44 protein-coding genes, 3 tRNA genes and 1 pseudogene (2 of these 48 only partly in view) are annotated in these 57,671 nt (G+C 61.5%); 38 read left to right on the top strand and 10 right to left on the bottom strand.

The annotated features are described in order from the left end of the window. A protein-coding gene (recN, locus tag J4D28_RS03640) for a DNA repair protein RecN (protein WP_038582156.1) crosses the window boundary here: on the bottom strand, nucleotides 1-1,039 show its 5' portion. Its footprint begins 635 nt before the window's first position; the window shows 1,039 of its 1,674 coding nt (coding positions 1-1,039); it begins with the start codon at nucleotides 1,037-1,039; its stop codon lies beyond the left edge, outside the window. Between the two features lie 252 nt (nucleotides 1,040-1,291). Between recN and grpE the strand changes: the two genes are divergently transcribed. The 8 genes from grpE to J4D28_RS03600 all read left to right on the top strand — a co-directional run bounded on the left by grpE (nucleotide 1,292) and on the right by J4D28_RS03600 (nucleotide 11,770). Continuing rightward, nucleotides 1,292-1,858, top strand: a complete 567-nt coding sequence (gene grpE / locus J4D28_RS03635; RefSeq protein WP_007920848.1) for a nucleotide exchange factor GrpE — start codon at nucleotides 1,292-1,294, stop codon at nucleotides 1,856-1,858. A 102-nt stretch (nucleotides 1,859-1,960) separates the two neighbouring features. Beyond that, complete coding sequence (dnaK, locus tag J4D28_RS03630; protein WP_009046925.1) at nucleotides 1,961-3,877, top strand: molecular chaperone DnaK; 1,917 nt, start codon at nucleotides 1,961-1,963, stop codon at nucleotides 3,875-3,877. Nucleotides 3,878-4,201: 324 nt separating this feature from the next. Continuing rightward, nucleotides 4,202-5,326 carry a molecular chaperone DnaJ gene (dnaJ, locus tag J4D28_RS03625; protein ID WP_009042118.1) on the top strand — a complete coding sequence of 375 codons (1,125 nt, stop codon included), beginning with the start codon at nucleotides 4,202-4,204 and terminating at the stop codon, nucleotides 5,324-5,326. Nucleotides 5,327-5,336: 10 nt separating this feature from the next. Next, complete coding sequence (dapB, locus tag J4D28_RS03620) at nucleotides 5,337-6,143, top strand: 4-hydroxy-tetrahydrodipicolinate reductase (RefSeq protein WP_009046926.1); 807 nt, start codon at nucleotides 5,337-5,339, stop codon at nucleotides 6,141-6,143. A gap of 258 nt (nucleotides 6,144-6,401) precedes the next feature. After that, nucleotides 6,402-7,538 carry a glutamine-hydrolyzing carbamoyl-phosphate synthase small subunit gene (carA, locus tag J4D28_RS03615; protein ID WP_009046927.1) on the top strand — a complete coding sequence of 379 codons (1,137 nt, stop codon included), beginning with the start codon at nucleotides 6,402-6,404 and terminating at the stop codon, nucleotides 7,536-7,538. Nucleotides 7,539-7,642: 104 nt separating this feature from the next. After that, on the top strand, nucleotides 7,643-10,864 hold the full coding sequence (carB, locus tag J4D28_RS03610) for a carbamoyl-phosphate synthase large subunit (protein WP_007920860.1): 3,222 nt from the start codon (nucleotides 7,643-7,645) through the stop codon (nucleotides 10,862-10,864). Then, a complete protein-coding gene (greA, locus tag J4D28_RS03605) occupies nucleotides 10,861-11,337 on the top strand; it encodes a transcription elongation factor GreA (RefSeq protein ID WP_009042122.1) in 477 nt (158 codons plus the stop codon). The genes carB and greA overlap by 4 nt, the downstream gene beginning before the upstream one ends. Nucleotides 11,338-11,365: 28 nt before the next feature. After that, nucleotides 11,366-11,770, top strand: coding sequence for a hypothetical protein (locus J4D28_RS03600; protein WP_016701662.1), 405 nt, complete (start codon nucleotides 11,366-11,368; stop codon nucleotides 11,768-11,770). 12 nt (nucleotides 11,771-11,782) lie between these two features. Here J4D28_RS03600 and J4D28_RS03595 read toward each other — a convergent pair whose 3' ends face one another. After that, complete coding sequence (locus J4D28_RS03595) at nucleotides 11,783-12,091, bottom strand: YhbY family RNA-binding protein (RefSeq protein WP_007920867.1); 309 nt, start codon at nucleotides 12,089-12,091, stop codon at nucleotides 11,783-11,785. A 106-nt stretch (nucleotides 12,092-12,197) separates the two neighbouring features. Between J4D28_RS03595 and rlmE the strand changes: the two genes are divergently transcribed. The 16 genes from rlmE (at nucleotide 12,198) to J4D28_RS03515 (ending at nucleotide 27,705) form a co-directional block, all read left to right on the top strand. Beyond that, nucleotides 12,198-12,827, top strand: a complete 630-nt coding sequence (gene rlmE / locus J4D28_RS03590) for a 23S rRNA (uridine(2552)-2'-O)-methyltransferase RlmE (protein ID WP_007920869.1) — start codon at nucleotides 12,198-12,200, stop codon at nucleotides 12,825-12,827. Nucleotides 12,828-13,028: 201 nt separating this feature from the next. Beyond that, entirely contained in the window at nucleotides 13,029-14,933 is a 1,905-nt protein-coding gene (gene ftsH, locus J4D28_RS03585; RefSeq protein ID WP_009046930.1) for an ATP-dependent zinc metalloprotease FtsH, read from the top strand. Between the two features lie 8 nt (nucleotides 14,934-14,941). Then, nucleotides 14,942-15,793, top strand: coding sequence for a dihydropteroate synthase (gene folP / locus J4D28_RS03580; protein WP_009046931.1), 852 nt, complete (start codon nucleotides 14,942-14,944; stop codon nucleotides 15,791-15,793). A 16-nt stretch (nucleotides 15,794-15,809) separates the two neighbouring features. Continuing rightward, entirely contained in the window at nucleotides 15,810-17,147 is a 1,338-nt protein-coding gene (gene glmM / locus J4D28_RS03575) for a phosphoglucosamine mutase (RefSeq protein WP_009046932.1), read from the top strand. Between the two features lie 66 nt (nucleotides 17,148-17,213). After that, the gene (gene tpiA, locus J4D28_RS03570) at nucleotides 17,214-17,969 is read left to right on the top strand and encodes a triose-phosphate isomerase (RefSeq protein ID WP_009046933.1); all 756 of its coding nucleotides are present in this window, start codon (nucleotides 17,214-17,216) and stop codon (nucleotides 17,967-17,969) included. A gap of 4 nt (nucleotides 17,970-17,973) precedes the next feature. Beyond that, nucleotides 17,974-18,357, top strand: coding sequence for a preprotein translocase subunit SecG (secG, locus tag J4D28_RS03565; RefSeq protein WP_103330589.1), 384 nt, complete (start codon nucleotides 17,974-17,976; stop codon nucleotides 18,355-18,357). Nucleotides 18,358-18,386: 29 nt separating this feature from the next. After that, nucleotides 18,387-18,472 (top strand) — tRNA-Leu (locus J4D28_RS03560). Nucleotides 18,473-18,568: 96 nt separating this feature from the next. After that, a tRNA-Met gene (locus J4D28_RS03555) sits at nucleotides 18,569-18,645 on the top strand. 130 nt (nucleotides 18,646-18,775) lie between these two features. After that, the gene (gene rimP, locus J4D28_RS03550) at nucleotides 18,776-19,234 is read left to right on the top strand and encodes a ribosome maturation factor RimP (protein WP_007920877.1); all 459 of its coding nucleotides are present in this window, start codon (nucleotides 18,776-18,778) and stop codon (nucleotides 19,232-19,234) included. Between the two features lie 47 nt (nucleotides 19,235-19,281). After that, a complete protein-coding gene (gene nusA / locus J4D28_RS03545) occupies nucleotides 19,282-20,763 on the top strand; it encodes a transcription termination factor NusA (RefSeq protein WP_009046934.1) in 1,482 nt (493 codons plus the stop codon). A 26-nt stretch (nucleotides 20,764-20,789) separates the two neighbouring features. After that, nucleotides 20,790-23,303: a translation initiation factor IF-2 gene (infB, locus tag J4D28_RS03540; protein ID WP_009046935.1), complete on the top strand. Its 2,514-nt coding sequence runs from the start codon at nucleotides 20,790-20,792 to the stop codon at nucleotides 23,301-23,303. Nucleotides 23,304-23,462: 159 nt separating this feature from the next. Further along, nucleotides 23,463-23,858 carry a 30S ribosome-binding factor RbfA gene (gene rbfA, locus J4D28_RS03535; protein WP_103330586.1) on the top strand — a complete coding sequence of 132 codons (396 nt, stop codon included), beginning with the start codon at nucleotides 23,463-23,465 and terminating at the stop codon, nucleotides 23,856-23,858. A 3-nt stretch (nucleotides 23,859-23,861) separates the two neighbouring features. Beyond that, nucleotides 23,862-24,779 carry a tRNA pseudouridine(55) synthase TruB gene (gene truB, locus J4D28_RS03530; RefSeq protein ID WP_007920884.1) on the top strand — a complete coding sequence of 306 codons (918 nt, stop codon included), beginning with the start codon at nucleotides 23,862-23,864 and terminating at the stop codon, nucleotides 24,777-24,779. A 141-nt stretch (nucleotides 24,780-24,920) separates the two neighbouring features. After that, nucleotides 24,921-25,190 (top strand): 30S ribosomal protein S15, encoded by a 270-nt coding sequence (gene rpsO / locus J4D28_RS03525; RefSeq protein WP_009042128.1) that lies wholly within the window; start codon nucleotides 24,921-24,923, stop codon nucleotides 25,188-25,190. Nucleotides 25,191-25,386: 196 nt separating this feature from the next. Then, a complete protein-coding gene (gene pnp / locus J4D28_RS03520) occupies nucleotides 25,387-27,492 on the top strand; it encodes a polyribonucleotide nucleotidyltransferase (protein WP_016701665.1) in 2,106 nt (701 codons plus the stop codon). Between the two features lie 137 nt (nucleotides 27,493-27,629). Beyond that, nucleotides 27,630-27,705 (top strand) — tRNA-Thr (locus J4D28_RS03515). Nucleotides 27,706-27,777: 72 nt separating this feature from the next. On the opposite strand, the gene J4D28_RS03510 is transcribed toward J4D28_RS03515, so the two are convergent. Further along, nucleotides 27,778-28,791, bottom strand: a complete 1,014-nt coding sequence (locus J4D28_RS03510) for a hypothetical protein (RefSeq protein ID WP_009046938.1) — start codon at nucleotides 28,789-28,791, stop codon at nucleotides 27,778-27,780. Nucleotides 28,792-29,130: 339 nt separating this feature from the next. Between J4D28_RS03510 and J4D28_RS03505 the strand changes: the two genes are divergently transcribed. Then, the gene (locus tag J4D28_RS03505) at nucleotides 29,131-29,427 is read left to right on the top strand and encodes a DUF6388 family protein (protein ID WP_009046939.1); all 297 of its coding nucleotides are present in this window, start codon (nucleotides 29,131-29,133) and stop codon (nucleotides 29,425-29,427) included. Between the two features lie 58 nt (nucleotides 29,428-29,485). On the opposite strand, the gene nadC is transcribed toward J4D28_RS03505, so the two are convergent. Continuing rightward, complete coding sequence (gene nadC, locus J4D28_RS03500) at nucleotides 29,486-30,334, bottom strand: carboxylating nicotinate-nucleotide diphosphorylase (protein ID WP_103330580.1); 849 nt, start codon at nucleotides 30,332-30,334, stop codon at nucleotides 29,486-29,488. A gap of 342 nt (nucleotides 30,335-30,676) precedes the next feature. Between nadC and J4D28_RS03495 the strand changes: the two genes are divergently transcribed. The 5 genes and pseudogenes from J4D28_RS03495 to J4D28_RS30610 all read left to right on the top strand — a co-directional run bounded on the left by J4D28_RS03495 (nucleotide 30,677) and on the right by J4D28_RS30610 (nucleotide 36,573). After that, nucleotides 30,677-32,881, top strand: a complete 2,205-nt coding sequence (locus tag J4D28_RS03495; RefSeq protein ID WP_103330578.1) for a DUF1631 domain-containing protein — start codon at nucleotides 30,677-30,679, stop codon at nucleotides 32,879-32,881. A 62-nt stretch (nucleotides 32,882-32,943) separates the two neighbouring features. Next, the gene (gene ampD, locus J4D28_RS03490) at nucleotides 32,944-33,504 is read left to right on the top strand and encodes a 1,6-anhydro-N-acetylmuramyl-L-alanine amidase AmpD (protein ID WP_007922273.1); all 561 of its coding nucleotides are present in this window, start codon (nucleotides 32,944-32,946) and stop codon (nucleotides 33,502-33,504) included. Further along, nucleotides 33,501-34,337 carry a regulatory signaling modulator protein AmpE gene (ampE, locus tag J4D28_RS03485; protein WP_009046942.1) on the top strand — a complete coding sequence of 279 codons (837 nt, stop codon included), beginning with the start codon at nucleotides 33,501-33,503 and terminating at the stop codon, nucleotides 34,335-34,337. The genes ampD and ampE overlap by 4 nt, the downstream gene beginning before the upstream one ends. 238 nt (nucleotides 34,338-34,575) lie before the next feature. Beyond that, a pseudogene (locus tag J4D28_RS30615) lies at nucleotides 34,576-35,667 on the top strand (methyl-accepting chemotaxis protein); the annotation flags it as partial. Further along, on the top strand, nucleotides 35,644-36,573 hold the full coding sequence (locus J4D28_RS30610) for a methyl-accepting chemotaxis protein (RefSeq protein WP_371920904.1): 930 nt from the start codon (nucleotides 35,644-35,646) through the stop codon (nucleotides 36,571-36,573). The pseudogene J4D28_RS30615 and the gene J4D28_RS30610, both read left to right, overlap by 24 nt. Nucleotide 36,574: 1 nt before the next feature. On the opposite strand, the gene J4D28_RS03475 is transcribed toward J4D28_RS30610, so the two are convergent. Together J4D28_RS03475 and cra are read right to left on the bottom strand one after the other, a co-directional pair. Further along, the gene (locus J4D28_RS03475; protein ID WP_009046944.1) at nucleotides 36,575-37,363 is read right to left on the bottom strand and encodes a TatD family hydrolase; all 789 of its coding nucleotides are present in this window, start codon (nucleotides 37,361-37,363) and stop codon (nucleotides 36,575-36,577) included. A 2-nt stretch (nucleotides 37,364-37,365) separates the two neighbouring features. After that, complete coding sequence (cra, locus tag J4D28_RS03470; protein WP_009046945.1) at nucleotides 37,366-38,361, bottom strand: catabolite repressor/activator; 996 nt, start codon at nucleotides 38,359-38,361, stop codon at nucleotides 37,366-37,368. Between the two features lie 296 nt (nucleotides 38,362-38,657). On the opposite strand from cra, the gene ptsP reads away from it, so the two are divergent. From ptsP to J4D28_RS03445, 5 genes are all read left to right on the top strand, one after another. Further along, a complete protein-coding gene (gene ptsP, locus J4D28_RS03465; RefSeq protein ID WP_009046946.1) occupies nucleotides 38,658-41,519 on the top strand; it encodes a phosphoenolpyruvate--protein phosphotransferase in 2,862 nt (953 codons plus the stop codon). Next, nucleotides 41,519-42,460: a 1-phosphofructokinase gene (gene pfkB / locus J4D28_RS03460; RefSeq protein ID WP_009046947.1), complete on the top strand. Its 942-nt coding sequence runs from the start codon at nucleotides 41,519-41,521 to the stop codon at nucleotides 42,458-42,460. The genes ptsP and pfkB overlap by 1 nt, the downstream gene beginning before the upstream one ends. 11 nt (nucleotides 42,461-42,471) lie before the next feature. Further along, complete coding sequence (locus J4D28_RS03455; RefSeq protein ID WP_041988879.1) at nucleotides 42,472-44,214, top strand: PTS fructose-like transporter subunit IIB; 1,743 nt, start codon at nucleotides 42,472-42,474, stop codon at nucleotides 44,212-44,214. An 830-nt stretch (nucleotides 44,215-45,044) separates the two neighbouring features. Beyond that, the gene (locus J4D28_RS03450; RefSeq protein ID WP_038582134.1) at nucleotides 45,045-45,416 is read left to right on the top strand and encodes a DUF6124 family protein; all 372 of its coding nucleotides are present in this window, start codon (nucleotides 45,045-45,047) and stop codon (nucleotides 45,414-45,416) included. A gap of 609 nt (nucleotides 45,417-46,025) precedes the next feature. Beyond that, nucleotides 46,026-47,567: an alkaline phosphatase gene (locus tag J4D28_RS03445; protein ID WP_041988883.1), complete on the top strand. Its 1,542-nt coding sequence runs from the start codon at nucleotides 46,026-46,028 to the stop codon at nucleotides 47,565-47,567. Between the two features lie 117 nt (nucleotides 47,568-47,684). Here J4D28_RS03445 and J4D28_RS03440 read toward each other — a convergent pair whose 3' ends face one another. Together J4D28_RS03440 and J4D28_RS03435 are read right to left on the bottom strand one after the other, a co-directional pair. After that, a complete protein-coding gene (locus J4D28_RS03440) occupies nucleotides 47,685-50,213 on the bottom strand; it encodes a sulfite reductase flavoprotein subunit alpha (RefSeq protein ID WP_103330638.1) in 2,529 nt (842 codons plus the stop codon). A 277-nt stretch (nucleotides 50,214-50,490) separates the two neighbouring features. After that, nucleotides 50,491-52,764 carry a TonB-dependent siderophore receptor gene (locus J4D28_RS03435; RefSeq protein WP_103330576.1) on the bottom strand — a complete coding sequence of 758 codons (2,274 nt, stop codon included), beginning with the start codon at nucleotides 52,762-52,764 and terminating at the stop codon, nucleotides 50,491-50,493. Nucleotides 52,765-52,968: 204 nt separating this feature from the next. On the opposite strand from J4D28_RS03435, the gene J4D28_RS03430 reads away from it, so the two are divergent. Together J4D28_RS03430 and J4D28_RS03425 are read left to right on the top strand one after the other, a co-directional pair. Next, nucleotides 52,969-53,649: a Fe2+-dependent dioxygenase gene (locus tag J4D28_RS03430; RefSeq protein ID WP_016701680.1), complete on the top strand. Its 681-nt coding sequence runs from the start codon at nucleotides 52,969-52,971 to the stop codon at nucleotides 53,647-53,649. Nucleotides 53,650-53,652: 3 nt separating this feature from the next. Continuing rightward, the gene (locus tag J4D28_RS03425) at nucleotides 53,653-54,435 is read left to right on the top strand and encodes a tetratricopeptide repeat protein (RefSeq protein ID WP_103330574.1); all 783 of its coding nucleotides are present in this window, start codon (nucleotides 53,653-53,655) and stop codon (nucleotides 54,433-54,435) included. Nucleotides 54,436-54,620: 185 nt separating this feature from the next. Here J4D28_RS03425 and J4D28_RS03420 read toward each other — a convergent pair whose 3' ends face one another. Together J4D28_RS03420 and J4D28_RS03415 are read right to left on the bottom strand one after the other, a co-directional pair. Continuing rightward, nucleotides 54,621-55,784: a type III PLP-dependent enzyme gene (locus tag J4D28_RS03420; RefSeq protein ID WP_007923836.1), complete on the bottom strand. Its 1,164-nt coding sequence runs from the start codon at nucleotides 55,782-55,784 to the stop codon at nucleotides 54,621-54,623. Between the two features lie 351 nt (nucleotides 55,785-56,135). Then, nucleotides 56,136-57,107, bottom strand: coding sequence for a LysR substrate-binding domain-containing protein (locus tag J4D28_RS03415; RefSeq protein WP_038630597.1), 972 nt, complete (start codon nucleotides 57,105-57,107; stop codon nucleotides 56,136-56,138). A gap of 134 nt (nucleotides 57,108-57,241) precedes the next feature. Here J4D28_RS03415 and J4D28_RS03410 point away from each other — a divergent pair, with 134 nt between their 5' ends. Then, nucleotides 57,242-57,671, top strand: the 5' portion of a protein-coding gene (locus J4D28_RS03410; RefSeq protein ID WP_009046956.1) for a type 1 glutamine amidotransferase domain-containing protein. Its footprint extends 254 nt past the window's final position; 430 of the gene's 684 nt are visible here — the first part of the coding sequence; the start codon lies at nucleotides 57,242-57,244; the stop codon falls past the right edge of the window.

Here is a 57,671-nt window from a genome sequence, read left to right as displayed (position 1 = left end):
CCAGGCGCTCGATGGACTCGTCGTTGGCATCCAGGGTCTCGATTTCCTCCAGCAGTTTCTGCTGCATGGCCGACACCTCGGTGGGCTGGATCCGGTGTTTGCGAGCCAGGGTATAGATGGCGTCCAGCCGCTCCTCCAGCTGTTGCAGGCGCGCCGGGTCCGCATCGAAATGGTCGACGAAGCGATTCAGTTCGCCGACAGCCTCTTCGACCTGGATTTGCGCGCTGGCCAGCAGGTTGGTGGCTTCCGCCAGGGCGCCGGAGGTGTTGCCGATGCTCGACAGGCGATTGAGGCTCACTGTCAGGGCGCTGAGAACGTTACCCGAATCACTTTCGCTGCAATGCTCGACGACCTGCCGGCAGATGCCCAGCAGGCTTTCGGCATTGGTCAGGTTTTTATGTTCGAGCTCCAGTTGCTCAAGTTCGTTTTCGCCGAGGGCAAGGTTCTCCAGTTCCTCCAGCTGATAGCTGAGGAGCTGGTGGCGAGCCCGCTGCTCGTCCCCGGAGTTGGACAGGCGCTCCAGCTCCTGGCGGGTCTGGCGCCAGCGCTGGGCGGCCAGCGATACCTGGCGGGCCAGGTCGGTGGCGCCGGCGTACTCGTCGAGCAGGCGGCGGTGGGTGTCGGTTTTCAGTAGCGACTGGTGTTCATGCTGGCTGTGGATATCGATCAGCAGCTCGCCGAGGGCCTTGAGGTCGCCTAGCGGGCAGGGGGAGCCATTGATGTAGCCGCGGGAACGGCCTTCGGCGGTGATGACCCGGCGCAGGATGCACGGGCTGTCGTTGTCCAGGTCGCGTTCGGCGAGCCAGGTGCGGGCCTCGGGAATGTCTTCCAGGTCGAAGGTGGCGAGAATGTCGGCCTTGTCGGCGCCAGGGCGCACCACGCCGCTGTCGGCGCGATCACCCAGGGTCAGCCCCAGGGCGTCGAGCATGATCGACTTGCCGGCGCCGGTTTCACCCGTGATGACGCTCATCCCGCGATCCAGTTCCAGATCGAGATGTTCAACGATGGCGTAGTTGTGTACGGACAGGTGCACCAGCATAAAGGCCGCTCCCAAGCTTTAGGTCTGGTTATTTATACAGTGTTTTGTTTTCGACTGACAATGCCCGGCCTTAGCTCGATTCGCTTGCTTTGCAGGTTTTTTTATCGCGTGTGGGAATGGTTGGGGAGAGGCGTTTTGCTTCGCACGATGATTTTTGCCGAGGGCGCGGCCCTTGAACCTGAAAAATGCGACCCCATATACCGGGGCAGAAGCGTGAGTTGAGCTCACGGACGATATTGAAAGGAGAATTGTATGGCTGACGAACAGACGCTGGATACGCAAAATCTCGACGCCAATCAGGCCCCTGAGGCTTCGGGCGAAGATCTGGCGGCTCGTGTGCAAGTGCTCGAAGAGCAGTTGGCTGGCGCTCAGGATCAGGCATTGCGTGTTGCGGCCGATCTGCAGAACGTCCGCCGCCGTGCCGAGCAGGATGTAGAGAAAGCTCACAAATTCGCCCTCGAGCGTTTTGCTGGCGACCTGCTGCCGGTGATCGACAGTCTCGAGCGCGGTCTTGAGTTGTCCAGCCCGGACGACGAGAGCATTCGTCCGATGCGTGAAGGTATCGAACTGACCCTGAAGATGTTCCAGGACACCCTGAAGCGTTATCAGCTGGAAGCGATCGATCCGCATGGCGAACCGTTCAACGCTGAACAGCACCAGGCGATGGCCATGCAGGAAAGTGCCGACGTCGAACCGAACAGCGTTCTCAAGGTGTTCCAGAAGGGCTATCAGCTCAACGGTCGCCTGCTGCGCCCGGCCATGGTCGTGGTCAGCAAGGCACCCGCACCGGTTTCGCCTTCGATTGACGAGAAGGCTTGAAATCGCGCGCAGGGCCCCCATTTATAGGCCAAGCGTTTAAGTGCTACCGCAGTCGGCCACCACTGCTGCGGCAACAAAATCTAAAGTTTCGGGAGAGTTAACATGGGCAAAATTATCGGTATCGACCTGGGGACTACCAACTCCTGCGTCTCCATTCTTGAAAACGGCAACGTAAAAGTTATCGAAAACGCTGAAGGCGCGCGTACCACGCCGTCCATCATCGCTTACGCCAACGATGGCGAAATCCTGGTTGGCCAGTCGGCCAAGCGTCAGGCAGTGACCAACCCGCACAACACCCTGTACGCGGTGAAGCGTCTGATCGGTCGTCGTTTCGACGAAGAAGTCGTACAGAAAGACATCCAGATGGTCCCTTACAAGATCGTCAAGGCTGACAACAACGACGCCTGGGTTGAAGTGAACGGCCAGAAAATGGCTCCGCCACAGATCTCGGCTGAAATCCTCAAGAAAATGAAGAAGACCGCCGAAGACTACCTCGGCGAAGCTGTGACCGAAGCGGTGATCACCGTTCCGGCCTACTTCAACGACAGCCAGCGCCAGGCGACCAAAGACGCCGGCCGCATCGCGGGCCTGGACGTAAAACGCATCATCAACGAACCAACCGCGGCCGCTCTGGCTTACGGCATGGACAAGGCCAAGGGCGATCACACTGTGATCGTTTATGACCTGGGTGGCGGTACCTTCGACGTTTCCGTGATCGAAATCGCTGAAGTCGATGGCGAGCACCAGTTCGAAGTACTGGCAACCAACGGTGACACCTTCCTCGGTGGTGAAGACTTCGACATCCGTCTGATCGACTACCTCGTGGACGAGTTCAAGAAAGAAAGCGGCATGAACCTCAAGGGTGACCCGCTGGCCATGCAGCGTCTGAAAGAAGCTGCTGAAAAGGCCAAGATCGAGCTGTCCTCGAGCCAGCAGACCGACGTCAACCTGCCGTACATCACTGCAGACGCCACCGGTCCTAAGCACCTGAACGTGAAGATCTCCCGCGCCAAGCTGGAATCGCTGGTCGAAGACCTGGTTCAGCGCACCATCGAGCCTTGCCGCATCGCCATGAAAGACGCCGGTATCGACGTCAGCAAGATCAATGACGTGATCCTGGTCGGCGGCCAGACCCGCATGCCATTGGTTCAGAAGACCGTTACCGATTTCTTCGGTAAGGAAGCACGCAAGGACGTGAACCCGGACGAAGCTGTTGCCATGGGTGCTGCCATCCAGGGCGCGGTACTGGCCGGTGACGTGAAAGACGTACTGCTGCTGGACGTCAGCCCGCTGACCCTGGGTATCGAAACCATGGGTGGCGTGATGACCGCGCTGATCGAGAAAAACACCACGATTCCTACCAAGAAATCGCAAGTGTTCTCGACTGCCGACGATAACCAGGGCGCAGTGACCATTCACGTACTGCAGGGCGAGCGTAAGCAAGCCGCGCAGAACAAGTCCCTGGGCAAGTTCGACCTGGCCGAGATTCCACCGGCTCCACGTGGCGTGCCGCAAATCGAAGTGACCTTCGACATCGACGCCAACGGCATCCTGCACGTAGGTGCGAAAGACAAGGCGACCGGCAAGACCCAGTCGATCGTGATCAAGGCCAACTCCGGTCTGTCCGAGGAAGAAATTCAGCAGATGGTTCGTGATGCTGAAGTCAACGCCGAAGAAGACCGCAAGTTCGAAGAGCTGGCCAGCGCGCGTAACCAAGGCGATGCCCTGGTTCACTCGACTCGCAAGATGATCGCTGATGCGGGCGACAAAGTGACCGCCGAAGAGAAGACTGCGATCGAAGCTGCCGTGGTTGCCCTTGAAGCCGCTATCAAAGGCGACGACAAGGCTGCCATCGACGCCAAGGTCGAAGAACTGTCGAAAGTGTCGGCTCCGGTCGCTCAGAAGATGTACGCCGAGCAGGCTCAGCCGGCAGAAGGCGCAGCTTCGCAGGCTGAGTCGGCCGAGAAAGCCGATGACGTCGTCGACGCCGAGTTCGAAGAAGTAAAAGACCACAAGTAAGACTGCTTGTCGGTCGGCCGGTTGACTGCCTTTGTGCGGTGACTGGTAGGATGTCGCCGCGCGGGAGCTTGCTCCCGCGTTGGCGTGTCTGGAGCAAGCGAATTTTTTACGGCGTGCGATTCTTTTCGCGCGCTGGCGGTACGGTCGGAAATGCTCCTGCTTTCCGTTCGGGATTACCGCAATTGTCGGCCAGTCTGTTGGTCGTCTATCCAAGACCAGGATCGTTGAATTGACGTGAGTTGGGTCCGGGCCTGTATTGGGGCTCAACGAGTTTGACGAGGCTCAGGAGAGCGTTGTCGAACGTCCTTAAGAGTGCGAAGACTTATGGCAAAGCGTGACTATTACGAAGTATTGGGTGTGGAGCGAGGCTCGAGCGAAGCCGACCTGAAAAAGGCTTACCGCCGTCTGGCGATGAAGCATCACCCGGACCGTAATCCCGGCGACAAAGCGTCGGAAGATATGTTCAAGGAGGCCAACGAGGCCTACGAAGTATTGTCTGACTCGAGCAAGCGCGCGGCTTATGACCAATATGGTCATGCCGGTGTCGATCCGAGCATGGGTGGCGGTGGCGCCGGTTTTGGTGGCCAGAACTTCTCCGACATCTTTGGCGATGTCTTCAGTGATTTCTTTGGTGGCGGTCGCGGCGGCTCCCGTGGCGGCGCTCAGCGTGGCAGTGACTTGCGCTACACCCTGGAGCTGAACCTGGAAGAGGCGGTGCGCGGTACCACCGTGAATATCCGCGTTCCGACGCTGGTCAACTGCAAGCCTTGCGATGGCTCGGGTGCCAAGAAAGGCTCTTCGCCGGTGACCTGCCCGACCTGTGGCGGTATCGGCCAGGTGCGCATGCAGCAGGGCTTCTTCTCGGTGCAGCAGACCTGCCCGCGTTGCCATGGCCAGGGCAAGATCATTTCCGACCCGTGCGACTCCTGCCACGGCGAAGGCCGCGTCGAAGAGTACAAGACGCTGTCGGTGAAGGTGCCGGCGGGTGTCGATACCGGCGACCGCATTCGTCTGTCCGGCGAAGGGGAGGCGGGTACCCAGGGCGGCCCTACGGGCGACCTGTATGTGGTGATCAATGTGCGTGAGCACGCGATCTTCCAGCGCGACGGCAAGCACCTGTTCTGTGAAGTGCCTATCAGCTTCGTTGACGCGGCGCTGGGCGGCGAGCTGGAGATCCCGACGCTGGATGGCCGAGTCAAGCTGAAGATCCCTGAGGGGACCCAGACCGGCAAGCAGTTCCGCGTGCGTGGCAAGGGCGTGGCTCCGGTTCGTGGCGGCGGCGCTGGCGACTTGATGTGTCGTGTCGCGGTAGAAACGCCGGTAAACCTGAGTCGTCGTCAGCGTGAGCTGCTCGAAGAGCTGCGTGGTTCCCTGGCGGACGATAATACCCACTCGCCAAAAACCACTGGCTGGTTCGAAGGCGTGAAGCGCTTCTTTGGCGACCTGTAAGGAGCGCGGCATGCGACGTATAGCTGTAATGGGCGCCGCAGGGCGCATGGGCAAGAACCTGGTGGAGGCTGTGCAGCAACGCTCGCCGCTCTCCGGGCTTACCGCAGCCATCGTACGGCCTGGCAGTTCGTTGGTCGGTGCTGATGCTGGTGAGCTGGCGTCGCTGGGGCGCATTGGTGTGCCGATGTCCGACAGCCTGGAAAAGGTCGCCGATGAATTCGATGTGTTGATCGATTTCACGCTTCCGGAAGTGATGCTGAAAAACCTGGCGTTCTGCCGTAAGGCGGGCAAGGCCATGGTGATCGGTACCACGGGGCTGGGCGCCAAGGAAAAGCAGATGCTGGCCGAGGCGGGCAAGGATATTCCGATCGTGTTCGCCGCCAACTTCAGTGTTGGCGTCAACCTCTCGCTGAAGTTGCTCGACATGGCGGCCCGCGTGCTGGGCGATGATGCGGACATCGAAATCATCGAGGCGCATCACCGGCACAAGATCGACGCGCCTTCAGGTACGGCCTTGCGCATGGGTGAGGTGATTGCCGATGCGCTGGGGCGTGACCTGCAGAAGGTCGCAGTGTATGGCCGTGAAGGCCATACCGGTGCCCGCGAGCGTGAAACCATTGGTTTCGCCACGGTTCGTGGTGGTGATGTGGTTGGTGATCACACCGTGTTGTTCGCCGCCGAGGGCGAGCGCCTGGAGATCACCCACAAGGCCTCCAGTCGCATGACTTTCGCCAAGGGTGCGGTACGTGCTGCGTTGTGGCTGGACGGTCGTCCGGCGGGTCTTTATGACATGCAGGATGTGCTGGATCTGCGTTGAGATGCATCCAAAACAGGGCCAGGCTTCGCGCTTGAGCCCTGTTTTTACCCGCTAAGCGATGTTCTGTCGCATTCCTCTGCCTTTAAGGCTCTTTAGCGGTGGACCAAAAAAGCCTTTTTCTGTAAGCTACAGCTTTAGTGTGTCCACTAAAAGCGCGCAGAATAATTCGGTGAAGAAGCGGGGTGACGTGTCCATACGTCACTCCGCTTTTTTACAACCTGCGATCGCCCTTTCAGGCTTTATTTACGGGAGGTCTTCTTGACTAAGCCAGCCATACTCGCCCTTGCTGATGGCAGCATTTTTCGCGGCGAAGCCATTGGAGCCGACGGTCAGACCGTTGGTGAGGTGGTGTTTAACACCGCAATGACCGGCTATCAGGAAATCCTTACCGATCCTTCCTACGCCCAACAGATCGTTACCCTGACTTACCCGCATATCGGCAATACTGGCACCACGCCGGAAGACGCCGAGTCCGATCGTGTCTGGTCGGCCGGTCTGGTGATTCGCGACCTGCCTCTGGTTGCGAGCAACTGGCGTAACACCCTGTCCCTGTCCGACTACCTGAAAGCCAACAACGTTGTGGCGATCGCCGGTATCGACACCCGTCGCCTGACGCGCATCCTGCGCGAGAAAGGTGCGCAGAACGGCTGCATCATGGCCGGCGACAATATCTCCGACGAAGCGGCGATTGCCGCTGCACGCGGCTTCCCGGGCCTGAAAGGCATGGATCTGGCGAAGGTCGTCAGTACCAAGGAAAGCTACGAGTGGCGCTCCAGTGTCTGGAACCTGAAGACCGACAGTCATCCGACCATCGAAGCTTCCGAGCTGCCTTACCACGTGGTTGCCTACGACTACGGCGTCAAGCTGAACATCCTGCGCATGCTGGTCGAACGCGGTTGCCGCGTGACCGTGGTGCCTGCGCAAACCCCGGCCAGCGAAGCTCTGGCGCTCAAGCCTGACGGTGTGTTCCTGTCCAACGGCCCTGGCGACCCCGAGCCTTGCGATTACGCCATCCAGGCGATCAAGGACGTGCTGGAGACCGAGATTCCGGTCTTCGGTATCTGTCTGGGCCACCAACTGCTGGCACTGGCCGCCGGCGCCAAGACAGTGAAGATGGGCCACGGCCACCACGGCGCCAACCACCCGGTCCAGGACCTGGACAGCGGTGTGGTGATGATCACCAGCCAGAACCACGGTTTTGCGGTGGACGAAGCCACCCTGCCGGGCAACGTGCGGGCGATCCACAAGTCGCTGTTCGACGGCACCCTGCAAGGTATCGAGCTGACCGACAAGAGCGCATTCAGCTTCCAGGGCCACCCTGAAGCGAGCCCGGGCCCGAACGATGTGGCGCCGCTGTTCGATCGTTTCATCAACGAGATGGCCAAGCGACGCTGAGTGCTCGCCCCTGAAGGTGGCCCCGGCCTCGGCGGCCCCTTCAGCGCTTCAGAGATTTGATCAAGACGGCTTGCCGACTGACCTGCGGATTTGAGTGACAACCCATGCCAAAACGTACAGACATTAAAAGCATCCTGATTCTCGGCGCTGGCCCGATCGTGATCGGCCAGGCCTGCGAATTCGACTACTCCGGCGCCCAGGCCTGCAAGGCCCTGCGCGAAGAGGGTTACCGGGTCATCCTGGTGAACTCCAACCCGGCGACCATCATGACCGACCCGGCCATGGCCGACGCCACCTACATCGAGCCGATCAAGTGGCAGACCGTTGCCAAGATCATCGAGAAAGAGCGTCCGGACGCTCTGCTGCCGACCATGGGTGGCCAGACTGCGCTGAACTGCGCCCTGGACCTGGAGCGCGAAGGCGTTCTGGAGAAGTTCGGCGTGGAAATGATCGGCGCCAATGCCGACACCATCGACAAGGCTGAAGACCGTTCGCGCTTCGACACCGCGATGAAGGCGATCGGCCTGGAGTGCCCGCGCTCCGGTATCGCCCACAGCATGGACGAGGCCAATGCGGTTCTCGAAAAGCTGGGCTTCCCGTGCATCATCCGTCCGTCCTTCACCATGGGCGGCACCGGTGGCGGTATCGCCTACAACCGTGAAGAGTTCGAAGAGATCTGCGCCCGCGGCCTGGACCTGTCGCCGACCAAGGAACTGCTGATCGACGAATCGCTGATCGGCTGGAAAGAGTACGAGATGGAGGTGGTCCGCGATAAAAAGGACAACTGCATCATCGTTTGCTCGATCGAGAACTTCGACCCGATGGGCGTGCACACCGGTGACTCGATCACCGTGGCTCCAGCACAGACCCTGACCGACAAGGAATACCAGATCCTGCGTAACGCCTCCCTGGCGGTACTGCGCGAGATCGGCGTGGAAACCGGCGGCTCCAACGTCCAGTTCGGCATCTGCCCGAACACTGGCCGCATGGTGGTGATCGAGATGAACCCACGGGTATCCCGTTCTTCGGCCCTGGCTTCGAAAGCCACCGGCTTCCCGATTGCCAAGGTCGCGGCCAAGCTGGCTGTGGGTTACACCCTGGACGAACTGTCGAACGACATCACCGGCGGCAAGACCCCGGCGTCCTTCGAGCCGTCCATCGATTACGTCGTGACCAAGCTGCCACGCTTCGCCTTCGAGAAGTTCGCCAAGGCTGACGCTCGCCTGACCACTCAGATGAAGTCGGTGGGTGAAGTAATGGCCATTGGCCGGACCTTCCAGGAGTCCCTGCAGAAAGCACTGCGCGGCCTGGAAGTGGGTGTCTGCGGCCTGGATCCGAAGCTCGACCTGAGCAACCCGGAAAGCATGAACGTGCTCAAGCGCGAACTGACCGTGCCGGGCGCCGAGCGCATCTGGTACGTGGCTGACGCCTTCCGTGCCGGCATGACCGTCGAGCAGATATTCGGCATGAACATGATCGACCCTTGGTTCCTGGTGCAGATCGAAGATCTGATCAAGGAAGAGGAGAAGGTCAAGACTCTGGGCCTGTCGGCCATCGACCGCGACCTGATGTTCCGCCTCAAGCGCAAAGGCTTCTCCGACCAGCGTCTGGCCAAGCTGCTGGGCGTGACCGAGAAGAACCTGCGTACCCACCGCCACAAGCTGGAAGTGTTCCCGGTCTACAAGCGCGTCGACACCTGCGCCGCCGAGTTCGCCACCGATACCGCCTACCTGTACTCGACCTACGAGGAAGAGTGCGAGGCAGCGCCTTCGGGGCGCGACAAGATCATGATCCTGGGCGGCGGTCCGAACCGCATCGGCCAGGGCATCGAGTTCGACTACTGCTGCGTGCACGCGGCACTGGCGCTGCGTGACGATGGTTATGAAACCATCATGGTCAACTGCAACCCGGAAACCGTTTCCACCGACTACGACACTTCCGATCGCCTGTACTTCGAGCCGGTGACCCTGGAAGACGTGCTGGAAATCGTCCGCGTCGAGAAGCCAAAAGGCGTGATCGTCCAGTACGGTGGCCAGACTCCGTTGAAGCTGGCGCGTGCCCTGGAAGCGGCCGGCGTGCCGATCATCGGTACCAGCCCTGACGCCATCGACCGTGCCGAAGACCGTGAGCGCTTCCAGCAGATGGTCGAGCGCCTGAACCTGCGTCAGCCACCAAACGCCACTGTGCGTAGCGAAGACGAAGCGATTCGTGCCGCGGCCAAGATCGGCTACCCGCTGGTGGTGCGTCCGTCCTATGTACTGGGCGGCCGGGCGATGGAAATCGTTTACGAAGAAGAAGAGCTCAAGCGCTACCTGCGTGAAGCGGTACAAGTGTCTAACGACAGCCCGGTGCTGCTGGACCACTTCCTCAACTGCGCCATCGAGATGGATGTGGATGCGGTCTGCGACGGCAAGGATGTGGTGATCGGCGCGATCATGCAGCACATCGAGCAGGCTGGCGTGCACTCCGGTGACTCCGCTTGCTCGTTGCCGCCGTACTCGCTGCCCGCGCACATCCAGGACGAGATGCGCGAACAGGTCAAGAAGATGGCGCTGGAGCTGGGCGTGGTCGGCCTGATGAACGTACAGCTGGCCCTGCAGGGCGAGCAGATCTACGTCATCGAGGTGAACCCGCGTGCTTCCCGTACCGTGCCGTTCGTTTCCAAGTGCATCGGTGTCTCCCTGGCAATGATCGCCGCGCGCGTCATGGCGGGTAAGACCCTGAAAGAGCTGGGCTTCACCAAGGAAATCATTCCTAACTTCTACAGCGTCAAGGAAGCGGTGTTCCCGTTCGCCAAGTTCCCGGGCGTCGACCCGATCCTCGGCCCAGAGATGAAGTCGACCGGCGAAGTGATGGGCGTCGGTGACACCTTCGGCGAAGCCTTCGCCAAGGCCCAGATGGGCGCCAGCGAAGTGCTGCCGACCGGCGGTACCGCATTCATCAGCGTGCGCGACGATGACAAGCCACTGGTTGCAGGCGTGGCTCGCGATCTGATCAACTTGGGCTTCGAAGTGGTCGCCACTGCCGGTACTGCCAAGCTGATCGAGGCGGCAGGCCTGAAGGTGCGTCGCGTGAACAAGGTGACCGAGGGACGTCCGCACGTGGTCGACATGATCAAAAATGACGAAGTCACGCTGATCATCAACACCACCGAAGGTCGTCAGTCGATCGCCGACTCTTATTCCATTCGTCGTAACGCCTTGCAGCACAAGATCTACTGCACCACTACCATTGCTGCGGGCGAGGCCATCTGTGAAGCGCTCAAGTTCGGTCCGGAAAAGACCGTGCGCCGCTTGCAGGATCTACATGCAGGATTGAAGGCATGAATAAATACCCAATGACCGTCCAGGGCTCCAAGGCCCTGGAAGAAGAGTTGACGTTCCTCAGCAAGGTCGAGCGGCCACGCTTGAGCCAGGCCATCGGTGAGGCTCGTGAACTCGGTGACCTCAAGGAAAACGCTGAATACCATGCTGCCCGCGAGGAGCAGGGAATGGTTGAGGCGCGGATCCGTGACATTGAAGGCCGCCTGCAAAACTCGGTTGTCATCGATGTGACGAGCATTCCCCATACAGGCAAGGTGATTTTCGGCACTACCGTCGAAATCGCCAACGTCGAAACCGATGAAAGCGTCACTTACCAGATCGTTGGTGAGGATGAGGCTGATATCAAGCTCGGAAAGATCTCTGTAGGTTCGCCCATTGCCCGTGCCTTGATCGCCAAGGAAGAGGGTGATGTGGTTGCCGTTAAAACGCCTAGCGGCGTGATCGAGTACGAGATTGTCGAAGTCCGCCACATCTGAACGAGGGCGCCTGCTGAATGCAGGCGCCATGCTTTGGCAACTGACCCAGATGTTGTGGGTTGGTGGTGTGTGGTTATTGCATGTCGGCTTATTGCCGGTGCTGGGCCAGATTGGCCTGGCGCCGCTGCTGATCGAAGAGATCGGCAATGTGCTGAGTGCGCTGCTGGTTGGTTTTTCAGCGGTATGCATCGTTCTTCAGATGCTGGTATTGGTACGTGCTGAAGGGCTGGCGAGCCTGTGGCGGGATATGCGAGGGCAGTTGCTGTTGATGGCGCTATGTGCGTGCACGATGTATTTCGTGGTGCGCTTCGGGCTGTCGGATGTCGAGCGCTGGCAACTGTTCAGCTATCTTGTCTTGGGTTTTTCCGGCCTGGTGCTGGTATTGCAACCGGTGCCTGGATGGAGTGGCAGGGCGCGCGAAGCACGCCCTTGACCCCTGTCGACGTCAGTGGAAGCGATGGACGTTGGACAGTTGCTTGTTTACCTTGGCGTTCTTGCGATAAATCAACGCCATTTTGCCGATGACCTGCACCAGATCCGCTTTGCCGGCCTTGCACAGTTCTGCAATGGCTTCCAGGCGGGACTCGCGTTCGAGGATGTTGAGCTTGATCTTGATCAGCTCATGATCGCTCAAGGCGCGTTCAAGTTCGGCCAACACACCTTCGGTCAAACCGTTGTCAGCCACAGTCAATACTGGTTTCAGATGGTGGCCAATGGATTTGTACTGTTTCTTCTGCTCTTGAGTGAGCGGCATAATCTGACCCCTGCGTCTGATCTTGTAAAAAGCGGCGGCCAGTTTACCCGAGCGCGTCCGGGACCGCCCAGTTAATCACGACCCGTTTTATTTTTTGAGGTGGCCCGTGGCCCGTTCCAAAACAAGCCATAACTGGCTGAAAGAGCACTTCAACGACCCGTTCGTCAAAATGGCGCAAAAAGATGGGTACCGTTCGCGTGCCAGCTACAAATTGCTGGAAATCCAGGAAAAGGATCGTTTGATCCGGCCGGGCATGAGCGTAATCGACCTGGGCGCGGCGCCAGGAGGCTGGTCGCAGGTGACCAGTCGTCTGATCGGTGGACAGGGGAGGCTGATCGCTTCCGACATCCTGGAAATGGACAGCATCCCTGATGTCACCTTTATTCAGGGCGACTTCACCGAAGACGCAGTGTTGGCTCAAATCCTCGAGGCAGTCGGAAATTCCCAGGTGGACCTTGTGATTTCCGATATGGCCCCCAATATGAGTGGTACGCCTGCCGTAGATATGCCGCGGGCGATGTTTCTGTGCGAGTTGGCACTTGATTTGGCGGGGCGGGTTCTTCGTCCCGGTGGTGACTTCCTGATAAAGATTTTCCAGGGAGAAGGTTTCGACGAATACCACAAGAACGTTCGCAAGATGTTCGACAAGGTAGTGATGCGCAAACCGAGTTCTTCCCGTGATCGTTCTCGCGAGCAATATCTGCTGGGACGTGGCTTTCGCGGGCGTATCGAGTAAAGGTTGGTTTTGACCGGGTTGATAGTTTTTTCGTATTTCGCCCCGGGGGCTTAAGCGAATATTGTGTAATCTGGGTTTCACAAAGGGTTACAGACAGCGCCTGCCAGAGCTGTAGGTAATGTAGTAAGTTAGGTCGGTGAATATCATGCGAAGCGCGCGCCAGCAGCGGAGCTTGCTTCAGAGGGTAGTTAATTGAACGATATGGCAAAGAATCTGATCCTGTGGTTGATCATCGCGGCTGTCCTGGTGACGGTGATGAACAACTTCTCCAGCCCTAACGAGCCGCAGACCCTCAACTATTCCGACTTTATCCAGCAAGTTAAGGATGGCAAGGTCGAGCGCGTAGCCGTTGATGGTTATGTGATTACCGGCAAGCGCAACGATGGCGATAGCTTCAAGACTATTCGTCCCGCGATTCAGGACAACGGCCTGATCGGTGACCTGGTGGATAACCATGTGGTCGTCGAAGGCAAGCAGCCTGAGCAGCAAAGCATCTGGACCCAATTGCTGGTCGCCAGCTTCCCGATTCTGGTGATCATCGCCGTCTTCATGTTCTTCATGCGGCAGATGCAGGGCGGTGCCGGTGGCAAGGGCGGGCCGATGAGCTTTGGCAAGAGCAAGGCGCGCCTGTTGTCCGAAGACCAGGTGAAAACTACCCTGGCGGATGTCGCGGGTTGCGACGAGGCCAAGGAAGAAGTGGGCGAGCTGGTTGAATTCCTCCGCGATCCAGGCAAGTTCCAGCGTCTGGGTGGCCGTATTCCTCGTGGCGTGCTGATGGTTGGCCCGCCGGGTACCGGTAAGACCTTGCTGGCCAAGGCTATCGCCGGTGAAGCCAAGGTTCCGTTCTTCACCATTTCCGGTTCCGACTTCGTCGAAATGTTCGTTGGTGTAGGTGCCAGCCGCGTTCGCGATATGTTCGAGCAGGCCAAGAAACATGCTCCGTGCATCATCTTCATCGACGAAATCGATGCTGTCGGTCGCCATCGTGGTGCCGGCATGGGTGGTGGTCATGATGAGCGCGAGCAGACTCTCAACCAGTTGCTGGTCGAGATGGATGGCTTTGAAATGAACGACGGCATCATTGTCATTGCCGCCACCAACCGTCCTGATGTACTGGACCCGGCGTTGCTGCGCCCTGGTCGCTTCGACCGTCAGGTCGTGGTCGGTCTGCCGGATATTCGTGGTCGTGAGCAGATCCTGAAAGTTCACATGCGTAAAGTGCCAATGGGTGAGGATGTCGCCCCGGCGGTGATCGCTCGTGGTACACCTGGCTTCTCTGGTGCTGACCTGGCCAACCTGGTGAACGAGGCGTCGCTCTTCGCTGCCCGTAGCGGCAAGCGCATCGTCGAGATGAAAGAGTTCGAGCTGGCAAAAGACAAGATCATGATGGGCGCGGAGCGCAAGTCCATGGTCATGTCCGAGAAGGAAAAGCAGAACACTGCTTATCACGAAGCTGGCCATGCCATCGTCGGTCGCGTAGTGCCTGAGCACGATCCGGTCTACAAGGTTTCGATCATCCCGCGCGGTCGGGCTCTGGGCGTGACCATGTTCCTGCCGGAAGAGGATCGCTACAGCCTGTCCAAGCGAGCGCTGATCAGTCAGATCTGCTCGCTGTACGGCGGTCGTATCGCTGAAGAAATGACATTGGGCTTTGACGGTGTAACTACCGGTGCTTCCAACGACATCATGCGCGCCAGTCAGATTGCACGGAACATGGTGACCAAATGGGGGCTGTCCGAAAAGCTGGGCCCGTTGATGTACGCCGAAGAAGAGGGCGAGGTCTTTCTGGGGCGCAGTGCTGGCAGCCAGCATGCAAGCCTGTCTGCGGAAACCGCCAAGCTGATCGACTCCGAAGTTCGTAGCATCATCGACCAGTGCTATGGCACCGCTAAGCAGATCCTCACGGATAACCGCGACAAGCTGGATGCGATGGCCGATGCCTTGATGAAGTATGAAACCATCGATGCCGAGCAGATCGACGACATCATGGCTGGTCGTACCCCTCGCGAGCCTCGCGATTGGGAGGGTGGTTCGGGTACCACGCCTCCGGTGGTGCAGAATGAACGTCCAGAAACACCGATCGGCGGCCCGGCTGCTGACCACTAAGGTTTGAAATGACTTCTATGTCGTCCTCGACCCGGTTGCCTTGCGGCAACCGGGTTCTTGATTTGGCCCATACGCATGTCATGGGCATTCTGAATGTAACTCCCGATTCCTTTTCCGATGGTGGCCGCTTCAGCCAGCTGGATGCTGCCTTGCGCCATGCCGAGGGCATGATGCAGGCGGGCGCGACGCTCATTGATGTGGGGGGCGAGTCCACTCGTCCTGGTGCGCGGGCGGTATCGCCGCTTGAAGAGTTGGAGCGCGTAGCGCCTATCGTCGAGCGCATCCATCGTGAACTGGATGTCATTATTTCGGTCGATACCTCCACGCCTGCGGTCATGCGCGAAACTGCGCGCCTAGGTGCGGGGTTGATCAATGATGTCCGTTCGTTGCGACGGGATGGCGCACTGGATGCGGCGGCGGCCACAGGCTTACCGGTTTGCCTCATGCATATGCTCGGTGAGCCAGGCGATATGCAGGACAATCCGCAGTATCGGGATGTAACCAAGGAAGTGGGTGAGTTCCTGGCTGAGCGTATGGCTCAGTGTGCTGCAGTGGGTATTGGGCCGGAACGGATCATTCTGGATCCAGGTTTTGGTTTCGCGAAGACCCTGCAGCACAACCTGAGCCTGTTCAAGCATATGGACGCCCTGCATGCCCTTGGTCGACCTCTGCTGGTCGGGGTTTCACGAAAGAGCATGATAGGTCAGGCATTGAACCGTCCTGTCGGAGAGCGCCTGTATGGCGGGTTGGCTCTTGCCGCTCTGGCAATGTCTAAAGGCGCAAAGATCCTGCGGGTCCATGATGTGGCCGAGACGCTGGATGTCGTGCGGATGATTACAGCTGTGGAATCAGCCGAATAAGAATGATGGAGCACTTATGAGCAAGAAATACTTTGGCACCGACGGCATTCGCGGTCGTGTGGGTGTGTACCCTATTACTCCCGATTTCATGCTCAAGCTGGGCTGGGCCGCGGGTATGGCTTTCCGCAGCATGGGCGCCTGCCGCGTGTTGGTGGGCAAAGACACACGCATTTCCGGTTACATGTTCGAGTCTGCGCTTGAGGCGGGCCTGTCCGCTGCCGGTGCGGATGTGATGCTGCTGGGCCCGATGCCCACCCCTGCTATCGCCTACCTGACCCGCACTTTCCATGCCGAGGCGGGGATCGTGATCAGTGCGTCGCATAATCCTCACGATGACAACGGCATCAAGTTCTTCTCGGGTGAGGGTACCAAGCTCCCGGATGAAGTCGAGCTGATGATCGAGGAGTTGCTGGATGCGCCGATGACCGTGGTGGAGTCGAGCAAGCTGGGCAAGGTCTCCCGCATCAATGACGCCTCGGGCCGTTATATCGAGTTTTGTAAGAGCAGCGTTCCATCCAGTACCAGCTTTGCTGGGCTGAAGATCGTGGTCGATTGTGCTCATGGCGCAACCTACAAGGTAGCGCCAAGCGTTTTCCGTGAATTGGGTGCCGAGGTGGTGGTGCTCTCTGCGCAGCCTAACGGCCTGAACATCAACGACAATTGCGGCTCCACTCATATGGGGCAATTGCAGGCTGCGGTATTGGCCGAGCACGCCGATCTGGGTATCGCCTTTGATGGTGATGGCGACCGGGTACTGATGGTCGACCATACAGGTGCCATCGTCGACGGCGACGAACTGTTGTTTATCATCGCTCGGGACCTGCACGCGCGTAACAAGCTGCAGGGTGGCGTGGTCGGTACCTTGATGAGCAATCTGGGTCTCGAGCTGGCCTTGGCTGACCTGGGGATCCCATTCGTGCGTGCCAACGTTGGTGACCGCTATGTCATTGCCGAGCTGCTTGAGCGCCAATGGCTGGTAGGTGGTGAAAACTCCGGCCATATCGTGTGCTTCCAGCATACCACCACGGGCGATGCGATCATTGCCGCCCTACAGGTGTTGATGGCGCTGAAACGACGTGATGAAGGGCTGGCGCAGTCGCGTCAGGCGCTGCGCAAGTGCCCGCAGATCCTGGTCAATGTGCGCTTTGGTGGCGGAGCCAATCCCGTCGAACATCCGGCTGTGAAAGAGGCCTGCGCGCGCGTCACTACCGCGATGGCTGGGCGTGGCCGGGTGTTGCTGCGCAAGTCGGGCACCGAGCCTTTGGTTCGCGTCATGGTTGAAGGCGACGATGAAGCCCAGGTCCGTGGCTATGCTGACGAGCTGGCAAAACTGGTTGCGGAAGTTTCTGCCTGATTTCGGCTTGCCAGTGTTGATGCGGTTGGGTAACATCTGCGCCCACTTTGACCGACGAGGTACAGCATGCGTCGCCCTATGGTAGCTGGTAACTGGAAAATGCACGGTACCCGCGCCAGCGTCGCTGAGCTGATCAATGGCCTGCGTCATCTGGCCTTGCCTGGCGGTGTTGATGTCGCGGTATTCCCGCCTTGCTTGTATATCAATCAAGTGATTGATGGCTTGAAAGGCAAGTCGATTTCGGTCGGCGCGCAGAACTCTGCGGTGGAGCCCATGCAAGGTGCGCTGACAGGAGAAATTGCTCCGAGTCAGCTGGTGGATGCAGGTTGTTCCCTGGTGCTGGTTGGGCACTCCGAGCGTCGCCTGATGATGGGTGAGCGTGACGGTACGCTGAATCGCAAATTCGCAGCGGCACAGGCTTGTGGTTTGACACCGGTCTTGTGCGTAGGGGAGACCCTCGAGCAGCGCGAGGCCGGGAAGACTCTTGAGGTTGTCGGGCGTCAACTGGGCAGCATCATCGAAGAGTTGGGTGTTGGTGCGTTTGCCAATGCCGTTATCGCTTACGAGCCGGTCTGGGCCATTGGTACCGGGCTGACTGCTTCGCCGCAACAGGCTCAGGATGTGCACGCAGCCATTCGGGCGCAGTTGGCGGCAGAGAATTCTGAAGTGGCACGAGGTGTGCGGCTTCTATACGGCGGCAGCGTGAAGGCGGCCAATGCGGTCGAACTGTTCGGCATGCCGGATATCGATGGGGGGCTCATTGGTGGAGCTTCCCTGAATGCAGATGAGTTCGGTGCGATCTGTCGCGCCGCGGGAAACTGAAAAAATGCTGGAAACAGTCGTAGTCGTTTTTCATCTGCTGGGTGCGCTGGGCGTAGTAGCTCTGGTATTGCTGCAGCAGGGTAAAGGTGCGGACGCTGGCGCGTCTTTCGGAGCAGGTGCTTCAAATACTGTGTTCGGAAGCCAAGGTTCCTCTACCTTTCTTAGTAAGTTTACTGCTATACTTGCCGCAGGTTTTTTCATAACCAGCTTGGGGTTAGGTTACTTTGCTAAAGAGAAAGCTCACGAGCTGACTCAAGTAGGTTTGCCAGATCCAGCGGTGCTTGAAGTGCCAAAGCAAAAACCGGCTTCTGATGATGTCCCGGTGCTCCAAGAGCAAAAGTCGGCAACCAATGCGACTGACGTACCTCCAGCTCAAGAGCAGAAGTAAGAAGAGTTTCACGCAGTAACGTAGTCTATGCCGAGGTGGTGGAATTGGTAGACACGCAACCTTGAGGTGGTTGTGCCCATAGGGTGTAGGGGTTCGAGTCCCCTTCTCGGTACCAATTATCAGGAGAGCCCGCTGTTGCGGGCTTTCTTGTAGGTGGAAGGTTACATTGACCCAAAAAGGGATCGGTCGTATACTTCCGCCCCAGCTTTGTCGCGGGGTGGAGCAGTCTGGTAGCTCGTCGGGCTCATAACCCGAAGGTCGTCGGTTCAAATCCGGCCCCCGCAACCAGTTTTAGCGGAGCCCCTTTTCAGGGGCTTTTTGTTAGCTGGACACTTTATAACGCCGCTATTCAACGGCGTTTCCGGGATGGGCGCTTCGCCCATTTTTTATTTGCACAAGCATGCACGAGGGGGTTCAGGTGTCGAGCAAGCTAGAACAGTTGCAGGCCTTGTTGGCCCCGGTGGTCGTGGCCCTTGGCTATGAATGCTGGGGTATCGAGTTTTCGGCTCAAGGTCGCCACTCACTGTTGCGCGTTTATATCGATAAAGAAGGCGGTGTGCTGGTGGACGACTGTGCCATCGTCAGCCGTCAGATCAGCGGCGTTCTGGATGTCGAAGATCCGATCTCCGTTGAATACACCCTTGAAGTTTCCTCTCCTGGCATGGAACGCCCGCTGTTCACCCTTGAACAGTTTGCCAAGTATGTCGGTGAACAAGTGAAGATCAAGCTGCGCTCGCCTTTTGAAGGTCGGCGTAATTTTCAGGGCCTTCTCCGCGGGGTGGAGGAGCAGGACGTCGTGGTGCAGGTGGAAGACCATGAGTTCCTGTTGCCGATCGACATGATCGACAAGGCCCACATAATTCCCAGTTTTGACTGAGACGCGGATCCCGCGGATCCAATGGCTTGCGAAAGGCGAGGCGTACGATGAGCAAAGAAGTACTGCTGGTTGTTGAGTCGGTATCCAATGAAAAGGGTGTACCGGCAAGCGTAATTTTTGAAGCGCTGGAGCTGGCTCTGGCCACTGCTACCAAAAAGCGTTTCGAGGACGAAGTCGATCTGCGTGTGGAAATCAATCGCCACACCGGTGCTTACGAGACTTTCCGTCGCTGGACGGTAGTCGAGGAAGCCGATCTGGACGATCCGGCCGTGGAAACCTGGCCGAGCAAGGTCCAGGAAACCCATCCGGGCGCCAAAGTCGGTGATGTCGTCGAAGAAAAGATCGAATCGATCGAGTTCGGCCGCATTGCTGCGCAGACCGCCAAACAGGTCATCGTGCAGAAAGTCCGCGAAGCCGAGCGCGCTCAAGTCGTTGACGCTTATCGCGAGCGCCTGGGTGAAATCATCTCCGGCACCGTGAAAAAAGTGACCCGCGACAACGTGATCGTCGACCTGGGTAACAACGCCGAAGCGCTGTTGGCCCGTGAAGACATCATCTCCCGCGAGACTTTCCGGGTTGGCGTGCGTCTTCGCGCGCTGCTCAAGGAAATCCGCACCGAGAACCGCGGCCCGCAGCTGATCCTGTCGCGTACCGCGCCGGAAATGCTGATCGAGCTGTTCCGGATCGAAGTGCCGGAAATCGCCGAGGGCCTGATCGAAGTCATGGCCGCTTCCCGTGATCCGGGTTCGCGCGCCAAGATCGCGGTCCGTTCCAAAGACAAGCGCATTGACCCTCAGGGTGCGTGCATTGGCATGCGCGGTTCGCGCGTCCAGGCCGTTTCCGGTGAGTTGGGCGGTGAGCGTGTGGATATCGTCCTGTGGGACGACAACCCGGCGCAGTTCGTGATCAACGCCATGTCGCCGGCCGAAGTCGCGGCAATTATCGTCGACGAAGATGCCCATGCCATGGACATCGCCGTTGGCGCAGACAATCTGGCTCAGGCCATCGGTCGCGGTGGTCAGAACGTGCGTCTGGCCAGCCAATTGACTGGCTGGACCCTGAACGTGATGACCGAATCGGACATCCAGGCTAAGCAGCAAGCTGAAACCGGCGACATCCTGCGCAACTTCATCGAAGAGCTGGAAGTCGATGAAGAGCTGGCACAGGTGCTGGTTGATGAAGGCTTCACCAGCCTGGAAGAGATTGCCTACGTACCGTTGGAAGAAATGCTCAACATCGACGGCTTTGACGAAGACATCGTCAACGAGCTTCGCGCTCGTGCCAAGGATCGCTTGTTGACTAAAGCCATCGCTACTGAGGAAAAGCTGGCAGACGCCCATCCGGCCGAAGACCTGCTCTCGCTTGAGGGTATGGACAAGGATTTGGCGATGGAACTGGCGGTGCGCGGCGTAATTACCCGCGAAGACCTGGCCGAGCAGTCTATTGACGACCTGCTCGACATCGACGGCATTGACGATGATCGTGCCGGCAAGTTGATCATGGCCGCCCGAGCCCATTGGTTCGAGTAATAGGCGCGGCCTGAGGAGAGAAGTGCATGACGCAAGTCACGGTGAAACAACTGGCCGATGAGGTCAAAACACCGGTAGAGCGCCTGTTGCAGCAGATGCGTGAGGCAGGTCTGCCGCACACCGCCGCCGAGGAACATGTGACCGACAGTGAGAAGCAATCGTTGCTGACTCACTTGAAGAGCAGCCACAAGGCGAAAGTGGAAGAACCGCGCAAGATCACTTTGCAGCGTAAAACCACCAGCACCCTGCGTGTTGCCGGCAGCAAAAGTATCAGCGTTGAAGTACGCAAGAAGAAAGTCTTCGTACAACGCAGCCCGGAAGAAATCGAAGCCGAGCGCCAGCGTGAACTGGAAGAACGTCGCGCAGTAGAAAATGCTGCACGTCAGAAGGCTGAAGAAGAAGCCAAGCGTCGCGCCGAAGAAGAAGCGCGTCGCCAGCCTGCTGCTGCGCAACCTGCTGCCGTTGAAGCGGTCGCTGCACCTGCAGTGGTTGCCGAGCCGATTGTTGAAGACGTCCCTGTTGTCGCTCCAGCGCCGGTCGCTGAAGTACGCAAGAAGGACGAGCAGCGTCGTCCGGACAAGAGCCGTAACGACGACAACCGTCGTGGTGGCGATGGCGAGCGTAAAAACGCTCCGCATCGTGCTTCCGTCAAGGAAAAGGCTCCGGCTCCACGCGTTGCCCCACGTACTACCGACGAAGAAAGCGATGGCTTCCGTCGTGGTGGTCGCGGCAAGGCCAAGCTGAAGAAGCGTAACGCTCACGGCTTCCAGAGCCCGACTGGCCCTGTCATTCGTGAAGTGAAGATCGGCGAAACCATCACTGTTGGCGATCTCGCCCAGCAGATGTCGGTCAAGGCTGCCGAAATCATCAAGTTCATGTTCAAGCTGGGCACCCCGGCCACCATCAACCAGGTACTGGACCAGGAAACTGCCCAGCTGGTTGCTGAAGAGCTGGGCCACAAAGTGACCCTGATCAGCGACACCGCCCTGGAAGATTCCCTGGCCGAGTCCCTGAAGTTCGAAGGTGAAGCGGTTCCTCGTGCGCCGGTAGTGACCGTAATGGGTCACGTTGACCACGGTAAGACCTCGCTGCTCGATTACATCCGTCGTGCCAAGGTCGCAGCTGGCGAAGCCGGCGGCATCACCCAGCACATCGGTGCGTACCACGTTGAAACCGAACGCGGCATGGTCACCTTCCTCGACACCCCGGGTCACGCCGCGTTTACCGCCATGCGTGCTCGTGGTGCCAAGGCGACCGACATCGTGATCCTGGTGGTTGCAGCGGACGACGGCGTGATGCCGCAGACCGTTGAAGCCGTTCAGCACGCCCAGGCGGCTGGTGTGCCTCTGGTAGTCGCGGTGAACAAGATCGACAAGCCGGGTGCCGACCTCGATCGCATCCGTAGCGAATTGTCGGTTCACGGCGTGACTTCCGAAGACTGGGGTGGCGACACTCCATTCGTTCCGGTTTCCGCGAAGATGGGTACCGGCGTCGACGAATTGCTCGAAGCCGTACTGCTGCAGGCCGAAGTGCTCGAACTGACCGCCACGCCTTCGGCTCCTGGCCGTGGCGTCGTGGTTGAATCGCGTCTCGACAAGGGCCGTGGCCCGGTGGCGACTGTACTGGTTCAGGACGGTACCCTGCGTCAAGGCGACATGGTGCTGGTCGGCTCGAACTATGGCCGCGTGCGCGCCATGCTCGACGAGAACGGCAAGCCGATCAAGGAAGCCGGTCCGGCCATTCCGGTCGAGATCCTCGGCCTGGACGGTACCCCGGACGCTGGCGACGAGATGAGCGTGGTTGCCGACGAGAAGAAAGCCCGTGAAGTGGCTCTGTTCCGTCAAGGCAAGTTCCGCGAAGTCAAACTGGCTCGCGCTCACGCCGGCAAGCTGGAAAACATCTTCGAAAGCATGGGCCAGGAAGAGAAGAAGACGCTCAACATCGTCCTCAAATCCGACGTCCGTGGTTCGCTGGAAGCTCTGCAAGGCGCTCTGAACGGCCTGGGCAACGACGAAGTGCAAGTGCGCGTAGTCGGCGGCGGCGTCGGTGGTATCACCGAAAGCGACGCCAACCTGGCCCTGGCTTCCAACGCTGTACTGTTCGGCTTCAACGTGCGTGCCGATGCCGGCGCTCGCAAGATCGTCGAGCAGGAAGGTCTGGATATGCGTTACTACAACGTGATCTACGACATCATCGAAGACGTCAAGAAAGCCCTGACCGGTATGTTGGGCAGCGACGTTCGGGAGAACATCCTGGGTGTTGCCGAGGTTCGTGACGTGTTCCGTTCGCCGAAGTTTGGCGCGATCGCCGGTTGCATGGTGATCGAGGGTGTCGTTCACCGTAACCGTCCAATCCGTGTACTGCGTGAAGACATCGTTATCTTCGAAGGCGAGCTGGAATCCCTGCGCCGCTTCAAGGATGACGCTTCCGAAGTACGTGCCGGCATGGAATGCGGTATCGGCGTGAAGAGCTACAACGACGTCAAAGTCGGCGACAAGATCGAAGTCTTCGAGAAGGTTCAGGTTGCTCGCAGCCTCTAACTCGCGCACTTCAAGAGCCATGATGGCCAGCTGCATGCAAATGCACGGCGCATCGTCCGGACTCTAAACGCAACGCCCGGTCTGGCTTCTGTCAGGCCGGGCGTTTGCCGCTTTCAGACCTTGCGGGTTTCACCGCCAGGCAGCAACAGGTAACAAGACATGGCAAAAGAATACAGCCGTACCCAACGTATCGGCGACCAGATGCAGCGTGAGCTCGCTCAGCTGATCCGTCGTGAAGTCAAAGATCCGCGCGTCGGCCTGGTCACCATCACCGCCGTTGAAGTCAGCCGTGACGTCGGTCACGCCAAGATCTTCATCACCGTGATGGGCCAGGACAACGCTGACGATATCGCCCAGAGCATCAAGGTGCTCAACTCGGCCGCCGGCTTCCTGCGCATGCAGCTGGCTCGCGAGATGAAGTTGCGCAGCGTTCCACAGCTGCACTTCCACTACGACAAAAGCGTCGTGCGTGGCGCGCATCTGTCGGCCCTGATCGAGCGCGCCGTGGCCGAAGACAGCCAGCACGCCGCTGAACCCGAAGACGCCAAGGAGTAAGCGGTGGCTCAGGTCAAGCGTATCCGTCGTAACGTCAGCGGTATCATCCTGCTCGACAAGCCGCTGGGGTTCACCTCCAACGCGGCGCTGCAGAAAGTCCGCTGGTTGCTCAATGCCGAAAAGGCCGGGCACACCGGCAGCCTCGATCCCCTGGCCACCGGCGTGTTGCCGTTGTGCTTTGGCGAGGCGACCAAGTTCTCGCAATACCTGCTCGATTCCGACAAGGGGTACGAAACCCTGATGCAGTTGGGCAAGACCACCACCACGGCCGATGCCGAGGGTGAAGTCCTGCAGACTCGCGAAGTGACCGTTGGTCGCGCCGATATTGAAGCGGTGTTGCCGGAATTTCGCGGGCAAATCAGCCAGATACCGCCGATGTACTCGGCCCTCAAGCGTGATGGCCAGCCACTTTACAAGCTGGCCCGTGCAGGCGAAGTGGTGGAGCGCGAGGCGCGTTCTGTTACTATTGCGCGCTTGGAATTGCTGGCCTTTGAAGGCGATACTGCGCGGCTAGCGGTGGACTGCAGCAAAGGCACCTATATCCGGACCCTGGTGGAAGATATCGGTGAGAAGCTGGGTTGTGGTGCTTACGTCGCGGAACTGCGTCGCACCCAGGCCGGTCCTTTCAGTCTGGCCCAGACCGTCACGCTGGAAGAGCTTGAGGCGGTACATGCCGAAGGCGGCAACGAAGCGGTGGATCGCTTCCTGATGCCATCGGACAGCGGCCTGTTGGATTGGCCACTGCTGCAGTTCTCCGAGCACAGCGCGTTCTACTGGCTCAACGGCCAGCCGGTACGCGCTCCCGATGCACCGAAGTTCGGCATGGTGCGGGTACAGGATCACAACGGTCGCTTTATCGGTATCGGTGAAGTGAGCGAAGACGGGCGCATCGCGCCGCGTCGACTGATTCGGTCGGAATGACCGGAAACCAGCCTGTGTAACAGCAGGCTGGAGAGGGTGGCTGTTAACAGGCACGGTCACAGCTCATTTATAGATACAGGGATTTGTCCCTGGCCTGTTGGTGGCGTTCCTTGGAACGTTGCCTTTTGAGAGGAAAGCCAAATGGCACTCAGCGTTGAAGAAAAAGCTCAAATCGTAACCGACTACCAGCAAGCTGTTGGTGACACTGGTTCGCCAGAAGTGCAAGTTGCACTGCTGACCGCCAACATCAACAAACTGCAAGGTCACTTCAAGGCCAACGGTAAAGACCACCACTCCCGTCGTGGTCTGATCCGCATGGTTAACCAGCGTCGTAAGCTGCTGGACTACCTGAAAGGCAAAGACCTGAGCCGCTACAGCGCTCTGATCGGTCGCCTGGGTCTGCGTCGCTAATCAGCGATTGCGCTAGAGGTTGGTTGTTTGCCGTGCGTCAGTGGGTTTCCCGCAGGCGCATGGCAGGCTCCCAGCCTCAAGTTTTATCTGGACAGTAGTTTTACCTGGACAATAAAGGCCGGGCCGATTCCCGGGATTGCCCAAGAATTTCGCAAGAAACCAGTTCCCCCAAGAGCCACAAAGAAGGTAGGACACCGTGAACCCGGTAATCAAAAAATTCCAGTTCGGTCAGTCGACCGTTACCCTCGAGACTGGCCGTATCGCCCGTCAGGCCTCCGGCGCAGTATTGGTCACCGTTGACGACGACGTCAGCGTATTGGTGACCGTGGTTGGCGCCAAGCAAGCCGATCCAGGCAAGGGTTTCTTCCCTCTGTCTGTTCACTACCAGGAAAAGACTTACGCTGCCGGTAAGATCCCTGGCGGTTTCTTCAAGCGTGAAGGCCGTCCTTCCGAGAAAGAAACCCTGACCTCGCGTCTGATCGACCGTCCGATCCGCCCTCTGTTCCCAGAAGGCTTCATGAACGAAGTGCAGGTTGTCTGCACCGTGGTTTCCACCAGCAAGAAGACCGATCCGGACATCGCTGCGATGATCGGTACCTCGGCTGCGCTGGCCATCTCCGGCATTCCTTTCGACGGTCCGATCGGCGCTGCCCGCGTTGCGTTCCACGAAAGCACCGGCTACCTGCTGAACCCGACTTACGAGCAGCTTCAGGCATCTAGTCTGGACATGGTCGTAGCCGGTACCGAAGAAGCGGTACTGATGGTTGAATCGGAAGCCAAAGAGCTGACCGAAGACCAGATGCTGGGCGCCGTACTGTTCGCCCACGACGAATTCCAGGCTGTTATCCAGGCCGTCAAAGAGCTGGCTGCCGAAGCCGCCAAGCCAACCTGGGACTGGGCTCCTGCTCCAGAAGCCACCGACCTGCTGGGCGCTATCCGCTCCGAGTTCGGCGAAGCGATCTCCCAGGCCTACACCATCACCGTCAAGGCCGACCGTTATGCTCGCCTGGGCGAGTTGAAAGATCAGGTCGTCGCCAAGCTGTCCGGCGAAGAAGGCCAGCCTTCCGCTGCCGACGTCAAAGCCGCTTTCGGTGAAATCGAATACCGCACCGTTCGCGAAAACATCGTCAACGGCAAGCCACGTATCGACGGTCGCGACACCCGCACCGTACGTCCGCTGAACATCGAAGTCGGCGTTCTGCCGAAGACCCACGGTTCGGCGCTGTTCACCCGTGGCGAGACTCAGGCCCTGGTCGTCGCGACCCTGGGTACCGCCCGTGACGCACAGCTGCTGGACACCCTGGAAGGCGAGAAAAAAGACCCCTTCATGCTGCACTACAACTTTCCTCCGTTCTCGGTGGGCGAGTGTGGTCGCATGGGTGGCGCTGGTCGTCGTGAAATCGGTCACGGCCGTCTGGCCCGTCGTTCGGTTCAGGCCATGCTGCCAGCCGCCGACGTGTTCCCTTACACCATCCGCGTAGTATCGGAAATCACCGAGTCCAACGGTTCCAGCTCCATGGCTTCCGTTTGCGGTGCTTCCCTGGCGTTGATGGACGCTGGTGTGCCGATGAAGGCGCCGGTTGCCGGTATCGCCATGGGCCTGGTTAAAGAAGGCGAGAAATTCGCCGTCCTGACCGACATCCTGGGTGACGAAGACCACCTGGGCGACATGGACTTCAAGGTAGCAGGTACCGCCAAAGGCGTCACCGCGCTGCAGATGGACATCAAGATCAAAGGCATCACCGAAGAAATCATGGAGATCGCCCTGGGCCAGGCCCTGGAAGCTCGCCTGAACATCCTCGGCCAGATGAACCAGATCATTGGCCAGTCGCGTACCGAGCTGTCGGCCAACGCTCCGACCATGATCGCGATGAAGATCGACACCGACAAAATCCGTGATGTCATCGGTAAAGGCGGCGCGACCATCCGTGCGATCTGCGAAGAGACCAAGGCTTCGATCGACATCGAAGACGACGGCTCGATCAAGATCTTCGGCGAAACCAAGGAAGCCGCAGAAGCCGCGCGTCAGCGCGTTCTGGGCATCACCGCGGAAGCCGAGATCGGCAAGATCTACGTTGGTAAGGTTGAGCGCATCGTCGACTTCGGCGCATTCGTCAACATCCTGCCTGGCAAGGACGGTCTGGTTCACATCTCCATGCTGAGCGATGCTCGCGTCGAGAAAGTGACCGACATCCTGAAAGAAGGTCAGGAAGTGGAAGTGCTGGTACTGGACGTGGACAACCGCGGCCGTATCAAGCTGTCCATCAAAGACGTAGCAGCAGCCAAGGCTTCGGGCGTTTAAGGCTCCCGTCGTTGTAAGCTGAACAAGCAAACGCCCCGACTGGTTCGGGGCGTTTTGCTATCTGCCGTTTGTACCTTGCTCCCTGCCGGGCAGGCGATATGGCAAAACCCCGGCCTCGGTGCTAGGTTTAGCCCAGCGCCCGTGTAGCTCAGCCGGTAGAGCAGCGCACTCGTAACGCGAAGGTCGCAGGTTCGATTCCTGTCTCGGGCACCAATTGGCAAGCTCAAGTCGTACAAACAACAAAGCCCGCATCGCGCGGGCTTTGTCGTTTTTACTGGCCTTGAATCACTTCACTTTGCTTCTCAGGTCCTCGAGGCTGCGTTTGAGTTGGTCCAGGTTCTGGCCCTGATTGCTGACCTCGCTCTTGAGGCTGGACAGCTCGCTGGAGTTGGAACTGGAGCTTGAGCTGCTGCCACGCTTGAGGTCATCGATCTGACTGGCCAGCTTATCCAGGGTGCTGGCCTGACTGCTGACCGTGCTCTTCAGGCTAGACAGTTCGCTGGAGCTCGAACTGGAGCTAGAGCTGTTGCCACGCTTGAGTTCCTCGATCTGCTTGCCGAGCTTGTCCAGTTCACCGGCCTGACTGCTGACCGTGCTCTTGAGGCTGCTCAGTTCGCTGGAGCTCGAACTGGAGCTAGAGCTGTTGCCACGCTTGAGTTCCTCGATCTGCTTGCCGAGCTTGTCCAGTTCACCGGCCTGGCTTCCGACCGTACTCTTGAGGTTGCTCAGCTCGCTGGAGTTCGAATTGGAGCTCGAGCTATTGCCGCGCTTGAGCTCCTCGATCTGTTTGCCGAGCTTGTCCAGCTCGCTGGCCTGGTCGCTGGTAACGCGCTTGAGGTTGTTCACTTCACTGGCGCTCGAGCTGGAGCTGGAGCCGCTGTTGCGCTTGAACTCTTCAAGCTGGGTTTCCAGTTTTTTCAGCTGGTTGGCTTGCTCGCCGGTGGTTTTCTTGAGGTTGCTCATCTCACTGGCATTGGAGCTGGAGCTGCTGCCGGTGTTGCGTTTGAGTTCTTCGATCAGGCGCGCCTGGCTGTTGACCAGGTCCTTGAGCTTTTCCAGCTCGGCGGTGCTGCTCTTGAGGCCGTCCTGGAGCTTTTGCAGGTCGTCCACGGTGAAGCCGCTGGGGCGCACGGTGAACTTGAGGTCCACTTCCTGGTGCAGGGCCGAGATCCTGTCCGAGTACGAGGCGCTGCTGGAGTTGAATTCGACGGCCTGGGCGGGGAGTGACAGGCTGCTGAGGATCAGGGTGGAGAGGCTGGTGGCGAGGAAGGCGGACGAACGCTGAGTGCGGCTGAACATCACTGGGTTTCCTTGTGAAGTGCCGATATGGCACATCGCTATGACTGCGTTCCTGCCTTCTTGTTCCTGGAGTGAGAAGCCGGCTCGGGGGGAGGAATGTAACAACGTATTTTTCATGAAAGTGCCTTGAGCGAACGGACAGGTTTTTTTGTCGGTGCGCTGTAAGGATTCGTAGGCATCCGCAGACAAAGGCCCTATATTCGCAGCCTGTCTGAATGGTTTTCAGATGATCCCGAATGGTTCACGGCCAGATAAATCGGCTTTCACAGCGCTTTTTTGCGGCAAAGAGATCCCAACGATCCAGATCCATCTTCCATTCCCATGATCAGAGAGAACGAGATGATTCCTAAAGAAGCCAGAATTGACGTAGCCCTTGAAAAGTACCTGGCTGCCACGCCTTCCTTGCAGGAAGAAATCAGCGACCTGAGCCCGCAGGAGCAGAAGCAGCAGGCCCAGTGGGCGTTCGAGGACGAAGCGGAGTCGCGCGGCATCGAGCCGTGGGAGCTTGTGCTGGAGTTGGTGGCCGAGTCGCCCGATGAACTCAAGGCCATGCGCCTGGAGGTCCATCAGGAAGTGGCCGAGGCCCTGGGCATGGACCTTAAGGACTACCTGGAACTCAACGAAATCGACGACTGATGCAAAAACGCCAGCCTTTCAGGGGCTGGCGTTTTTCTTTGGGGTATCGCGCAAAGAGTCAGAGGCTCAAGCGCATCGACAAATCGACCGCCTTCACATCCTTGGTCATCGCCCCGATAGAAATGTAATCGACGCCGGTCTCGGCGATCGGGTGCAAGGTGCTTTCATTGATCCCGCCGCTGGCTTCCAGCTTGGCCTTGCCGGCATTCAGGCGAACCGCCTCGCGCATGTCGTCCAGGCTCAACTCGTCGAGCATGATGATGTCCGCGCCCGCCGCCAGGGCTTCCTTGAGTTCTTCCAGGCTTTCCACTTCGACTTCCACCGGCTTGCCCGGGGCGATCTTGTGGGCGGCGCTGATCGCCTGGGCGATGCCGCCGCACGCGGCAATATGGTTTTCCTTGATCAGGAAGGCGTCGTACAGGCCGATGCGGTGGTTGTGGCAGCCACCGCAGGTCACCGCGTACTTCTGCGCCAGGCGCAGGCCTGGCAGGGTCTTGCGGGTATCCAGCAACTTGACCTGGGTATCGGCGACGAAATCGGCGTAGTACTGCGCGCGGGTGGCCACGCCGGACAGCAACTGCAGGAAGTTCAGGGCGCAGCGTTCGCCGCTGAGCAGCGAACGGGCCGGACCTTCGAGGTGGAACAGGGCCTGGTTGGGGCTGACGCGCTCGCCGTCACGCACCTGCCAATGCACGGCGACCCGTGGGTCGAGCTGGCGGAACACCGCGTCGACCCAGGCCGTGCCACTGATGATCGCCGCTTCGCGGGTGATGATGGTGGCTTTGGCCAGGCGTTCGGCCGGGATCAGTTGCGCGGTGATATCGCCGCTGCCGATGTCTTCCAGCAACGCACGGCGCACGTTGGCTTCGATTTCGGCGGTCAGGTCGGCGAGGCGTAGATTCGGCATAACGGGCTCCACAAACAAAGTGGCCCGATTATAGGGCCATGGCGCCAGCGAACCCAAGGCGAGCGCCTTCCCGTGGTTGCATTTGGTCGCCTGGCATGAGCCGTTTGCCGGAAAGGGCGGTCGCTATATGAGCGCTATTTCAAAGCCCGCGCAGAGTCTGCTGGCACAAGAAGGGGCTTTTGCCAGATAATCCGACTTCTAATTGACGTCATAGCTTTGACGTTTGTTTGGCTCCCCACTATTTGAAATGCAGCGGTGCGTATCGATGCCCGCTGGGACTCGACTGTGAGCGTCGAGCGACCTTTCATTGCGCGGCAGAGAAACACCTTTCAGGAGGCTTGGATGCACAACGACGGGAATGTAGTGCCTTTGCACAAGGCGGCTACGGATCAGGCGAACGCTTCGCCGCTCGCCCGCCTGCCTGTGATTCTGCTTCAGGTCCGCGACAAAGCCGCCCAGCAACTGCGCCATGGCCTGCAGGAACTGTTCGATAACGCCGACGACACCTTGTTCGAGATGGCCGACCGGGCCCAGAACAATGTCGACCAGAACACCTTTTTCGAAGCCATGCGCGACCTGCGCCTGAAACGCAAAAGCATCGAGCGCGGCTTCCTGGAAAAACTCTTCGAGGCCTTTGTCGGCCTGGTCCAGTACGACCCCGCGCCAGCGATCGCCCAGGCCGTCGCCTGCGTCCCGCCCGCCGATACCTGCCGTGACGACCTGGAGCGCACTGTGGCCCTCGAGGCAATGGTCGCCAAGGCGGGCAACCGTGACGGTTTTGCCCTTGGCCAGCTCACCGCGCGCCTGAACGTGCTGCTGGGCAAGCACCTGGATGACCGCAGCAACCCCCTGGGCCCGGCCATGCTCTGCGAGTACTTCCTCGAATCCGGGCGCAACCTGGGGGTGGAGATCAAGGTCAAGCTGATCATTCTCAAGCTGTTCGAGCGTTATGTGCTCAGCGAGGCCGACCAGCTGTACGCCGAAGCCAATCAGCTGTTGGCCGCCACTGGGGTGTTGCCGGAGCTCAAGCCGGCGCCGGCGCGCCGGTCCCTCGACCAGGCGGCCGCGAGTATTCAGGCCACGCCCGAGCCCGGCGTGGCGCAGATGGACGAGAGCGTTCAGGAAGTGTTCGCCGCCTTGCAGGAGCTGCTGCTGCATGTCCGCGGCAGCGTGGTGCCGACCCTGGAGGCGAGCGCCGAAACCCAGCCGATTTCCACCCGTGACCTGCTGCGCCTGCTGTCTCACCTGCAGCACTATGTGCCGGCTGGCACCCAGGACGATTTCGACCTGCGTAACCACTTGGAACAGCTGCTGACCCGGGTCAGCGTGAAAAGCGGCAAGTCGCGGGTGGTCGGGGTGGCCGACGAGGATGTGATCAACCTGGTGGCCATGCTCTTCGAGTTCATCCTGGCCGATCGCAACCTGCCGGAATCCTTGAAGACCCTGATCGGCCGCTTGCAGATCCCCATGCTCAAGGTCGCGGTGCTGGACAAGAGTTTCTTCAGCCGCAGCAGCCATCCCGCCCGCCGCCTGCTCAACGAAATCGCCGCGGCAGCCATGGGCTGGGGCAGCTGCGACGATTATCAGCGCGACAGCCTGTACTTGCGGATCGAACAGGTGGTGCAGCGGTTGTTGAGCGACTTCGTCGACGACCCGGCGATCTTTTCCGAGCTGCTCGCCGAGTTTCTCGCCTTCACCAGCGACGAGCGGCGCCGCAGCGAGCTGCTGGAGCAGCGCACCCGTGATGCTGAAGAGGGGCGGGCCAAGGCCGAACTGGCGCGGCGTCGCGTCGAGCAGGCGTTGAACGAGGGACTGCTGGGCAAGGTCCTGCCCCTGACCGTCGTCGAGTTCGTGCAACAGGCCTGGAGCAAGGTCCTGTTGCTGACCTGTCTCAAGCATGGCGAGCACTCCAGCGAATGGCGCGAGGGCCTGCAGACCATGGAGCAACTGATCTGGAGCGTGCAGCGCCACACCGACCCGGATGCCGCCATGCAACTGCTGGCGCTGGTGCCCGACCTGCTCAAGGCGCTGCGCGACGGCTTGAACAGCGCGGCGTTCGATCCGTTCGCCACCAGCGAGTTCTTCAGCCAGCTGGAAGCCTTGCACTTGCAGGTATTCGAGCGCTTCGGCGAGAACGCCGGGCAGCATCGGCCGGGCGTGGCGGACGAGCAGCCGGCGATGGTCGCGGTCGAGGAACACATTGTCCTGCCCAGCGCTGAAGAGGGCCCGCTGGAGGCCGCGCCCCTGGCGCTGGCGCCCAATGATCCCGGCTTGCTGCGGGTCGAACAGCTGCGGCTGGGGGCCTGGGTCGAATTCCTCGAGGACGAGGACAACAGCGTGCGCTGCAAGCTGGCGGCCATCGTGCAACCCGGCGACAAGTACATCTTCGTCAACCGCACTGGCATGAAGGTGCTGGAGCGCACCCGGGTCGGCCTGGCCCTGGAGTTTCAGCGCGGGGCCGTGCGTCAGCTGGACGACACCTTGCTGTTCGACCGGGCGCTGGAGTCGGTGATTGGCAGTTTGCAGCGACTCAATCGCGGCAAGTGATCGCAACCTGGGCGCGGAACGCGGCATACTGAGCCGTCACAGGCTTCGTTGAAGGAATCGGTATGCAGTTGGACCCCGCAAGCGGCTGGTGTCACGGCGTTCGCCATTGCCCGTCACCCAATTTCAACGCACGCCCCGCGGATGAAATCTCCCTGCTGGTGATCCATAACATCAGCCTGCCGCCGGCCCAGTTCGCGACGGGCAAGGTGCAGGAATTCTTCCAGAACCGTCTTGATGTCACAGAGCATCCCTATTTTGCCGGGATTGCCGACCTGCGCGTGTCCGCGCATTTCCTGATCGAACGTGACGGAACCGTCACTCAGTTTGTCTCCTGTCTGGACCGCGCCTGGCACGCCGGCGTGTCGTGGTTCGACGGGCGCGAAAGCTGCAATGATTTCTCCCTGGGGATCGAACTGGAAGGTACCGACGAGTTGCCGTTCACCGATGCCCAGTACGACGCGCTGATTGCCTTGACCCGGCAGTTGCAGCAGGCCTTCAAGGCCATCACCCCACAGCGGATTTGTGGGCACAGCGATATCGCTCCGGGGCGCAAGACCGATCCGGGGCCCGGATTCGACTGGGTACGCTATCGCGCGGCCCTGAACGAAGGGGAAGGACAATGAGTTTTCTGGTGTTGTTGCTGGCGGTCTGGATCGAGAAGTTCTCGGCCTTGCGCCAGCGCGTTCAGCATGACGAGCCGTGGTTGCGCCAGCTGTTCCGGCAAGAGGCCAGCCCGCGTCTGGCCAAGCGTCCCTGGTGGGTGCTGGCCCTGCTGGTGCTGTTGCCGGCAATGGTGCTGGGGTTGCTGTTGCTGGTCCTGGAGCCGCTGGCCTACGGCCTGCTGGCGTTGCCGGTGCATCTGCTGGTGGTGATCTACAGCCTGGGGCGGGGCGACCTGCTGGGCGAACTCGGGCCGTTTCGCGATGCCTGGCGCCGCGAGGACCTGCAAGCCGCGGCGCACGTCGCCAAGCGCGACCTGGACATCTGCGCCGACAGTGGCGAGCAGTTGCTCGGGCAGGTTCAGGGGCACCTGCTGTGGCAGGCCTACCAGAGCTTTTTCGCGGTGATCTTCTGGTACTTCCTGCTGGGCCCGGTGGCCGCATTGAGCTATCGCCTGCTGGCGCTGGCCGCCGAGCACAGCAAGAACCCGGCGGTCGCCGAGCGCGCCGGGCAGCTGCGGCATGCCTTCGACTGGTTGCCGGTACGCCTGCTGGCGGCCAGCTTCGCCCTGGTGGGCAACTTCGTCGCGGTCAGCCGCGTGATGCTCCACGAACTGCTGAACTGGAACATCAGCGCCGCGCAGCTGGTGGAAAAGGTCGGCCTGGTCGCCGCGGAAATCCCCGCACCGATCACCGGGCCGGACGGCATTCTCAGCCTGGACCGGATCTGGGAGTTGTTGCTGCGGGCCGCGGTGCTCTGGTACGCCGCTTTCGCCCTGTGGACCGTGCTGCCCTGACGGCGAGCCGCGAGTGAGCGCTGGCGAGCCTCTCCGGTCTTGCCAGCGCAGATAAAGCCTTCCTTCTGTCCGCCGTCCCCGCGGTTAACCTTAAGTTACAAACCCTTTTGCCGATTTGAGCTATACAGAAGCAGCGCCAAATAGTGGCTATCTGCCGTCTTCGCGTACCTGCCAATAAAAATAAAAGCAAAAAGGGAGACTTCTTGTGAAGAGCTTGCTCTATCCCGCCATTGCCCTGATGAACCGCCTGAGCTTCGGCATGAAGTTCAGCCTGATCAGCGTGCTGTTTTTTCTGCCGATGCTGGTCACCAACTTCTATCTGGTGCGCGATTCCTACCGTGAGTTCCAGGGCACCCAGGTCGAGCTGCAAAGCCTGGACCTGCTGGGCAGCAGCCTGACCCTGCGCCGTGACCTGGAAACCCTGAACAATCTGGTGCAGATCAACGCGACCCTGGGGCAGTCCGGCAAGGCCGGGGATATCGAGAGCAAGATAGTCGCCCTGGAAAAGTCCGTGCTCGAACGCTTGCAGGGCCTGGTCGCAGTCACCGTGGACCCTGAGCAGATTGGGGTTTTCGACGGCAAGCGCGATGAAATGATCGCCGCCTTCAAGGCGCAGCAGGCGGAAAGCTCGCTGCAAAGCAAAAGCGCGCTGATCGGCAAGCTCTTGGGCAGTGCGCAGATTTTCAGCCAGATCATCGCCAGCCAGTCCGGCCTGAGCCGCGATACCCAGAGCGATGTACGGCAGTTGAGCGAACTGGTGACCAGCGTCACGCCGCAGGTCACGCAGATTCTTGGCGAAGGGCGGGCGATGGGCGCGTATTCCCTGGGCCAGGGCTTTCTCAACTCATCCGCCAGCACCCGCTTCGACGAGTTGCTGGTGCAGATTGAGAAACTCCAGGCCGAATACGGCCTGAAACTGCAGGATGCGCTGGGCTCGAGCAAGGCCGCCCAAGGCGCGCTGGACGCCCTGGCCAGCGCCAGCAAAGGCAGCCTCAAGCAAGCCAGCGAGCTGTTCGAAGAGCAGGTGGTGATGGCCGATACCCTGGACGCGCCCTGGCAGGGCTTTTATGACCAGGTCAGCGGGCTGATGGCGCAGACCTACCAGCTCAATGAGGCGACCCTGAAGTTCCTCGGCGAAGAGCTGCAGCAGCGGCTGGGGCAGAACCGTACGCAGATGGTGCTGCTGGTAGTGGCGCTGGCGGCGGTGTTCCTGCTGATCTTCTATCTCTATGGCGCGTTCTACGTCTCGACCCGCACCACCCTCAAGCGTCTGGGCGCGATGATGGACAAGGTGGCGGCCGGTGACATGACCGTCACCTTCAACGCCCAGAGCCGCGACGAGCTGGGAGAGTTGGGCACGGTGTTCAACGGCACCGTGGCGAAGATCCACGACCTGATCGAGCTGGTGGGCAAGACCGTCGGCGAGGTCGAACGCCAGGCCGGGCAGGTGGAAGCCGTGTCGGCCCAGAGCAACCAGGCGGTCGCCGGGCAGCGCAGCCAGATCGAACAGGTGGCGACGGCGATGAACCAGATGTCCGCCACGTCCCAGGAAGTCGCGCGTAGCGCCGCCGCGGCGGTCAGCAGCGCCCACAGCGTCAACGACGAGACCATCAGCGGGCGCGGGCTGGTGGAATCCCAGCAAGGCAGCATTGCCCAGCTGGCCAGCGAGATCGACCAGTCGGTGCTGGTGATCAATCAGCTGGCCAGCGACAGCCAGGCCATCAGCCGGGTGCTGGAGGTGATCAAGAGCATCGCCGAACAGACCAACCTGCTGGCGCTCAACGCTGCCATCGAAGCGGCCCGCGCTGGCGAGCAGGGGCGGGGCTTCGCGGTGGTGGCCGACGAAGTGCGGACCCTGGCCAAGCGCACCCAGCAATCGACCGAGGAAATCGAGCAGATGATCGTCAAGCTCCACGGCGGCGTGGGGGCGGCGGTCAAGGCCATGGGCGTCAGCCATCAGATGGCCAATGGCACGGTCGGGCAATCGGAAAAGGTCCAGCAGGCGCTGGAGAACATCCTCGGCGCGGTGGGCATGATCGTCGACCAGAACCAGCAGATCGCCGCGGCGGTAGAGCAGCAGACCGCGGTGGCCCACGACATCGATCAGAACATCGTCGAGATCAACCGCGCCGGCGAGCGCACCGCCGAAGGCGCGTACCAGACCGAAAACGCCAGCCGCCAGCTGTCGGCGCAGGTGGTGCAGTTGAAGCAGTTGATCAGCGCATTCAGGGTCTGATTCAGGCGTTGTGGGGCCAGCCGAACAGCGCGCAGGCGTTGGCGGTACTGGCCGCCGCCAGCTGTTCGGGGCTGACGGCCATGATCTCGGCCAGGGCCGCACAGATCTCCGGCAGGTGTTGCGGGCTGTTGCGCTGGTTGGGGTACATGGCGGGCGCCATGTCCGGCGAGTCGGTTTCCAGCACCACCGCGTCCAGCGGCAAGTCGGCGATGACCTTGCGCAGGCGCAGGGCCTGGGGCCAGGTCGCGGCGCCCCCCAAGCCCAGTCTGAACCCCAGCTTGAGGTATTCGCGGGCTTCTTCGCGGCTGCCGGCGAAGGCGTGGATGATGCCGGCGCGCTTGAGCTTGAAGTGCTTGAGGGTGGCAATCACCGCGGCATGGCTGCGCCGTACATGAAGCAGGGCGGGTAGCTGGAAGTCCGCGGCCAGTTGCAGTTGCGCTTCGAACAGCTGCTGCTGGCGCTGGCGATCCAGCTGTTCGAGAAAATAATCCAGGCCGAACTCACCCACCGCGCACAACTGCGGATGGCCCGCCAGGCGGGTCAGCCAGTCGCCCAGTTCACGCAGGTCGGCCGGGGTGTGCTCGTCGAGATAGACTGGGTGCAGGCCGAAGGCGGCATGCAGGTCGGCATCGCTCTGCACCAATTCCCACAGTCGCTGCCAATTGCGCTGATAGACTCCCAGCACCACCATCCGCCGCACGCCGAGGGCGCGGCTGGCCGCCAGCAGCGCCTGGCGATCCGCGTCGAAATCCGGAAAATCCAGATGGGTGTGGCTGTCGATCAGCTCCACGGTCAAGCCTCGTGAATGCGCTGCTTGAAGGTCCGGGCGATGGCGTTCACGCCGGGTTGGTAATGGGCTTCTTCAATGGCGGCCAGGGCCAGTTGCAGGGCCTTGTCGGCAATCAGCTGGTGCTGCTGGGCCATGGCGTTCACCGGCAGCGGCAAAAAGTCCAGCAACTGGGTATCGCCGAAGGTGCCCAGGCGCAGCGGGCGCGACTTGAGCGGGAAGTCGTGCAGCGCGTCGAATACCCCTTGCAGCAGCACATAGGAGGTGGTCACCAGGGCATCCGGCAGGTGGCCCAGGCGCTCCAGCAACGCTTCCATCAGCTGGCGACCGCAGTCGCGGCTGAAGGCTTCGCCCTGTTCGATCAGCACCTGGCCGTCGAAACCTTCCAGCGCCTGCTTGAAGCCGGCGGCGCGTTCCTGGCTGATGCCCAGCTCGGGGCGGGCGCCGATCAGGGCGATCTGCCGCGGCTGGGGCTGCAACAGGCTGCGGGTCAGGTGCAGGCTGGCTTGTTGATCGTCGCTGATCACCGAGCAGAAAAACTCCGGCTCCATCACCCGGTCGATGGCGATGATCGGCAGGCCCTGGGCCTGCAACAGGCGATAGGTGTCATCCTCGGGCGGCAGGCAGCTGGCGACGAACAGCGCGTCGCAGCGGCGCGCGCGGAACAGTTGCAGCAGCTGCCGCTCGCTGTCCGGGGCATCGTCGGAGCTGGCGATCAGCAGCTGGTAGCCACGGGCGCGGGCGCCTTGCTCAAGCAGCTTGGCGATACGCGCGTAACTGGGGTTTTCCAGGTCTGGCAGGATGAAACCCAGGGTCCGGGTCCGCCGGCTGCGCAGCCCGGCGGCCTGAGGGTTGGGCGTGAAGCCATGTTCCTCGACCACCGCCCGGACCCGTTCGACGGTCGCGTTGCTGATACGTTGCTGTTCGGCCTTGCCGTTGATGACGTAGCTGGCGGTGGTGACGGACACACCGGCCAGTCTGGCGATATCACTGAGTTTCAACCCGGGTTTTCCTTGTTTTCTGGAGCTTGCCCCGACATTTTCGCCAATCCTAACCGATATAGGCAGGCGACCAATGTCGGAACATGCAGCCGACAGGTAGGGCTTCAAGGATGGAAGATTATCGAGTAACGTGCCCAATATTCTAGATTAAACGTTTCAGCACGCGTATTTTCTAGGGGTATGGGCAGACGGGAACAGGGCCTTGCCAAGCCGGCGGTCCCGTTTGTGGCATTAAAGCCGCCTGACTGATTCACTCAAAACAATACCTAGCGCCCCGGCGCTAAATAGGAGAAAGCATGCTCGAGCTCACTATTGAGCAGATATCCATGGGCCAGTCGGCTGTGGATAAGTCCGCTGCACTGCACCTGCTCGCCGACAAACTGGTGGCCGACGGCCTGGTCGCCGAAGGTTACCTGGCTGGCCTGCAGGCCCGCGAAGCCCAGGGCTCGACCTTTCTCGGTCAAGGTATTGCCATCCCCCACGGCACCCCGGAAACCCGCGACCAGGTGTTCGCCACCGGCGTGCGTCTGTTGCAGTTCCCCGAGGGCGTGGACTGGGGCGATGGCCAGATCGTCTACCTGGCGATCGGCATCGCCGCAAAATCCGACGAACACCTGCGCCTGCTGCAACTCCTGACCCGCGCCCTCGGCGAAACCGACCTGGGCCAGGCCCTGCGCCGCGCCAGCTCGCCGGAAGCCTTGCTGAAACTGCTGCAAGGCGCGCCGCAGGAGCTGGCGCTGGATGCGCAGATGATTGGCCTGGGCGTGGCCGCCGAAGACTTCGAAGAGCTGGTGTGGCGTGGCGCCCGCCTGCTGCGCCAGGCCGACTGCGTGAGCAACGGTTTTGCCGCGGTGCTGCAACAGGTCGAGGCGCTGCCCCTGGGCGATGGCCTGTGGTGGCTGCACAGCGAGCAGACCGTCAAGCGCCCGGGCCTGGCCTTCGTCACCCCGGACAAACCGATTCGCTACCTCGGCCAGCCATTGGCCGGGCTGTTCTGCCTGGCCAGCCTGGGCGAGGCCCATCAGGCCCTGCTGGAACGCCTGTGCGCGCTGTTGATCGAAGGCCGCGGCCATGAACTGGGCCGGGCCACCAGCAGCCGCGCGGTATTGGAAGTGCTGGGCGGCGAACTGCCGGCCGACTGGCCGAGCGCGCGCATCGTCCTGGCCAACGCCCACGGCTTGCATGCGCGCCCGGCGAAGATCCTCGCGCAACTGGCGAAAAGCTTCGAGGGCGAGGTCCGTGTGCGGATCCTCGACGCGCCGGGCTCCGCGGTTTCGGTGAAGAGCCTGAGCAAACTGCTGAGCCTCGGCGCCCGCCGTGGCCAGACCCTGGAGCTGATCGCCGAACCGAACATCGCCGCCGACGCCCTGCCAGCCTTGCTGGCGGCCATCGCCGAAGGATTGGGGGAAGAAGTCGAACCGGTTCCAGAAGCCAGCGTGCCCCAGGAAGTGCCGGAAGAAGTCGAGGTGCCCATCAGCGCGCCGGCTTCCGGCAGCCTGGTCCAGGCCATCCCGGCGGCCCCCGGCATCGCCATCGGCCCGGCGCATATCCAGGTGATCCAGCCGTTCGACTACCCGCTGCGCGGCGAATCCACCGCCATCGAGCGCGAGCGCCTGCAAGGAGCCCTGGCCGAGGTCCGGCATGACATCGACGGCCTGATCCAGCGCAGCAAGGCCAAGGCCATTCGCGAGATTTTCGTCACCCACCAGGAAATGCTCGACGACCCGGAACTGACCGACGAAGTCGACACCCGCCTCAAGCAGGGCGAAAGCGCCGAAGCGGCCTGGATGACCGTGATCGAAGCCGCCGCCCGGCAGCAGGAAGCCTTGCACGACGCGCTGCTGGCCGAACGCGCCGCCGACCTGCGGGACATCGGCCGGCGGGTGCTGGCGCAGTTGTGTGGCATTGAAACTCCGACCGAGCCGGATGAGCCCTACATCCTGGTGATGGATGAAGTCGGACCGTCGGACGTGGCGCGCCTCGATCCGGCGCGGGTCGCCGGCATTCTCACCGCCCGTGGCGGCGCCACTGCGCACAGTGCGATCGTCGCCCGCGCCCTGGGGATTCCGGCGCTGGTCGGTGCCGGTGCCGGCGTGTTGCTGCTCAAGCCGGGTACACCGCTGCTGCTCGATGGCCAGCGCGGTCGCCTGCATGTGGATGCCGATGCCAGCACCCTGCAACGGGCCACCGAAGAGCGCGACACCCGCGAACAACGGCTCAAGGCCGCCGCCGAGCAACGCCATCAACTGGCGCACACCACCGACGGCCATCACGTCGAAGTCTTCGCCAACATCGGCGAAAGCGCCGGGGTGGCCAGCGCCGTGGAAAACGGCGCCGAAGGCATCGGCCTGCTGCGCACCGAACTGATTTTCATGGCTCACCCGCAAGCGCCGGACGAAGCCACCCAGGAAGCCGAATACCGCCGCGTGCTCGATGGCCTGGCCGGGCGGCCGTTGGTGGTGCGTACCCTGGATGTCGGTGGCGACAAGCCGCTGCCGTACTGGCCGATCGCCAAGGAAGAAAATCCCTTCCTCGGCGTGCGCGGCATCCGCCTGACCCTGCAACGCCCGCAGATCATGGAAGCCCAGCTGCGCGCCTTGCTGCGCTCGGCGGATAACCGCCCGCTGCGGATCATGTTCCCCATGGTCGGCAGCGTCGATGAATGGCGCGCCGCCCGCGACATGACCGAGCGCCTGCGCCAGGAAATCCCGGTGGCCGACCTGCAACTGGGGATCATGATCGAAGTGCCGTCCGCCGCCTTGCTGGCGCCGGTGCTGGCCAAGGAAGTGGACTTCTTCAGCGTCGGCACCAACGACCTGACCCAATACACCCTGGCCATCGACCGTGGTCACCCGACCCTGTCGGCCCAGGCCGACGGCCTGCACCCGGCGGTGCTGCAACTGATCGACATCACCGTGCGCGCGGCCCATGCCCACGGCAAGTGGGTCGGCGTGTGCGGCGAGCTGGCGGCCGATCCGCTGGCGGTGCCGGTGCTGGTCGGCCTGGGTGTGGACGAACTGAGCGTCTCCGGACGCAGCATCGCCGAGGTCAAGGCACGCATTCGCGAGCTCAGCCTGACCCAGGCACAAACCCTTGCGGAGCAGGCCCTGGCCGTCGGCAGCGCGAACGATGTGCGTGCCCTTGTGGAGGCCATGTAATGGCAAAGATTCTTACCCTGACCCTGAATCCGGCGCTGGACCTCACCGTCCAGCTGGCGCGCCTGGAACCGGGGCAGGTCAACCGCAGCGAAGCCATGCACACCCACGCCGCCGGCAAGGGCGTGAACGTGGCCCAGGTGCTGGCCGACCTTGGCCATCAGCTGACCGTCAGCGGCTTCCTCGGTGAAGACAATCCCCAGGCGTTCGAGGCGTTGTTCGCCCGCCGCGGTTTTGTCGACGCCTTTATCCGTGTGCCCGGGGAGACCCGCAGCAACATCAAGCTGGCCGAGCAGGACGGGCGCATCACCGATCTCAACGGCCCCGGCCCGGAGGTCGACGAAGCGGCGCAACAGGCCTTGCTCGCACGTCTGGAACAGATCGCCCCGGGGCATGACGCGGTGGTGGTGGCCGGCAGCCTGCCGCGCGGCGTCAGCCCGCAATGGCTGCACGCCTTGCTGACCCGCCTCAAGGCGCTGGGGCTGAAAGTGGCGCTGGACACCAGCGGCGAAGCCCTGCGTGCTGGCCTGGCCGCCGGGCCCTGGCTGGTCAAGCCCAATACCGAGGAGCTGGCCGAGGCCCTGGACAGCCCGGTGCTGTCGCTGGCGACCCAGGCCGAAGCCGCCAGGCGCCTGCACGCCCAGGGCGTCGAGCATGTGGTGATTTCCCATGGCGCCGAAGGCGTGAACTGGTTCAGTGCCGCGCCGGCCCTGCAGGCGCTGCCGCCCAAGGTCAGCGTGGCCAGCACCGTCGGCGCCGGCGACTCGTTGCTGGCCGGCATGCTCCACGGCCTGCTCAGCGCCCACGCTTTCGAACAGACCCTGCGCACCGCCACGGCCATCGCCGCCATGGCCGTGACCCAGATCGGTTTCGGCATCACCGATGCCGCGCAGTTGGCACAGCTTGAACAGGGGGTGCGCGTTCATCCCCTCATAGAACAATAAGAGGGTTGGTCATGAAGTTAGCCATTGTTACCGCCTGCCCGAACGGCATGGTCACCAGTGTGCTGTGCGCCCGGTTGCTGGACGCCGCGGCCCAGCGCCAGGGCTGGAGCACCAGCGTCGAAGTGCATGACGAGGCGCACCCGGAACGGCAGTTGTCGTCCGCCACCCTCGAAGCGGCCGAATGGGTGCTGGTGGTCAGCACCGGGCCCTTGGACATGTCGCGGTTTGTCGGCAAGCGGGTGTTCCAGAGCTCGCCCTCAGTGGCCCTGCAGGACGTCGACGGCGTGCTGCGGCGCGGCGCCGAGGAGGCCCAGGTGTATGTCGCGGCCGCAGCCGTGGCCGAGCCGGCACCGGCCAGCAAAAGCGCGCCCCGGCTGGTGGCTGTCACCGCCTGCCCGACCGGCGTGGCCCATACCTTCATGGCGGCCGAGGCCTTGCAACAGACTGCCAAGCGCCTGGGTTATGAGCTGCAAGTGGAAACCCAGGGTTCGGTCGGCGCACGCAACCCGTTGAGCGCCGAGGCCATTGCCGCGGCGGACGTGGTGCTGCTGGCGGCGGATATCGAAGTACCCACCGAGCGCTTCGCCGGCAAGAAGATTTACCGTTGCGGCACCGGCATCGCCCTCAAGCAATCCGAGGCCACCCTGAACAAGGCCCTGGCCGAAGGCCAGGTGGAATCGGCAGCGGCGGGCGCTGCCGCAGCCCCGGCCAAGCAGGAGAAAACCGGGGTCTACAAGCACCTGCTGACGGGGGTGTCGTTCATGCTGCCGATGGTGGTGGCGGGTGGTTTGATGATCGCCCTGTCCTTCGTCTTCGGTATCACCGCGTTCAAGGAAGAGGGCACCCTGGCCGCCGCGCTGATGCAGATCGGCGGCGACACCGCGTTCAAGCTGATGGTGCCGCTGCTGGCCGGTTACATCGCCTATTCCATCGCCGACCGGCCGGGCCTGGCGCCGGGGATGATTGGCGGCATGCTTGCCAGCACGTTGGGGGCAGGGTTTATCGGCGGGATCATTGCCGGTTTTATCGCCGGTTATACGGCCAAAGCCATCAGCAAATACGCGCGCTTGCCCCAGAGCCTGGAGGCCTTGAAGCCGATCCTGATCATCCCGTTGTTGGCTAGCCTGTTCACCGGCCTGGTGATGATCTATGTGGTGGGCAAACCGGTGGCCGGGATGCTTGCTGGCCTGACCCATTTCCTCGACAGCATGGGCACCACCAACGCGATCCTGCTGGGGGTGTTGCTCGGCGGCATGATGTGCGTCGACCTCGGCGGGCCGATCAACAAGGCGGCCTATGCCTTCTCCGTGGGGTTGCTGGCGTCGCAGAGTTATGCACCGATGGCGGCGACCATGGCCGCCGGCATGGTGCCGCCGATCGGCCTGGGCATCGCGACCTTTATCGCCCGGCGCAAATTTGCCCAGAGCGAGCGGGAAGCGGGCAAGGCGGCGCTGGTGCTGGGGCTGTGCTTTATCTCCGAAGGCGCGATTCCATTCGCCGCCAAGGACCCGTTGCGAGTGATCCCGGCAAGCATCGCCGGCGGCGCGCTGACCGGGGCGCTGTCGATGTATTTCGGCTGCAAACTGATGGCGCCCCATGGTGGGTTGTTTGTGATGCTGATTCCGAATGCGATCAACCACGCATTGCTGTATTTGCTGGCGATTGTGGCGGGGAGTTTGTTGACGGCGGTGGTGTATGCGGTGGTGAAGCGGCCGGAGGCGACCGAGCTGGCGCTGGAGCCGGTCAAGGCCTGACCTTTGTGTTTGCGGTTTACCTCGATGGCGCCCTCAGTGGCGCCATCGTTGTTTCTGTCGATCGCTGACCCTGTAGGAGCGAGGCTTGCCCGCGATAGCGTCCGTACTGGCGCTGCATTTTTTGGACGGGGTACATATCCATTCCTGCGGTAACGGCGGCTTATGGTTTCGCCCTTACGGCGACTCACTTTTTACAAACGCCTAAAAAGTAAGCAAAAACGCTTGCCGGTATGACTCACCCACATAGGTAACAAACGAGTTCAAGCACATAGGTAACAGTTTTTAACTGGCAGGGTCGATTCCGAGGATCTGACCATGCCGTGGTGAGAGCTGAACCCTGTAGCCGCTGCCGAGCCTGCGAGGCTGCGATCGACTGCGCAGCAGGCGCAGCAGGCGCAGGATCTTGAGGCCGCTGGAGGACCTTCGGTCCTATCGCAGCCTGCGGCAGCGGCTACAGGGACCGTGGGTATCAGGCCCTGCGGATGACAGTTTTGTCGTGTAAGACGCTGTCTGAAAGTGAGGCGCTTCGCTTTCCTTTGTAAGGCTTTTCCGAGAAACTCCGGGCCGCTTGCGTCTGGTAATGGCGCTGTCTAGCCTCGGGTTCGTCACCGACTTTTTCGGTGATCGGGTCTAGCAGCCCGGGTCAAGCTGCAAGCCGCACCATCAGCACTGCATTTTCCATTTGCAGTGTTCTGCTATGGCGGCTGTGCGTGGGAGCGCCTGCGGGCGCGCCGGTTTCCTTGACCCGGTCTGCTAGCCCGCGTACAGCCGCCACCTTTCTATATCGTCTAGCAGCGGTGGGTGGTGGCTTCATGTCGAGGAGCCACATCATGAAAAAGCTCGTCCCCGATCCACCCGTTTCCGTGTCGTTCTCGCGCCGCAATCCAGACCACGATCAGGCCAATGAGCAGGTCCGTCAGGCGTTGGCCAACCATCCTGTGGAAGGCTCGTTGCTCGCTGCCTTGAAACCCACCGCCGCGGGTCCTGCGGGTAACGATTCGCTCTTTACCGTCCGCCCAGGCATCAGCGCCGAAGAGGCGTTGCTTCACGTTTCCATGCTGCTCAAGTCCGCCGAGGAGGTTTCCGACGAGATCACCGAGCACGCCAGCGGTATCGAGCGTGGCCTGATCTGGTCGCTGGTGCATTCCGTGGAGATGGCGCGTGGTGTGGTGGATGCCTTGCTCGATGGCAATCGTCTTTGATCTGAAATGACTGCCGCAGGCTGCGATCGATTTTGAAGAGGGCGCAGGATCTTGAGATTGCAGGAGGACCTTCGGTCCTATCGCAGCCTCGCGGGCTCGGCAGCGGCTACAGGGACCGTGGGTATATCGGGGCCTTTTGTAGGAGCGAGCTTGCTCGCGAGCAGATCGTTCGGATGACGCGTTGGACCTTGTAGGACGCTGTTTGAAAGTGCGGCTCTTCACTTTCTTGTGTAAGGCCTTTCCGAGAAACGCTGGGCCACTTGCGCCTGGGAAAGGTGCTGTCTAGCCTCGGGTTTGTCTCTGGTTTTTCAGTGATTGGCTTTAGTCGGATTCTGTTCTGGCGGCTGAACGTGGGGCACCCTCGGGTGCGCCGGGCTCCTGAGCCCCGGTCTGCTAACCCGCGTCCAGTTGCCATCCTCAATCGTTTAGTTATTCCATGACTCGCAATGCTCGGCTGTAACACCGCAGTTCATCAGACAGGTGGCGTTATCGTTGACGGCCATCGCGAGCAAGCTCGCTCCTACAGTAGAGGCGGGGTGTGGGGTTTGTCATACGCAGTTCATCCACACTGGCTAAGGTTTGCTTTTGACATTAGGTCAGGGAGCAACCATGAGCGATTTCACTCTCGGTCGGCGGCGTTTGATTCAGGTGGCGGGGGCAGGGCTGTTGCTGCCGGGGTTGGCGCCGGCGGTGATTGCCTCGGGCAAGGACCGGCCGAAGATGGTCGATGGCGTGCAGTCCGGGGATCTGCTCGGCGATCGGGCGATGGTCTGGAGCCGTACCGACCGGCCGGCGCGGATGGTGGTGGAGTGGGATACCCGCAGCCTGTTCAGCAACCCGCGCAAGTTTGTCTCACCCCTGGCCGATGCCCGCACCGACTTTACCGCGCGGGTCGAGTTGGGCGGGCTGCCCACCGACCAGGCGATTTTTTATCGGGTGTATTTCGAGGATGCCCAGACCGGCGTGCGCAGCAAGCCCTGGTTCGGCCATTTGCGCAGCGTGCCGCAGACCCGTCGCGATATCCGCTTTGTGTGGAGCGGCGACACTGTCGGCCAGGGCTTCGGCATCAACCCGGACATCGGCGGCATGCGCATCTACGAGGCCATGCGCCGGCGCCTGCCGGACTTTTTTATCCACAGCGGCGACACCATTTACGCCGACGGCCCGGTACCGGCGCAGCTGACCACCGAGAACGGCCGGGTGTGGCGCAATATCACCACCGAGGCCAAGAGCAAGGTCGCCGAGACCCTCGACGAATACCGCGGCAACTACCGCTACAACCTGCTGGACGAGAACGTACGGCGCTTCAACGCCGAGGTGCCGCAGATCTGGCAGTGGGACGACCATGAGGTGGTCAACAACTGGTCGCCGAGCAAGGTGCTGGATGAGCGTTACACCACTAAAGATATCCACACCCTGGTGGGCCGTGCGCGGCAGGCCTGGCTGGAATACGCGCCGATGCGCTTGCAGAGCGCCGATCAGGGCGGGCGGATCTATCGCAAGCTGAGCTACGGGCCGCTGCTGGATGTGTTCGTGCTGGACATGCGCAGCTATCGCGGCGGCAACGACGACAATCTCGGCGCGGCCAAGCCGTTCCTCGGCCGCGAACAGTTGGATTGGCTCAAGCAAGGGCTCAAGCACTCCAAGGCGCAGTGGAAGGTGGTGGCGGCCGACATGCCTATCGGCCTCGGCGTGCCGGACGGCGAGGTCAGCCCCGGCGTGCCGCGCTGGGAGGCAATCGCCAACGGCGACCCGGGCCCGGCCCAGGGCCGCGAGCTGGAGATCGCCGAGCTGCTGGCGTTCCTGCGCAAGCACAAGGTGCGCAACCATGTGTGGCTGACGGCGGACGTGCATTACTGCGCGGCGCACCACTACCACCCGGACCGCGCGGCGTTCCAGGATTTCGAGCCGTTCTGGGAATTCGTCGCCGGGCCTTTGAATGCCGGCAGTTTCGGGCCCAACGCGCTGGACAAGACCTTCGGCCCGGAGGTGGTGTTCCAGAAGGCGCCGCCGGCGCAGAACACCTCGCCGTTTGCTGGGTTCCAGTTCTTCGGCGAAGTGCAGATCGAAGGGCAGAGCGGGGAGTTGAAGGTGATCCTGCGGGACCTGGACGGGGTGGCGGTGTTCGAGCGCAAGTTGCAGCCGGTTTGATACGACTGCATCTGTAGGAGCGAGGCTTGCCCGCGATGAACGATAACGCGGTGTTTCAGACACACCGCGTCGCGCCCATCGCGAGCAAGCTTCGCTCCTACAGAAGCATGCGGTGAATCAATAGACGTCGCGGCGATAGCGGCCTTGCTCGATCAGCCGTTCGACGACCTCGGCGCCCAGCACTTCGTTGAGCACTTGATCCACCCCCGAGGCCATGCCTTGCAGGCTGCCGCAGATGTAGATCGAGGCGCCGTCGGCCAGCCATTGCTTGAGGCGTTCGGCCTGTTGGCGCAGGCGGTCCTGGACATAGATCTTCTCTGCCTGATCGCGGGAGAAGGCCAGGTCCAGGCGGCGCAGGTCGCCGGCGGTCAGCCATTCCTGCAGCTCGTCCTTGCAGTAGAAATCATGCTCGGCGTTGCGCTCGCCGAAGATCAGCCAGTTGTCTTGCTGGCCCTCGGCGATGCGCGCCTTGAGCAGGCTGCGCAAGCCGGCCAGGCCCGTGCCGTTGCCCAACAGGATCAGCGGACAAGGCTCGGCCGGAGGATGGAAGCCGCTGTTGCGCCGCACTCGCAGGCTGATGCTGGAGCCGACCGGCGCATGCTCGGTGAGCCAGCCGGAGCCGATGCCCAGGCTGCCATCGGGGTGGCGTTCCTGGCGCACCAGCAGTTCCAGCTGGCCGTCGCTGGCCAGCGAAGCGATGGAGTATTCGCGCATCGCCAGCGGGACCAGGGCATCCACCAGCGCCTGGGCGTGCAGGCCCACCAGATGGGCACGGTTTTCCGGGAGCTGGCGGCTGGCCAAGGCCTGGGTCAGGGTTTCCGTCAGGCCGTCGAGCTGCACCGTGGCGCTGCCGTCCAGGCCCAGGCCGTCGAGGAAGAACTCGATGGCCCATGCGCAGTTGCGCGGCAGCACTTCCACCAGGTCGCCGGCCAGCCAGCTGCTCGGTTGTGGTGGCGTCAGGCCCAACAGGTAGACGCCGGAGCCGCTGCTGTCGGGGTTGAGCAGCAGGCGCTGGTTCAGGGTCCAGTTGTCGTAGGCGGGCGCCTGCCACAGGTCCACTGGCGCTTGTCCGATCAACTGGCCCAGTTGCTGCTGCCAGTGGCGCAGGGCGTAGCTGTCGCCGCTGTCGACTTCCACCGGGGCGAACAGGGTGTTGCCGCCATGCTCGGCCAGCCAGCCATGCAGGCGCTTGGCAAAGCCGCAGAAGTGCGGGTATTGCCGGTCGCCCAGGCCCAGTACGGCGTACTTGAGGTTGTCCAGGGACAAGGCGCGGCTCAGCACCTTGCGCTCGAAGCCCCGGGCGCTGTCCGGCGCTTCGCCGTCGCCGAAGGTGCTGACCACGAACAATGCGTTCTGGGTATTCAGCAGGTCTTGCTCGCTGACGCTGGCCAGCGGCTGGACCCTGGCCGGTACGCCCGCGGCCTGCAATTGCCCGGCAGTCTGCCAGGCCAGTTGTTCGGCGAAACCGCTCTGGCTGGCGAAGCCAATCAGCCAGGCCGAGGCATCGCCGGTGTCGGCGCTCAGGCCCTGGCGCGCGTCCTTGATCTGGCGTTTCTTGCGCCGGCGATCCAGGTACAGCAGCCAGCCGGTGATAAAGAACAGCGGCATGGTCAGCGAAGCGATAGTCACCAGGATGCGCCCGACGATACCGAAGTAGCTGCCCACGTGCAGGGCATAGAGGCTGGTCAGCAACTGGGCCTTGAGGCTCTTGTCACTGTAGCGGTCATGGCGGCTGACCACGCCGCTGTTCGGGTCGATAGTGATCTGGTTCAGCGCGCGGTCGTGGGGCGAATGCTTGAGCAGATAGAACACGGTCGCCGGCTTGCCGGCCACCGCGGGCATGCGGATGTTGTAGGAACTCAGGTCCTTGCCGGCGGTGCTGTAGATGCCCAGCCACATGGCGTTGTAGTCGGCGGTCGGCGCCGGGCCCTGGGGCGGCGCGCCCCGGCCGCCCTTCATGCGCTGGCCCTGTGGCGAGTCGGCCAGCAGTTTGTTCAGGCCCTTGTTGTACCACTCGTAGGACCAGGACAAGCCAGTCAGTGCCGCCAATAGATAGAACAGCAGGCACCAGGTCCCGGCCACGGCGTGCAGGTCCCAGTTGAAGCCACGGCCTTTTTTCGCCCAGTCCAGGGTCAGCCAGGCGCGCCAGCTCGCCACCTGGCGCGGCCAGCGCAGGTACAGGCCGGACAGGCAGAAGAAGATCAGGATCAGGGTGCAGGCGCCGGTGATCTGCCGGCCGCTGTCGCCCATGGCCAGGAAACGGTGCAGCTGCAGCATCAGGCCGAAGAAGTCCTGGCCCAGGGCGGCGCCCATGAATTCGCCGGTGTAGGGGTCGAAATAGCGCATCTCGCCGCGGCGCTGGCCCGGCGGCGGGGTGAACCAGACGCGGGCGGCATTGCCGCTGTCGGCTTCCACGGTGAGCATCGACACGGTCTTGCCCGAGGCAGCCTGGATTTTTTCCACCAGCTCGGCGGGTGGCAGGACGCCAGCCGGCTGTTTTTCCACCAGCAGTGTGGAGGGGTTGAGGGCACGCAGGACTTCATCCTGGAACGACACGGTCGCTCCGGTAATGCCCATCAAGGCCAGGACCAGGCCGGCGCTGATGCCGAAAAACCAGTGCAACTGGAACAGGGTTTTCTTCAACACATCGACCGCCTCGTTGGTTCTGTAAGTCTGTGCACGGCGCGCATTATGCCGTGAGTTGTCGAGAAACATTCTTTCTTACGCACAAAAGCCCCACTCACCGAAGTGGATGGGGCTTGCGTGGGTGTAGCCGCTGCCGAAGGCTGCGATAGGCCGGGGTCGCGCTCGACACGCAGGTCCTCCAGCGATCTTGAGATCCTGCGCCCCCTTCGGGGTCGATCGCAGCCTGCGGCAGCGGCTACAGCGACGCCCGGATGCGCCAGGCGTCGCGTTCCACTCGTCAGAAGTGGAAATTTGTGGTGAACAAGGCGGTACGGCCGGCTGCCTGGTTGGCGAAGTGCGCCGAGTAGGCTTTGTCGTAGTAGGTCTTGTCGGTCAGGTTCTGCACGTTCAGCTGCAGGTCGACGTTCTTGCTCAGCTTGTAGCTGGCCATGGCGTCGTAGCGGGTGTAGGACGGCACATACACGGTGTTGCCGGCATCGCCATACACCTCGTCGACATAGAACGCACCGCCGCCGATGGTCAGCTTCGGCAGCACTTCATAAGTGGTCCACAGGCTGAAGCTGTTTTTCGGCGTGTTCGGCATTTCATTGCCTTTGTTCGAACCGGCGCTGACGACCCCGTTACGACCGTTGAGACCGGCGTCCACCAGCTCGCTTTTCAGGTAGCTGTAGCCGGCGAAGACTTGCCACTTGTCGGTGATCTTGCCGCTGGCCGACAGCTCCAGGCCGTCGACGCGGGACTCACCGGCGTTCTGGTAGGTCAGGGCATCCACCAGGATGCGGGTGTTTTTCTTCTCGGTACGGAACACCGCGGCGGTCAGGGACAGGCGGTCGTTGAACACATCCCACTTGGTGCCCAGCTCGTAGTTGACGGTTTCTTCCGGTTGCAGGTCGCTGACGCTGGCGCCGGCGGACAGCGGGTTGCCGTCCGCACCCTCGCCGACCAGGCCGCCCGGTGGTGTGGCCGAAGTGGCGTAGGAGGCATAGACGCTGCCGTTGTCCGTCGGTTTCCACACCAGGCCGGCCTGCCAGTTCCAGAACTGGCTGTCGTCCTTGATCTTGGTGCGCCCGGTGGCGGTGTCGGTATTGGCCACGGTGTCGAAGGTGTCGTAGCGCAGGCCGACGTTCAGCAGCCATTGCGGATCGAGCTCGATGGTGTCGAACACATAGGCCGCGCGGCTGGTGGCTTTGGTGTTGGTGCCGTAGTAGTTGCGGCTGATCGCGCCGGTCCAGGCATCGTCCGGGTTCGGGTTGCTCAGCGAGGTGCAGCTCGGGATGCTGCCCGGGTTACAGACCTTGGCGGTGTTGCCGGCGATGTTGTAGCTGCTGACACGAGTCTCTTCGCCGGTGAACTCAAGGCCGGTGGAGTAGTTGTGCTTGAAGCCCAGGGCCTGGAATTCGCCGAACAGGTCGGTCTGGTTGGTGGTGGTTTCGGTGGTGGACACCCGCGAGTTGGCGCGACGCCACACGGTGCCGTACTTGTTGACGTTGAACTTGCTGTCGTCCGGCTGGGTGAGGATGTAGTCCTGGCCGGTGTTGCCATGACGCAGGGTGTTTTTCAGCGTCATGTTGTCGTTCAGGTCGTGCTCGATGGAGACGGTGCTGATGTCTGCGCGGGTCTTGCGGAAGTCACGGTCCTTCAAGCCATAGAAGTTGTCGCTGTCGCCGCCGTCGGTCGGTTTGTCGTGCTTGTGGGCGGTGGCGCTGGCCGAGCTGTAGCCGTAGGGAATGCCCGAGTCCGGCAGGTCGTCGCTTTCCATGTGGTAGTAGCTGAAGTTGACGCGGGTCGGGGTGCCCAGGCCGAAGGTCAGGGACGGTGCCACACCCCAGCGGTCGTAGTTGACGGCGTCGCGACCGGCCACGTTCTGCTCGTGGCTCATCAGGTTCAGGCGGAAGGCGGCGCTGTCGAGGAACTGGCGGTTCACGTCCAGCACATAACGGCGGGTCTGGTCGGAGCCATAGGTGAAGCCACCGTTGAGGAAGTCTTGCTGCTTGGGCGTCTTGCTCACCAGGTTGAGGCTGCCGCCGGCCGAGCCGCGACCGCCGAAGGAGGAGTTGGGCCCCTTGCTGACTTCGATCGATTCGATGTCGAAGATCTCGCGGCTCTGGCCGCCGGTGTCGCGCACGCCATCGAGGTAGGTGTCGCCCTGGGCGTCGAAGCCGCGGATGAACGGACGGTCGCCTTGCGGGTTGCCGCCTTCACCGGCGCCGAAGGTAATGCCCGGCACAGTGCGCAGCGCATCCTGCAGCGAGGTGGCGGCGGTGTCCTTGAGGACTTGTTGAGGCACCACGGTGACCGAGCGCGGGGTGTTGACCAGTGGCGCGGTGTACTTCTGCGACGAGGCTTTTTCGACCTGGTAGGACGTCTGGTCCTGGGCTTCGCCGGTGATGCTGGTGGCATCCAGGGAAATGGCATTGCCGGCGGCTTTCTTCTCGGTGTTTTCCGCGGCAAAAGCCATGTGGGCTGCGGAGCCGGCGGTGATCGCCACGCCAATTGCAGACGCCAGCAGGCGTGGTGAACCGAGCGGTGATGGTGGTTGTTGGCGCGACATGGTGATTCCCCTCCCCAAGGATTTGAGGCGGCGGAATATAAGGCGAACAAGTATTTGTATCAATTGCGAAATATTGCTATTCGCATGGAATTTACATTCTTTACAATTTCGCTTTACGGTTTTACGTTTTCATTCGTCTGCGCATTTTACATTTGCAATAAGAATCAATATCATTTGCGCCCCTTTGCTTTCAGGTATTGCCTCATGCTCCTGCATATTCCCGGCCTGTTCTCCCGTGAAGAAGTGCTGCGTATTCGTGAGGCCCTGGAGCAGGCGGACTGGGCCGATGGCAAGATCACCGCCGGTTACCAGTCGGCCAAGGCCAAGCACAACCTGCAGCTGCCCGAAGGCCACCCGCTAGCCCAGGAGATCGGCGCGGCGATGCTCGAGCGCCTGTGGCAGCACCCGCGCTTCATGTCGGCGGCGCTGCCGCACAAGGTGTTCCCGCCGCTGCTCAACTGCTACACCGCCGGTGGCAGTTTCGACTTCCATATCGACAACGCCGTGCGCCAGCCCAAGGGCAGCGTCGAGCGGGTGCGGACCGACCTGTCCTCGACCCTGTTTTTCAGCGACCCGGAGGACTACGACGGCGGCGAGCTGGAAATCCAGGACACCTTCGGCACCCAGCGGGTGAAGCTGCCGGCCGGCGACATGGTGCTGTACCCGGGTACCAGCCTGCACAAGGTCAATGCGGTCACCCGCGGCACCCGTTATGCGTCGTTCTTCTGGACCCAGAGCCTGGTGCGCGAAGACAGCCAGCGCGCCCTGCTGTTCGAGATGGACGAGGCGATCCAGCAACTGACCCGCGACATGCCGGATCATCCGTCGCTGATCCGCCTGACCGGCACCTACCACAACCTGTTGCGCCGCTGGGTCGAGGTGTAGACCGTGAGTTTCCAGTTACGCCGCGAGGAAGTCCTCGACGGCGAGCAACTGCGCGCCATGCTCGAACAGAGCCCGGCCCGGGCCGCCCAGGCGATCCTGCTGGCGGCCGGGGAGGGCGTGCTGGATGCCCAGGCACTGCTCGGGCAGATCCTCCTCGACGGCCTGGGCATCGAGCGCGACCAGGCGCTGGCGCTGCGCTGGTTCACGATCGCCGCCAAGGGCGGGCACCCGATGGCGCGCAACATGCTGGGGCGCTGCTGCGAGCACGGTTGGGGCTGCGAGGCCGATGCCAGGGCGGCTGCCGGGCATTATCGCCAGGCGGCCGAAGCCGGGCTGGACTGGGCGCTGTACAACTACGCCAACCTGTTGGCCACCGGTCGCGGAGTCGCTGAAAACCACGCCCTGGCCTTGAACTGCTACCAGCGCGCGGCCGCCATGGGCCATGCCAAATCCATGAACCTGCTGGGCCGCTATCTGGAGGAGGGGCGTCACTGCCCCAGGGATGTCGCGGCGGCCTGCGACTGGTATCGCCGTTCCGCCGAGGGCGGGGATTTCCGTGGGCAGTTCAGCCACGCTGCGGTGCTGGCCGATGCCGGGCGTATCGACGAGGCGCTGGGTTGGCTGGGCAAGGCTCTGGAAGGCGGCAACCTGAACTTCCTGCGGGTCGCCCGTGGCGCTTTGTTGCAGGCGGCCCATCCGCAGATCCGCGGCCTGGCCCTGGCTTATCACCAGCGTGCGGCAGAGCTGGGTGACGAAACCGACCGCGAGGCGTTAGCCCAGCTGTAGCTTCTGTAGGAGCGAGGCTTGCCCGCGATGACGGTATCAAGGCCGCCACCGGCCTTCGGCCTATCGCGAGCAAGCCTCGCTCCTACAGAGGCAATGCGTGCGCTACATAGACGCAAGCCACCGCCATTTCGCAGGCATAAAAAAGCCCATGACACGTCATGGGCTTTTTCGTTACGGCGTGGCGCTTACACGTAGAAGGATTTCAGTGGCGGGAAGCCGTTGAATTCCACAGCGCTGTAGCTGGTGGTGTAGGCACCGGTGGACAGCCAGTACAGGCGGTCGCCGATGGCCAGGTTCAGCGGCAGTCCGTACTTGTAGTTCTCGTACATGATGTCGGCGCTGTCGCAGGTCGGACCGGCAATGACCACTTCCTCCGTCTCGCCTTTCTTCTCGGTCCAGATCGGGAACTTGATGGCTTCGTCCATGGTTTCGATCAGGCCGGAGAACTTGCCCACGTCGGTGTAGATCCAGCGCTCCACGGCGGTGCGGGATTTACGCGCTACCAGCACCACTTCGCTGACCAGGATGCCGGCGTTGGCGATCAGCGAACGGCCTGGCTCGAGGATGATTTCCGGCAGCTCGTCGCCGAAGTCTTCCTTGAGGAAGCGGATGATTTCCTCGGCGTAGGTTTCCAGGCTGTTGGTGCGGGTGATGTAGTTGGCCGGGAAGCCGCCACCCATGTTGATCAGCTTGAGGTGGATGCCGTCTTCTTCCTTCAGGCGTTCGAAGATCACCTTGACCTTGGCGATCGCCGCGTCCCAGACGCTGATGTCGCGCTGTTGCGAACCCACGTGGAACGACACGCCGTAAGGCACCAGGCCCAGGTCGCGGGCGAGGATCAGCAGGTCCATGGCCATGTCGGTCTGGCAGCCGAACTTGCGCGACAGCGGCCAGTCAGCGGTGGTCGAGCCTTCGGTGAGGATCCGCACATAGACTTTCGAGCCCGGCGCGGCCTTGGCGATGTTGCGCAGGTCGGCTTCGGAGTCGGTGGCATACAGGCGTACGCCCTTCTCGTAGAAGTAGCGGATGTCCTTGGATTTCTTGATGGTGTTGCCGTAGCTGATCTGGTCCGGGCTGACGCCGCGGCCCAGCACCTTGTCCAGTTCGTAGATCGAGGCGATGTCGAAGTTCGAACCTTTTTCCCGCAGCAGGTCGATGATTTCGACGGCCGGGTTGGCTTTTACCGCGTAGTAGACCTTGGCGAACTCGAAACCGGCGCGCAGGTCATCGTAGGCCTGGGCGATCATCTGGGTGTCGATGACCACGAACGGGGTTTCTTGCTTGTCGGCGAACGCTTTCATTTTCTGAAAGGTTTCGCGCGCGAAATAGTCTTCGACCTGAATCGACATACCTGGGAGCTCCTAATGGCAAACGGGTAAAAACAATGGGTGCAAATGAACGTCCTCCGTATCCCCACTTTGGTTCGCCTACTTCCCAAGGCATGTCGCCGAAAGCAAAAAGGCCACGGGCGTATTTGCCCTTGGCCTTGCTGTCTCGTCGTCAGTACTTGAGCCGGATGGATCGTTTCCAGCATGGACGTTCGGCGCGAACTTTAGGGCGTGAGGGGCCTGAGATCAACAAAAAATGTCGCGTTTTTGCACGCGTTCGTCGCGTGGTCCGAGTCAGTCATTTATGTAACCGACCCAGATGACAGGCTGATGTTCCTCGCCATTGTCCGCTGACCTTGCCGATCCGCCGGTTCAGAGCCTGGAGTCGGTCAGGAAACAGGCATCCTCGTCGCCGCGCAAAGCATAGCCGTCGTAGAGATTTTCAAAGTCCAGGGCGCGAAAGTTCTCGGCGAGAAAATCCAGCAGCGCGCGGACCGAGGGCATGACGCCGCGACGGCTGGCGAACAGCGCATAGACCTGGGCGCTCCTGGGTTTCCAGCCGGCGAGGACCGGATGCAAGGTGCCGTTGCGCATGTCCTTGAACACCACCAGCTTGGGCAGTTGCACGATACCGCCGCCCTCGAGGGCGACGCGGCGCAAGGTGATCATGTCGTCGGTGATCAGCCGCGGGCTGTGCGCCACCGAGGCCTGTATCCCCTGGTCATCTTCCAGGTGCCAGCAATAGCTGTGGTTGGCCGGCCCCTGGTCCAGGCTGGGAAATCCCGTGAGGTCGCTCAGCGCCCGCACCGGCCCCAGGCGTTCCAGCAGCGCCGGGCTGGCCACCAGTTCCTGGGGGCTGCGGGACAGCGGCTTGAGGGTCAGGCTGCTGTCTTCCAGCGGTGGAACGTCGACCCGCAGGGCAATGTCGAACCCTTCACGCAGCAGGTCGACATTGCGGTTGGTGCTTTCCAGCTGCACCTTGATCTCGGGGTAGCGCTCCATGAAGCGCGAGATCATGCCGGCCACCAGGAAGTTCAGCAGCGCGGTGGGGCAGGCGATGCGCACCGTGCCCTTGGGGGAGGCCTGGCTGTGTTCGATCAGCGACTGCGCAGCCTCGGCCCCTTCGAGCATGGCCAGGCAATGCTGGTAGTACTCCAGCCCCAGCTCCGAAACGCTGAACTGACGCGTGGATCGGTTGATCAGGCGCACCCCGAGGCGCTCCTCGAGGGCGCTCAGGTGACGGCTGAGCCGGGACTTGGGAATCCCCAGGTTACGGCTGGCTGCGCCTATTCCCTGGTGTTCGACGATGCAGGTAAAGAAGTACAGCTCGTTCAGGTCGTACATCGTGGGGCTGTTCCAAGAATGAAATAGTCAGTTGCGGCCCGTCGGCTATGTGCGCGGGGTGGAGCTGGCTAAGGTGGCTTTCCCTTGGCCGCGCGGCCGGTCCGCGCAGCCATTCATGTCCAGTGAGGTGAAGCATGAGCAAGAAAATGCTAGTGGTCCTGACCAGTTTTCCCAAGTACCCGACGCTGAACCGGGCCACCGGCCTGTGGCTGGGCGAAGCCGTTCATTTCGTCAAGGCGGTCGAGGCGGCCGGTTACGCGGTCGATTATGTGAGCCCCAAGGGCGGTTATACACCGATCGATCCCCACAGCCTGGCCATGGCCGACGAAACCGACTGGGCCTGGTACCAGGACGCCGCGTTCATGGCCCGGCTTGGCTCGGTGCTGAAACCGGAGCAGGTCAACCCGGCGGATTACTCGGTGATCTACTACGCCGGTGGCCATGGCGTGGTCTGGGACTTCCCGGACAACAAGGCGCTGCAGAAGATCGCCAGTTTGATCTATGAAGCGGGCGGCATCGTTTCGTCGGTGTGCCACGGTGCCGTGGGCCTGCTGAACATCCAGC

This window comes from Pseudomonas sp. GW531-T4, assembly GCF_017349615.1.
GTDB lineage: Bacteria > Pseudomonadota > Gammaproteobacteria > Pseudomonadales > Pseudomonadaceae > Aquipseudomonas > Aquipseudomonas chlororaphis_I.
Note: the sequence above shows the minus strand (reverse complement) of the source record. Positions and strands in the feature narration are given on the sequence as shown.

What these genes read in the sequence shown, in the direction of transcription:
- grpE (WP_007920848.1), top strand. Translation starts at nt 1,292, where the DNA reads ATGGCTGACGAACAGACGCTGGATACGCAAAATCTCGACGCCAATCAG.
- dnaK (WP_009046925.1), top strand. Translation starts at nt 1,961, where the DNA reads ATGGGCAAAATTATCGGTATCGACCTGGGGACTACCAACTCCTGCGTC.
- dnaJ (WP_009042118.1), top strand. Translation starts at nt 4,202, where the DNA reads ATGGCAAAGCGTGACTATTACGAAGTATTGGGTGTGGAGCGAGGCTCG.
- dapB (WP_009046926.1), top strand. Translation starts at nt 5,337, where the DNA reads ATGCGACGTATAGCTGTAATGGGCGCCGCAGGGCGCATGGGCAAGAAC.
- carB (WP_007920860.1), top strand. Translation starts at nt 7,643, where the DNA reads ATGCCAAAACGTACAGACATTAAAAGCATCCTGATTCTCGGCGCTGGC.
- greA (WP_009042122.1), top strand. Translation starts at nt 10,861, where the DNA reads ATGAATAAATACCCAATGACCGTCCAGGGCTCCAAGGCCCTGGAAGAA.
- J4D28_RS03600 (WP_016701662.1), top strand. Translation starts at nt 11,366, where the DNA reads ATGCTTTGGCAACTGACCCAGATGTTGTGGGTTGGTGGTGTGTGGTTA.
- J4D28_RS03595 (WP_007920867.1), bottom strand. Translation starts at nt 12,091, where the DNA reads ATGCCGCTCACTCAAGAGCAGAAGAAACAGTACAAATCCATTGGCCAC.
- ftsH (WP_009046930.1), top strand. Translation starts at nt 13,029, where the DNA reads ATGGCAAAGAATCTGATCCTGTGGTTGATCATCGCGGCTGTCCTGGTG.
- folP (WP_009046931.1), top strand. Translation starts at nt 14,942, where the DNA reads ATGACTTCTATGTCGTCCTCGACCCGGTTGCCTTGCGGCAACCGGGTT.
- glmM (WP_009046932.1), top strand. Translation starts at nt 15,810, where the DNA reads ATGAGCAAGAAATACTTTGGCACCGACGGCATTCGCGGTCGTGTGGGT.
- tpiA (WP_009046933.1), top strand. Translation starts at nt 17,214, where the DNA reads ATGCGTCGCCCTATGGTAGCTGGTAACTGGAAAATGCACGGTACCCGC.
- secG (WP_103330589.1), top strand. Translation starts at nt 17,974, where the DNA reads ATGCTGGAAACAGTCGTAGTCGTTTTTCATCTGCTGGGTGCGCTGGGC.
- nusA (WP_009046934.1), top strand. Translation starts at nt 19,282, where the DNA reads ATGAGCAAAGAAGTACTGCTGGTTGTTGAGTCGGTATCCAATGAAAAG.
- infB (WP_009046935.1), top strand. Translation starts at nt 20,790, where the DNA reads ATGACGCAAGTCACGGTGAAACAACTGGCCGATGAGGTCAAAACACCG.
- rbfA (WP_103330586.1), top strand. Translation starts at nt 23,463, where the DNA reads ATGGCAAAAGAATACAGCCGTACCCAACGTATCGGCGACCAGATGCAG.
- rpsO (WP_009042128.1), top strand. Translation starts at nt 24,921, where the DNA reads ATGGCACTCAGCGTTGAAGAAAAAGCTCAAATCGTAACCGACTACCAG.
- J4D28_RS03510 (WP_009046938.1), bottom strand. Translation starts at nt 28,791, where the DNA reads ATGTTCAGCCGCACTCAGCGTTCGTCCGCCTTCCTCGCCACCAGCCTC.
- J4D28_RS03505 (WP_009046939.1), top strand. Translation starts at nt 29,131, where the DNA reads ATGATTCCTAAAGAAGCCAGAATTGACGTAGCCCTTGAAAAGTACCTG.
- nadC (WP_103330580.1), bottom strand. Translation starts at nt 30,334, where the DNA reads ATGCCGAATCTACGCCTCGCCGACCTGACCGCCGAAATCGAAGCCAAC.
- J4D28_RS03495 (WP_103330578.1), top strand. Translation starts at nt 30,677, where the DNA reads ATGCACAACGACGGGAATGTAGTGCCTTTGCACAAGGCGGCTACGGAT.
- ampD (WP_007922273.1), top strand. Translation starts at nt 32,944, where the DNA reads ATGCAGTTGGACCCCGCAAGCGGCTGGTGTCACGGCGTTCGCCATTGC.
- ampE (WP_009046942.1), top strand. Translation starts at nt 33,501, where the DNA reads ATGAGTTTTCTGGTGTTGTTGCTGGCGGTCTGGATCGAGAAGTTCTCG.
- J4D28_RS30610 (WP_371920904.1), top strand. Translation starts at nt 35,644, where the DNA reads ATGACCGTCACCTTCAACGCCCAGAGCCGCGACGAGCTGGGAGAGTTG.
- ptsP (WP_009046946.1), top strand. Translation starts at nt 38,658, where the DNA reads ATGCTCGAGCTCACTATTGAGCAGATATCCATGGGCCAGTCGGCTGTG.
- pfkB (WP_009046947.1), top strand. Translation starts at nt 41,519, where the DNA reads ATGGCAAAGATTCTTACCCTGACCCTGAATCCGGCGCTGGACCTCACC.
- J4D28_RS03455 (WP_041988879.1), top strand. Translation starts at nt 42,472, where the DNA reads ATGAAGTTAGCCATTGTTACCGCCTGCCCGAACGGCATGGTCACCAGT.
- J4D28_RS03450 (WP_038582134.1), top strand. Translation starts at nt 45,045, where the DNA reads ATGAAAAAGCTCGTCCCCGATCCACCCGTTTCCGTGTCGTTCTCGCGC.
- J4D28_RS03445 (WP_041988883.1), top strand. Translation starts at nt 46,026, where the DNA reads ATGAGCGATTTCACTCTCGGTCGGCGGCGTTTGATTCAGGTGGCGGGG.
- J4D28_RS03435 (WP_103330576.1), bottom strand. Translation starts at nt 52,764, where the DNA reads ATGTCGCGCCAACAACCACCATCACCGCTCGGTTCACCACGCCTGCTG.
- J4D28_RS03430 (WP_016701680.1), top strand. Translation starts at nt 52,969, where the DNA reads ATGCTCCTGCATATTCCCGGCCTGTTCTCCCGTGAAGAAGTGCTGCGT.
- J4D28_RS03420 (WP_007923836.1), bottom strand. Translation starts at nt 55,784, where the DNA reads ATGTCGATTCAGGTCGAAGACTATTTCGCGCGCGAAACCTTTCAGAAA.
- J4D28_RS03415 (WP_038630597.1), bottom strand. Translation starts at nt 57,107, where the DNA reads ATGTACGACCTGAACGAGCTGTACTTCTTTACCTGCATCGTCGAACAC.